Source organism: Nocardia sp. NPDC001965, from assembly GCF_053594175.1.
Map to the genome: position 1 here is coordinate 1 of NZ_JBSFDZ010000008.1, position 53787 is coordinate 53787.

The 53787-nt window shown below is 62.1% G+C and carries 71 protein-coding genes, 2 tRNA genes and 1 pseudogene (1 of these 74 only partly in view); 19 read left to right on the top strand and 55 right to left on the bottom strand.

All coding sequences use genetic code 11. The features are described from left to right. Positions 1-650: 650 nt before the first annotated feature. Both ACWCPQ_RS14220 and ACWCPQ_RS14225 read right to left on the bottom strand, forming a co-directional pair. On the bottom strand, positions 651-1646 hold the full coding sequence (locus ACWCPQ_RS14220) for a zinc-binding alcohol dehydrogenase family protein (RefSeq protein ID WP_449898889.1): 996 nt from the start codon (positions 1644-1646) through the stop codon (positions 651-653). A gap of 11 nt (positions 1647-1657) precedes the next feature. Beyond that, the gene (locus tag ACWCPQ_RS14225; RefSeq protein ID WP_449898454.1) at positions 1658-2107 is read right to left on the bottom strand and encodes a pyridoxamine 5'-phosphate oxidase family protein; all 450 of its coding nucleotides are present in this window, start codon (positions 2105-2107) and stop codon (positions 1658-1660) included. Positions 2108-2572: 465 nt separating this feature from the next. Between ACWCPQ_RS14225 and ACWCPQ_RS14230 the strand changes: the two genes are divergently transcribed. Then, the gene (locus tag ACWCPQ_RS14230; RefSeq protein ID WP_449898456.1) at positions 2573-3592 is read left to right on the top strand and encodes an Acg family FMN-binding oxidoreductase; all 1020 of its coding nucleotides are present in this window, start codon (positions 2573-2575) and stop codon (positions 3590-3592) included. Positions 3593-3627: 35 nt separating this feature from the next. On the opposite strand, the gene ACWCPQ_RS14235 is transcribed toward ACWCPQ_RS14230, so the two are convergent. Further along, positions 3628-4080, bottom strand: a complete 453-nt coding sequence (locus ACWCPQ_RS14235) for a CBS domain-containing protein (RefSeq protein ID WP_449898459.1) — start codon at positions 4078-4080, stop codon at positions 3628-3630. Positions 4081-4278: 198 nt separating this feature from the next. On the opposite strand from ACWCPQ_RS14235, the gene ACWCPQ_RS14240 reads away from it, so the two are divergent. Then, positions 4279-6393 (top strand): oxidoreductase, encoded by a 2115-nt coding sequence (locus tag ACWCPQ_RS14240; protein ID WP_449898462.1) that lies wholly within the window; start codon positions 4279-4281, stop codon positions 6391-6393. A 523-nt stretch (positions 6394-6916) separates the two neighbouring features. Further along, on the top strand, positions 6917-7711 hold the full coding sequence (locus ACWCPQ_RS14245; RefSeq protein ID WP_449898463.1) for a GTP pyrophosphokinase: 795 nt from the start codon (positions 6917-6919) through the stop codon (positions 7709-7711). A 25-nt stretch (positions 7712-7736) separates the two neighbouring features. Here the strand turns inward: ACWCPQ_RS14245 and ACWCPQ_RS14250 are convergent, their stop codons facing one another. Together ACWCPQ_RS14250 and ACWCPQ_RS14255 are read right to left on the bottom strand one after the other, a co-directional pair. Continuing rightward, a complete protein-coding gene (locus ACWCPQ_RS14250; protein ID WP_449898466.1) occupies positions 7737-8921 on the bottom strand; it encodes an alkane 1-monooxygenase in 1185 nt (394 codons plus the stop codon). 409 nt (positions 8922-9330) lie between these two features. Then, complete coding sequence (locus tag ACWCPQ_RS14255; protein ID WP_449898469.1) at positions 9331-10614, bottom strand: lipase family protein; 1284 nt, start codon at positions 10612-10614, stop codon at positions 9331-9333. Positions 10615-10998: 384 nt separating this feature from the next. On the opposite strand from ACWCPQ_RS14255, the gene ACWCPQ_RS14260 reads away from it, so the two are divergent. Next, complete coding sequence (locus ACWCPQ_RS14260) at positions 10999-12984, top strand: adenylate/guanylate cyclase domain-containing protein (RefSeq protein ID WP_449898470.1); 1986 nt, start codon at positions 10999-11001, stop codon at positions 12982-12984. Further along, on the top strand, positions 12981-13640 hold the full coding sequence (locus tag ACWCPQ_RS14265; protein ID WP_449898473.1) for a Crp/Fnr family transcriptional regulator: 660 nt from the start codon (positions 12981-12983) through the stop codon (positions 13638-13640). Before ACWCPQ_RS14260 ends, ACWCPQ_RS14265 begins: the two co-directional genes overlap by 4 nt. Before the next feature lie 4 nt (positions 13641-13644). Here the strand turns inward: ACWCPQ_RS14265 and ACWCPQ_RS14270 are convergent, their stop codons facing one another. Beyond that, entirely contained in the window at positions 13645-14199 is a 555-nt protein-coding gene (locus tag ACWCPQ_RS14270) for a hypothetical protein (RefSeq protein WP_449898475.1), read from the bottom strand. 160 nt (positions 14200-14359) lie between these two features. Beyond that, a complete protein-coding gene (locus tag ACWCPQ_RS14275) occupies positions 14360-15427 on the bottom strand; it encodes a YeiH family protein (protein ID WP_449898477.1) in 1068 nt (355 codons plus the stop codon). Between the two features lie 102 nt (positions 15428-15529). On the opposite strand from ACWCPQ_RS14275, the gene ACWCPQ_RS14280 reads away from it, so the two are divergent. Further along, positions 15530-16450, top strand: a complete 921-nt coding sequence (locus ACWCPQ_RS14280; RefSeq protein WP_449898479.1) for a LysR family transcriptional regulator — start codon at positions 15530-15532, stop codon at positions 16448-16450. A 737-nt stretch (positions 16451-17187) separates the two neighbouring features. On the opposite strand, the pseudogene ACWCPQ_RS14285 reads toward ACWCPQ_RS14280, so the two are convergent. Continuing rightward, positions 17188-18144: pseudogene (locus ACWCPQ_RS14285) on the bottom strand (AMP-binding protein); the annotation flags it as partial. A gap of 318 nt (positions 18145-18462) precedes the next feature. Here ACWCPQ_RS14285 and ACWCPQ_RS14290 point away from each other — a divergent pair. Then, positions 18463-19221 carry a helix-turn-helix domain-containing protein gene (locus ACWCPQ_RS14290; RefSeq protein WP_449898481.1) on the top strand — a complete coding sequence of 253 codons (759 nt, stop codon included), beginning with the start codon at positions 18463-18465 and terminating at the stop codon, positions 19219-19221. Beyond that, positions 19218-19349 carry a hypothetical protein gene (locus ACWCPQ_RS14295; protein WP_449898483.1) on the top strand — a complete coding sequence of 44 codons (132 nt, stop codon included), beginning with the start codon at positions 19218-19220 and terminating at the stop codon, positions 19347-19349. The genes ACWCPQ_RS14290 and ACWCPQ_RS14295 overlap by 4 nt, the downstream gene beginning before the upstream one ends. A gap of 457 nt (positions 19350-19806) precedes the next feature. Here the strand turns inward: ACWCPQ_RS14295 and ACWCPQ_RS14300 are convergent, their stop codons facing one another. The 47 genes from ACWCPQ_RS14300 to ACWCPQ_RS14530 form a co-directional block, all read right to left on the bottom strand. Next, positions 19807-20025 carry a hypothetical protein gene (locus ACWCPQ_RS14300; protein WP_449898484.1) on the bottom strand — a complete coding sequence of 73 codons (219 nt, stop codon included), beginning with the start codon at positions 20023-20025 and terminating at the stop codon, positions 19807-19809. After that, the gene (locus ACWCPQ_RS14305; RefSeq protein WP_449898486.1) at positions 20025-20171 is read right to left on the bottom strand and encodes a hypothetical protein; all 147 of its coding nucleotides are present in this window, start codon (positions 20169-20171) and stop codon (positions 20025-20027) included. Before ACWCPQ_RS14305 ends, ACWCPQ_RS14300 begins: the two co-directional genes overlap by 1 nt. Before the next feature lie 559 nt (positions 20172-20730). Beyond that, a complete protein-coding gene (locus ACWCPQ_RS14310; RefSeq protein WP_449898489.1) occupies positions 20731-21258 on the bottom strand; it encodes a deoxycytidylate deaminase in 528 nt (175 codons plus the stop codon). Beyond that, the gene (locus ACWCPQ_RS14315) at positions 21248-21586 is read right to left on the bottom strand and encodes a hypothetical protein (RefSeq protein ID WP_449898491.1); all 339 of its coding nucleotides are present in this window, start codon (positions 21584-21586) and stop codon (positions 21248-21250) included. The genes ACWCPQ_RS14310 and ACWCPQ_RS14315 overlap by 11 nt, the downstream gene beginning before the upstream one ends. Further along, positions 21586-22020: an HNH endonuclease gene (locus ACWCPQ_RS14320; protein WP_449898494.1), complete on the bottom strand. Its 435-nt coding sequence runs from the start codon at positions 22018-22020 to the stop codon at positions 21586-21588. Before ACWCPQ_RS14320 ends, ACWCPQ_RS14315 begins: the two co-directional genes overlap by 1 nt. Before the next feature lie 69 nt (positions 22021-22089). Continuing rightward, on the bottom strand, positions 22090-22338 hold the full coding sequence (locus ACWCPQ_RS14325) for a hypothetical protein (protein ID WP_449898497.1): 249 nt from the start codon (positions 22336-22338) through the stop codon (positions 22090-22092). Then, positions 22322-22579, bottom strand: coding sequence for a hypothetical protein (locus ACWCPQ_RS14330; protein ID WP_449898498.1), 258 nt, complete (start codon positions 22577-22579; stop codon positions 22322-22324). Before ACWCPQ_RS14330 ends, ACWCPQ_RS14325 begins: the two co-directional genes overlap by 17 nt. After that, positions 22579-23394, bottom strand: a complete 816-nt coding sequence (locus ACWCPQ_RS14335; protein ID WP_449898500.1) for a hypothetical protein — start codon at positions 23392-23394, stop codon at positions 22579-22581. The genes ACWCPQ_RS14330 and ACWCPQ_RS14335 overlap by 1 nt, the downstream gene beginning before the upstream one ends. A gap of 71 nt (positions 23395-23465) precedes the next feature. Then, complete coding sequence (locus tag ACWCPQ_RS14340) at positions 23466-25442, bottom strand: DNA polymerase (protein WP_449898502.1); 1977 nt, start codon at positions 25440-25442, stop codon at positions 23466-23468. A 5-nt stretch (positions 25443-25447) separates the two neighbouring features. Next, a complete protein-coding gene (locus tag ACWCPQ_RS14345; protein ID WP_449898504.1) occupies positions 25448-25651 on the bottom strand; it encodes a hypothetical protein in 204 nt (67 codons plus the stop codon). Positions 25652-25660: 9 nt separating this feature from the next. Beyond that, positions 25661-25915: a helix-turn-helix domain-containing protein gene (locus ACWCPQ_RS14350; RefSeq protein WP_449898505.1), complete on the bottom strand. Its 255-nt coding sequence runs from the start codon at positions 25913-25915 to the stop codon at positions 25661-25663. After that, a complete protein-coding gene (locus ACWCPQ_RS14355) occupies positions 25908-26090 on the bottom strand; it encodes a hypothetical protein (protein ID WP_449898507.1) in 183 nt (60 codons plus the stop codon). Before ACWCPQ_RS14355 ends, ACWCPQ_RS14350 begins: the two co-directional genes overlap by 8 nt. Continuing rightward, entirely contained in the window at positions 26087-26518 is a 432-nt protein-coding gene (locus ACWCPQ_RS14360; protein ID WP_449898509.1) for a DUF7448 domain-containing protein, read from the bottom strand. The genes ACWCPQ_RS14355 and ACWCPQ_RS14360 overlap by 4 nt, the downstream gene beginning before the upstream one ends. Positions 26519-26591: 73 nt before the next feature. Then, the gene (locus tag ACWCPQ_RS14365; RefSeq protein ID WP_449898511.1) at positions 26592-26924 is read right to left on the bottom strand and encodes a DUF7574 domain-containing protein; all 333 of its coding nucleotides are present in this window, start codon (positions 26922-26924) and stop codon (positions 26592-26594) included. Positions 26925-26958: 34 nt separating this feature from the next. Further along, the gene (locus ACWCPQ_RS14370) at positions 26959-27498 is read right to left on the bottom strand and encodes a hypothetical protein (RefSeq protein WP_449898513.1); all 540 of its coding nucleotides are present in this window, start codon (positions 27496-27498) and stop codon (positions 26959-26961) included. 55 nt (positions 27499-27553) lie between these two features. Next, positions 27554-29581 (bottom strand): ribonucleoside-triphosphate reductase, adenosylcobalamin-dependent, encoded by a 2028-nt coding sequence (gene nrdJ, locus ACWCPQ_RS14375; protein ID WP_449898516.1) that lies wholly within the window; start codon positions 29579-29581, stop codon positions 27554-27556. Continuing rightward, the gene (locus tag ACWCPQ_RS14380; protein WP_449898519.1) at positions 29578-29874 is read right to left on the bottom strand and encodes a hypothetical protein; all 297 of its coding nucleotides are present in this window, start codon (positions 29872-29874) and stop codon (positions 29578-29580) included. The genes nrdJ and ACWCPQ_RS14380 overlap by 4 nt, the downstream gene beginning before the upstream one ends. Further along, on the bottom strand, positions 29871-30062 hold the full coding sequence (locus tag ACWCPQ_RS14385; RefSeq protein ID WP_449898522.1) for a hypothetical protein: 192 nt from the start codon (positions 30060-30062) through the stop codon (positions 29871-29873). The genes ACWCPQ_RS14380 and ACWCPQ_RS14385 overlap by 4 nt, the downstream gene beginning before the upstream one ends. Continuing rightward, positions 30062-30223: a hypothetical protein gene (locus tag ACWCPQ_RS14390; RefSeq protein WP_449898525.1), complete on the bottom strand. Its 162-nt coding sequence runs from the start codon at positions 30221-30223 to the stop codon at positions 30062-30064. The genes ACWCPQ_RS14385 and ACWCPQ_RS14390 overlap by 1 nt, the downstream gene beginning before the upstream one ends. Continuing rightward, a complete protein-coding gene (locus tag ACWCPQ_RS14395; protein WP_449898526.1) occupies positions 30220-30816 on the bottom strand; it encodes a hypothetical protein in 597 nt (198 codons plus the stop codon). Before ACWCPQ_RS14395 ends, ACWCPQ_RS14390 begins: the two co-directional genes overlap by 4 nt. A 3-nt stretch (positions 30817-30819) precedes the next feature. Next, positions 30820-31584, bottom strand: coding sequence for a metallophosphoesterase (locus ACWCPQ_RS14400; RefSeq protein ID WP_449898529.1), 765 nt, complete (start codon positions 31582-31584; stop codon positions 30820-30822). 8 nt (positions 31585-31592) lie between these two features. Next, the gene (locus tag ACWCPQ_RS14405; RefSeq protein ID WP_449898531.1) at positions 31593-31952 is read right to left on the bottom strand and encodes a hypothetical protein; all 360 of its coding nucleotides are present in this window, start codon (positions 31950-31952) and stop codon (positions 31593-31595) included. After that, positions 31949-32569, bottom strand: coding sequence for a dATP/dGTP diphosphohydrolase domain-containing protein (locus ACWCPQ_RS14410; RefSeq protein WP_449898534.1), 621 nt, complete (start codon positions 32567-32569; stop codon positions 31949-31951). The genes ACWCPQ_RS14405 and ACWCPQ_RS14410 overlap by 4 nt, the downstream gene beginning before the upstream one ends. A 182-nt stretch (positions 32570-32751) precedes the next feature. Next, complete coding sequence (locus ACWCPQ_RS14415; RefSeq protein WP_449898536.1) at positions 32752-33060, bottom strand: glutaredoxin family protein; 309 nt, start codon at positions 33058-33060, stop codon at positions 32752-32754. After that, a complete protein-coding gene (locus ACWCPQ_RS14420) occupies positions 33057-33620 on the bottom strand; it encodes a toprim domain-containing protein (protein WP_449898892.1) in 564 nt (187 codons plus the stop codon). Before ACWCPQ_RS14420 ends, ACWCPQ_RS14415 begins: the two co-directional genes overlap by 4 nt. Next, on the bottom strand, positions 33541-33936 hold the full coding sequence (locus ACWCPQ_RS14425; protein ID WP_449898539.1) for a CHC2 zinc finger domain-containing protein: 396 nt from the start codon (positions 33934-33936) through the stop codon (positions 33541-33543). Before ACWCPQ_RS14425 ends, ACWCPQ_RS14420 begins: the two co-directional genes overlap by 80 nt. A 318-nt stretch (positions 33937-34254) precedes the next feature. Further along, positions 34255-34851 carry a hypothetical protein gene (locus ACWCPQ_RS14430; protein WP_449898542.1) on the bottom strand — a complete coding sequence of 199 codons (597 nt, stop codon included), beginning with the start codon at positions 34849-34851 and terminating at the stop codon, positions 34255-34257. Then, positions 34833-35093, bottom strand: coding sequence for a hypothetical protein (locus ACWCPQ_RS14435; RefSeq protein ID WP_449898545.1), 261 nt, complete (start codon positions 35091-35093; stop codon positions 34833-34835). Before ACWCPQ_RS14435 ends, ACWCPQ_RS14430 begins: the two co-directional genes overlap by 19 nt. A gap of 9 nt (positions 35094-35102) precedes the next feature. Next, a complete protein-coding gene (locus ACWCPQ_RS14440) occupies positions 35103-35288 on the bottom strand; it encodes a hypothetical protein (RefSeq protein ID WP_449898547.1) in 186 nt (61 codons plus the stop codon). A gap of 85 nt (positions 35289-35373) precedes the next feature. Then, entirely contained in the window at positions 35374-35880 is a 507-nt protein-coding gene (locus tag ACWCPQ_RS14445; protein ID WP_449898894.1) for an endonuclease VII domain-containing protein, read from the bottom strand. Between the two features lie 127 nt (positions 35881-36007). Further along, a complete protein-coding gene (locus ACWCPQ_RS14450) occupies positions 36008-36175 on the bottom strand; it encodes a hypothetical protein (protein WP_449898548.1) in 168 nt (55 codons plus the stop codon). Further along, complete coding sequence (locus tag ACWCPQ_RS14455; protein ID WP_449898550.1) at positions 36172-36324, bottom strand: hypothetical protein; 153 nt, start codon at positions 36322-36324, stop codon at positions 36172-36174. Before ACWCPQ_RS14455 ends, ACWCPQ_RS14450 begins: the two co-directional genes overlap by 4 nt. A 103-nt stretch (positions 36325-36427) precedes the next feature. Continuing rightward, positions 36428-37306: an AAA family ATPase gene (locus ACWCPQ_RS14460; protein WP_449898896.1), complete on the bottom strand. Its 879-nt coding sequence runs from the start codon at positions 37304-37306 to the stop codon at positions 36428-36430. 159 nt (positions 37307-37465) lie between these two features. After that, complete coding sequence (locus ACWCPQ_RS14465; RefSeq protein WP_449898552.1) at positions 37466-37759, bottom strand: hypothetical protein; 294 nt, start codon at positions 37757-37759, stop codon at positions 37466-37468. A 414-nt stretch (positions 37760-38173) separates the two neighbouring features. Further along, entirely contained in the window at positions 38174-38416 is a 243-nt protein-coding gene (locus tag ACWCPQ_RS14470) for a hypothetical protein (protein ID WP_449898553.1), read from the bottom strand. A 437-nt stretch (positions 38417-38853) separates the two neighbouring features. Further along, positions 38854-39642: a RecB family exonuclease gene (locus ACWCPQ_RS14475; RefSeq protein WP_449898556.1), complete on the bottom strand. Its 789-nt coding sequence runs from the start codon at positions 39640-39642 to the stop codon at positions 38854-38856. Then, positions 39639-39872, bottom strand: coding sequence for a hypothetical protein (locus ACWCPQ_RS14480; RefSeq protein ID WP_449898558.1), 234 nt, complete (start codon positions 39870-39872; stop codon positions 39639-39641). Before ACWCPQ_RS14480 ends, ACWCPQ_RS14475 begins: the two co-directional genes overlap by 4 nt. 69 nt (positions 39873-39941) lie before the next feature. Then, a complete protein-coding gene (locus ACWCPQ_RS14485) occupies positions 39942-40436 on the bottom strand; it encodes an XRE family transcriptional regulator (protein ID WP_449898560.1) in 495 nt (164 codons plus the stop codon). A 588-nt stretch (positions 40437-41024) separates the two neighbouring features. Further along, positions 41025-41285, bottom strand: coding sequence for a hypothetical protein (locus ACWCPQ_RS14490; RefSeq protein WP_449898562.1), 261 nt, complete (start codon positions 41283-41285; stop codon positions 41025-41027). A 164-nt stretch (positions 41286-41449) separates the two neighbouring features. Next, entirely contained in the window at positions 41450-41743 is a 294-nt protein-coding gene (locus ACWCPQ_RS14495; protein ID WP_449898565.1) for a hypothetical protein, read from the bottom strand. 289 nt (positions 41744-42032) lie between these two features. Next, complete coding sequence (locus tag ACWCPQ_RS14500; protein WP_449898568.1) at positions 42033-42200, bottom strand: hypothetical protein; 168 nt, start codon at positions 42198-42200, stop codon at positions 42033-42035. A gap of 548 nt (positions 42201-42748) precedes the next feature. Further along, positions 42749-42931, bottom strand: a complete 183-nt coding sequence (locus tag ACWCPQ_RS14505; protein ID WP_449898569.1) for a hypothetical protein — start codon at positions 42929-42931, stop codon at positions 42749-42751. A gap of 78 nt (positions 42932-43009) precedes the next feature. Further along, positions 43010-43234: a hypothetical protein gene (locus ACWCPQ_RS14510; RefSeq protein ID WP_449898570.1), complete on the bottom strand. Its 225-nt coding sequence runs from the start codon at positions 43232-43234 to the stop codon at positions 43010-43012. Positions 43235-43250: 16 nt separating this feature from the next. Continuing rightward, positions 43251-43436, bottom strand: coding sequence for a hypothetical protein (locus tag ACWCPQ_RS14515; protein ID WP_449898573.1), 186 nt, complete (start codon positions 43434-43436; stop codon positions 43251-43253). A 274-nt stretch (positions 43437-43710) separates the two neighbouring features. Beyond that, positions 43711-44001: a hypothetical protein gene (locus tag ACWCPQ_RS14520; RefSeq protein ID WP_449898576.1), complete on the bottom strand. Its 291-nt coding sequence runs from the start codon at positions 43999-44001 to the stop codon at positions 43711-43713. Positions 44002-44364: 363 nt separating this feature from the next. Continuing rightward, entirely contained in the window at positions 44365-44607 is a 243-nt protein-coding gene (locus tag ACWCPQ_RS14525) for a hypothetical protein (RefSeq protein ID WP_449898578.1), read from the bottom strand. A gap of 70 nt (positions 44608-44677) precedes the next feature. Next, positions 44678-45094, bottom strand: a complete 417-nt coding sequence (locus ACWCPQ_RS14530) for a hypothetical protein (protein WP_449898581.1) — start codon at positions 45092-45094, stop codon at positions 44678-44680. A gap of 1760 nt (positions 45095-46854) precedes the next feature. Between ACWCPQ_RS14530 and ACWCPQ_RS14535 the strand changes: the two genes are divergently transcribed. From ACWCPQ_RS14535 to ACWCPQ_RS14585, 11 genes are all read left to right on the top strand, one after another. Further along, positions 46855-47148 (top strand): HNH endonuclease, encoded by a 294-nt coding sequence (locus tag ACWCPQ_RS14535; protein WP_449898583.1) that lies wholly within the window; start codon positions 46855-46857, stop codon positions 47146-47148. Positions 47149-47188: 40 nt separating this feature from the next. Continuing rightward, positions 47189-47611, top strand: a complete 423-nt coding sequence (locus ACWCPQ_RS14540; protein ID WP_449898585.1) for a phage terminase small subunit — start codon at positions 47189-47191, stop codon at positions 47609-47611. 103 nt (positions 47612-47714) lie between these two features. Continuing rightward, positions 47715-48044 (top strand): LtfC-like domain-containing protein, encoded by a 330-nt coding sequence (locus ACWCPQ_RS14545; protein ID WP_449898587.1) that lies wholly within the window; start codon positions 47715-47717, stop codon positions 48042-48044. 8 nt (positions 48045-48052) lie between these two features. After that, positions 48053-48397, top strand: coding sequence for a phage tail fiber protein (locus ACWCPQ_RS14550; RefSeq protein ID WP_449898589.1), 345 nt, complete (start codon positions 48053-48055; stop codon positions 48395-48397). 9 nt (positions 48398-48406) lie between these two features. After that, positions 48407-49360 carry a hypothetical protein gene (locus ACWCPQ_RS14555; protein ID WP_449898591.1) on the top strand — a complete coding sequence of 318 codons (954 nt, stop codon included), beginning with the start codon at positions 48407-48409 and terminating at the stop codon, positions 49358-49360. A gap of 141 nt (positions 49361-49501) precedes the next feature. Beyond that, a tRNA-Tyr gene (locus tag ACWCPQ_RS14560) sits at positions 49502-49582 on the top strand. Between the two features lie 226 nt (positions 49583-49808). Continuing rightward, positions 49809-49879 (top strand) — tRNA-His (locus ACWCPQ_RS14565). Positions 49880-50014: 135 nt separating this feature from the next. Beyond that, positions 50015-50845, top strand: a complete 831-nt coding sequence (locus tag ACWCPQ_RS14570; RefSeq protein WP_449898593.1) for an N-acetylmuramoyl-L-alanine amidase — start codon at positions 50015-50017, stop codon at positions 50843-50845. Continuing rightward, a complete protein-coding gene (locus ACWCPQ_RS14575) occupies positions 50842-51450 on the top strand; it encodes a PE-PPE domain-containing protein (protein ID WP_449898595.1) in 609 nt (202 codons plus the stop codon). Before ACWCPQ_RS14570 ends, ACWCPQ_RS14575 begins: the two co-directional genes overlap by 4 nt. Before the next feature lie 13 nt (positions 51451-51463). Further along, positions 51464-53152 (top strand): hypothetical protein, encoded by a 1689-nt coding sequence (locus tag ACWCPQ_RS14580; RefSeq protein WP_449898597.1) that lies wholly within the window; start codon positions 51464-51466, stop codon positions 53150-53152. Further along, on the top strand, positions 53152-53787 hold the 5' portion of the coding sequence (locus tag ACWCPQ_RS14585; protein WP_449898599.1) for a phage portal protein. Its footprint extends 765 nt past the window's final position; 636 of the gene's 1401 nt are visible here — the first part of the coding sequence; it begins with the start codon at positions 53152-53154; its stop codon lies beyond the right edge, outside the window. The genes ACWCPQ_RS14580 and ACWCPQ_RS14585 overlap by 1 nt, the downstream gene beginning before the upstream one ends.

Below are 53787 nucleotides of genomic sequence, written 5' to 3' on the forward strand. Positions count from 1 at the left end.
CGTGTGACCGGGGGTTTGTCATCACCGGGAAGGTCGGCCCGGTGATGACTGTGACACATCCCGAACCGGAACCGCCGCGACACGGCCGCTGCCGGTGCCGGCGAGCCGGCCGTGATCGACCACTTCCGCCTCGCGCGAACTCCACCGAACCCGCGAAACCCGGGCAGCGGGGCACCGGGTAGCCGAGGAACCGTGCGCGGCCCGGCTGCGGATCACCCGCCCGGATCTCGGGCGGACCGTTGTCGATCCAGGTCAACCTGCATATCGGCGATACTCCCGAGGAAAAGTTCAGGCCGCGGGAAGTCTGTGTTCATGTTGTGACCGGAAAGGCTGCGGGATGTTTGCCCGCGCCATAGACTCGGCTATGCATTTGGTGCCGCGCAACCCCCGCGGCCAGCGGCTGAGCCCCCTCGAACCCCTTGCGAGGGGGCTTAGCTGTATATCCTGCCGGCATCACCCGCACGCGTGCCGCCGTTTCACCGGGCTCGACCGGCCAGGCGTTACTGCACGGGCCGTCCGTACCGTTGATCATCGCGCGCTCTCGCGCCCAACGGATCGGCGCCGCGCCCCGGGCAGTCGGGTGGGGCGCCGGTGCGGACCGGACCGATGGGACGCCGCGGCGCCGCCGACCGGCGGATCGACTTGCGCTGTCAGGGCAATAGCACGGCCGCCCCGGCGAAGCGCCCGTGCGCCAGATCCGACAGCGCCCGGTCGGCGCCGTCCAACGGATAAGGGTGGGTCCTCACCCGCAGCCGATGGTCCGCGGCGAAGGCGAGGAAATCGTGGGCGTCGGTACGCGTATTGGACGTGACGCTGCGCAGCTGCCGCTCGCGGAACAGATGCCGCTGGTAGTCGAGGGCAGGGATATCGCTGAGATGGATTCCGGCGATCGCCAAGGTGCCGCCCGCCCCCAGCGCTTCGAGCGCGGGCGGCACCAATTCTCCTGCCGGAGCGAACAAAATGGCCGAATCCAGCCGCTCGGGGGGCGGATCGGCAGCGAGCTGTACCGAGGCGACACCGAGATGGCGCGCCAGTTCACGGGCCGCGGCGCCGCGGGTCATGACGTGTACGCGGATACCCCGGGCGAGCGCGACCTGAGCCGTCAGGTGGGCGCTGCCGCCGAAGCCGTAGATGCCCAGGACTCCGTGCTCGGGTACCGCGGCCCGGGTGAGGGACCGATAGCCGATTATGCCCGCGCACAACAGTGGCGCCAGCTCGCGGTCGCCGTATCCGGCCGGTAACCGAAGAGCGAAATCGGCCGGTACGGTGACATATTCGGCGTAACCGCCGTCGGCGTCCCATCCGGTGTACTGGGAACAAGGGCACAGATTCTCCGCACCTCTCCGGCAGAACTCGCATACGCCACAGGTGTGACGCAGCCACGGAATGCCGATGCGGTCCCCCACTGCGAGACCGTCCCGATCCACGGCACCGACCACCTCTGCGACGACTTCGTGCCCCGGCACGACGTGTGCACGGTGCACCGGCAGGTCACCTTCGACCACATGCAGATCCGTGCGGCAGACCCCGCATGCCAGTACCCGGGCGAGCAACTCCCCCGGGCCCGGTCGCGGTAGCGGCTCCCGGCGCGCGACGACCGGCTTCCGGTCGATCCCCCGCGGCGTGTCCACCCGCCACGCGCGCATGGTCACCGGGCTCATACCGCGACCTCCTCGATCAACCTGGTCCCGGTGACGAGGGTGGGTTCGATACCGATGACGATGCCGCTGTCCGGATCTCCCCAGGGGACCAGTCGCCGCGCGTACTCCGCGGCGAGTTCACCGGCCGGGATCGGCCGGGCCGGCCCGGTGACCAGTACCGACCAGCCGATCCGGTGCACCGGATCGATCTCGTCGGCGTGATAGGCGACGATCGCCGGCCGGCCGAATGCCGTCGGGGCGAGCCCGGCGAACGGCCGGGTCCGCACGATCACCTTTCCGTTGTCACCGATCAGATGATTCACCGGCTGCACCGCCGGTAACGCGTCGGCGGTGAACACGAGGCGTCCGAACGGCGCGGTGGCGAGCAGGCGTAATGCTTCGGCGCGTTCCAGCGGCACGATCCGACGCCCCCCACCGTGAGCCGGGAACAGTCCGGGACCGATCACCTCGTTTCCCCGCTTCCTCTGTCGTCCGTTCCCACCAGATCACCACCGCGGAAAAGAAAGAGACAGGGCCGAATGCCCTCGGGCGCGGCTGACCAAATGCCTTCCCGGCTCGCCGCGTGACCGGTACGCCGGCGCGGCTCGCGCGGTCCGGACGGGCGGCGCGAACCGGTCGCGCACCACGCCCGCGGGCCGGCACAGGACAACCGGCCGGTCGAGTGCCGTTCGCCGCCGAATACGGTGCCCATGCCGCGGTATCGGCGGTATATCGCTCCGAGCCACGCAATAGGCAGCTCGTCGCCGCCGTATCGCCGGCGAAGCCCGTCGTGTCTCGGTGATCCGCGGGACGCCCGGCCGCGACAGGGCCCAGTGTCGTCGGTCCACAGGGCCGACCGACCACGATTCCGGTGTCCGGGGAAGCGCCGACCGGCCCTGCCCGGCGGAGCGGATACGCTCCAGACTGGTGATATGACCGACAAGGGAGTCCCCGGCGCCACCTCCGCACCCGACCGCGCCACCCTCCTCGTGGCCCTGAGCGTCGCGGCCCGGGCGCCGTCGGTGCACAATACGCAGCCCTGGCGGTGGGTCTATCGGGACGGGCGACTGTTCCTCTATCGCGACGACGAGCGGCTGCTCACCGCGGCCGACCCCGGCGGCCGCCAGCTGATGATCAGCTGTGGCGCAATGCTGCACCATGCCCGGGCCGCCTTCGCCACGCTGGGCCGGCAGACCGAGGTGCAGCGACTGCCCGATCCCGGCCACCCGCGTCTGCTGGCCGTCCTCACCTTCCACCCATGGCAGGAGGCCTCGGCGGCGGTGCGCGCCCGGTCCGAGGCCATCGAACGCCGGCGCACCGACCGGCTCCCGCTGCGGGATCCGGGTGACCTGTCCGGCCTGGCCGAGGCATCCCGGCTGCGCGCCCGCGGATACGACGTCGACCTGGATATCCTCGACGCCGACGCGGCTGCCCGGCTGAGCCGGGCTTCGGAGCATTCGGCGGCGCTCCGGCACTACGACATGCCCTATCACAGCGAACTCCAGTGGTGGACCGGTCACGAAAGCCTCCCCGAAGGGGTACCCGCCACGGCGCTCGTCTCGGAGGTCGAGGCCGCGCGCGTTCCGGTCGGGCGCAAGTTCCCGACCCCCGTTCACGCGGCACACGGCGGCGAGCAGGAGGACGGGGCGCGGCTGTGGGTGCTCAGCACCGCCGAGGACTCCGACCGGGCCTGGCTGCGGACCGGTGAAGCGCTCTCGGAGATCCTGCTCGAATGCACCGCGGCCGGCCTGGCCACCTGCACCCTGACCCATATCACCGAACTACCCACGACCCGCCGTATCGCGTCGAGTCTGATCAGCGGGAACGGCACGGCCCAGGTGGTGCTGCGGGTGGGGCACGCACCCGCCGATCGCGCGGCCGAGCCACCCACTCCGCGCCGACCGGTCACCGACTTCCTGACGACCCATCCCGACACCTTCACCGCCGGCTGACCCGCCGCCGATGCCGTAGGCGCGCGGGTCGCCGCTCAGCTCGCGCCGGACTCGGCCGGTATCGGCAGCTTCTGCTCACATACCGTTCCCACGAACTCGCCCGTCGTCTCGGCGGGCAGATTCCGCGCGATATCGGCTTCGGTGACCATGCCGACCAGGCGGCCCTGATCCGTCACGAGCAGCCGCCGCAACTGATACCGCTCCATCACCGACAGCGCGTCGGCTACATCGTCGTCGGCGGCGGCCGTGCGCAATTCGTCACCCTGGGCGAATTCTCCGGCGGTGGCCGTCGCGGGGTGATGACCCAGCGCCACACAGTTCACCACGATGTCGCGATCGGTGACGATTCCGACCGGGTGGCCCTCGCCGTCACAGATCGGCAATGCCCCCACATCGCGCTGCCGCATCTGCTGGGCAGCTGTCTGCATGGTGTCCCGCACGCTGATACTCACCGCGCCGGGGTTCATGATCTGGCGCACTGTGGTCATGGTTCCTCCTTCTCGTCCGTGGTCGTGCCCGCCCGTTCGATCATCACGCCCGCAGCACACCGCGGTGAGGGCACAAAGTCACCACAACGGGCCCCGGACGGGTCGCCCGCCACCGAGCGGAGACACCGACGGGCCCACGGTCTCGGTGATCGGGAGCAGTCCGCCACGAAGGCCGCCGGGTCGATCTAGCTTCTTCTCGTGACCGGCACGCAGAACTTCCCGCATCTCCTCGCCCCTGGGACCATCGGCCCGATGTCCCTGGCCAACCGGGTGGTGATGCCCGCGATGGATATGAACCTCTGCGAAAACGGTGAGATCGAGCAGGGCGATATCGACCATTTCGCCGCCCGTGCGGCCGGCGGGACCGGGCTGATCATCACCGGCGCCTGCGCGGTGGCGTACCCGATCGGCTGCGCGAGTACCAAGGAACCCGGTCTCTCCGAGGATCGGTTCGTGCCCGGGCTGAAGGCCCTCGCCGACGCCGTCCACGCCGCGGGCAGCAAGCTGTGTGTGCAGATGACCCATCACGGCAAGATCGCCCGGATCGATACCCTCCAGGGCCGCCCGTTGCTGGTTCCGTCCACCCCCGGCGGCTCGGCCGATCTGTCGGCGCTCGTGGACAACACTCCCGACGAGCTCCGGAAGCTGGGAGCCGTCACCGGTGGGGCGCACGCCACATATCACGAGGCCACCGCGGCCGATATCGACTGGCTGGTGCGCTGTTTCGCCGAAGCCGCCGGCCGGGTACGGGACGCGGGCGCGGACGCGGTCGAGATCCATGTCGCGCACGGCTACGTGCTCGGCGGCTTCCTGAGCCGGGCGGACAACAAGCGCACCGACGAGTACGGCGGATCCCTCGCGAACCGGGCGCGGCCCGCGGTGGAGGTGATCCGCGCGGTCGCGGCGGAGGTCGGCGGTTCCCTCGCGATCCTGGTGCGTGTCGCCGGGCGCGAGTACGGCGAGGAAGGTGCGCTGACCCTCGAGGAATCCGTGCAGGCCGCGGCGCTGTTCGAGGCGGCCGGCGCCGACGCGATCCATATCACCGGGTGGGGTCGTAACCCGTTCGCCAACTTCACCGACGGTCCCCTGCCCGACGAGGTCGGCGCCTATACAGCGCTGGCCGCCGAGGTGAAGCGGGCCGTATCCATCCCGGTGATCGCTGTCGGTCGCGTGCTGCCGGAGGTCGGTGAGAAGGCGATCGCCACGGGCGCGGCCGATTTCGCCGCGATGGGACGGCAGCTGCTCGCCGACCCGGAGCTGGTGAACAAGCTGCGGGCGGGCCGGCCCGCAGAGGTCCGGCCCTGCATCAATTGCTATGTCTGCGTCCAAGAGAACTTCTGGGACGACACTCCCCTCTGCGCGGTGAACCCCGCGCTGGGCGATGAGACGCTGCTTCCGCTGGTACCCGCCGCGGCAGCAAAACATGTCGTCGTCGTCGGTGCGGGCCCCGGCGGACTCGAAACCGCCCGCGTGGCCGCCGAACGCGGACACCGGGTCACGGTCGTGGACAGGTCCGATCGGCTCGGCGGCACCCTCTGGTTCTCCAGCCTCACCACACCGGACAACCAGCGTCTACTCGACTGGCTGGCAGCGCAGGTCGAACGCTCGACCGTCGAGATCCGTCTGAACTTCGAGGCCACCGTCGCGTCGATCGAGGCATTGAACCCCGACGTGGTGGTCGTCGCCACCGGTGCGGTTCGCGGGCGTCCGGCGGTTCCCGGGAGCGATCTACCGCACGTACATACCGGTGATACATTGCGCGCCTTGATGACCGGGTCCGGTGACGTGCCGCGGGTATCACCGCTGCTGCGTGCCGTCGCCGAGCTGGGCAAGCTCACCGGTATCACCAGGAGCCCGGCCGCCGTCCGCGCAGTCACCCGCCGATATCTGCCGGTGGGTAAGAACGTCGTCGTCATCGGCGGCTCTCTTGTCGGACTGGAGCTTTCGATCTTTCTCGCCGAACGGGGTCGCACGGTGACACTGCTCGAGGAGAGCGGGCAACTCGGCGTACCGATGGCGATGCCACGGCGATGGACCGCCGTGCGGCATGCGGGCGCGGCAGGTGTGACGATGTACCGTCGTGCCGTGGTGCAACGGATCACCGCGACCCATGTCGAGTTCCGTGCCGGTGACGAGGTGTCGACCGCACCGGCGGATATGGTTGTCGTGGCCTCCGATGTCTCGCCGGCGGCGCAGCTGGCCGACGCGCTGGCGGGTGCGGTTCCCGAGGTCCATGTGGTGGGCGATGCCGCGAAGGTCGATTACATCCAGGGCGCGATCCATTCGGCGTGGCGGGTCGCGACCGGGTTGTGAAATCCGACCCGTTCCCCCTTGCGAATCGGCACCGGAACGCCGGCTCGAATCCGCGACCGAAAGGCATGTGGAAGGCGTAGGACGCCGCCGGCACCGACAAGGCATGGTTCACCGTTGCCGGCGCATACCCGGCACCCAGCGTCGGCTTGCCGGTGCGCAAGTCGGTCTCGTCGAGTGGGAGCCGCCCGATCGGCCCGCGCGCCTCGGAGTCCTGGGCGATCTCGGCGTTACATGCCCCACAAACCACACCACCGCGCGACAGTTCCCGACGCACTGGCCGACGCACAGCGATTCGTGGCCGCGGGACTCGCGGGCGAGCCGGTATCCGATACCTGCCCGGCCCGATAACAGAGCGCACGCACATTCCGGCCCCGCCGCGTTCGAACGATCCGGCCGCGACGACAGCACCGGATCGGACAGCCGGGTAGCCGGCTGTCCGATCCTGGGCCGATCACACGATGGCACCGTGGTGTGCCTCACTGGACGTGGCGGCAAAATCGCAGGCAACGGCACAATGGAACCGATGAGACCCTGGCAACCGGCACCGAGCACCGATACCGACTCCCCCGGCGATACGAGCCCGGTGACCGTCGACGACGTCCGCGCGCTCCGTGAACAGTTCCTCGACTTCATGCTCGGTTACAAATTCGCGATAGACGAGATCACCACGAAGATCAATATCCTGCGCGAGGATTTCAACAGCACCCACGAATACAACCCCATCGAACACGTCGGATCGCGACTGAAATCTCCGGAAAGCGTTATGGAGAAGATCCAGCGCAAGAACTATCCGATGACGCCGGCCTCCATCCGGGACAATATTCTCGATATCGCCGGAGTCCGCATCGTGTGCAGTTTCATCTCCGATATCACCGCGATAAGGGATATGCTCGCCGGCCAGGAGGACATCACCGTCCTGGAAGAGCGCGACTACATCACCCACCGCAAGCCGAACGGGTACCAGAGCCTGCACCTCATCGTCTCGATTCCGGTCTTTCGCTCCCACCGCACCGAACATATGCCGGTCGAGATCCAGATCCGGACCATCGCCATGGACTTCTGGGCCAGCCTGGAGCACAAGATCTACTACAAATATCGCGGTGCGGTGCCCCCGAATCTCCGCAGCGACCTGGCCCGGGCCGCCGAGGTGGCCACTCAGCTCGACGAGAAGATGGAAGCCCTGCACCGCCAGATCGACCGCACCGACCGCAGCCCGGCCGGACCGGCCGACACGATGGATCTCAGCCGCCTGTACAGCGCCCTCGTCACCGAGAAAGCAACCGGCGGCGAGTCGACACCACCCGCATTCCGCCGCTGACCCGAGCCGCGGGCACGCGAGACTCTCATCGGCGAGACCTGCCGGCCGAACTCACCGACCGGCGCTGATCCAGTAGTGCGAAATTGCCGCATCGCCTCGACGGTTTCCGATTGACGAGCGTGAGATCGCCGCGGTAGTGGGCGAGGACCCGGTGGTCCATCACCGCACGCCACAGCGGCGGGACGGCGGCGAGCAGGATCATGGTGGCATATCCGAACGGCAGCTGGGGAGCCTCTTCGGAGCTGCGCAGCGTCTGGTAGCGGCGGCCGGGGTTGGCGTGGTGGTCGCTGTGCCGTTGAAGGTGGAGCAGGAAGACATTGGTGACCAGGCGGTCGCTGTTCCAGCTGTGGCGAGGTGCGCACCGCTCGTATCGGCCGTCGGCGCGGCGCGCCCGGAGCAACCCGTAATGCTCGAGGTAATTCACCGTCTCGAGCAATCCGATACCGATCACGGCCTGGAGCGCCAGAAACGGAATGATGACGGGCCCGAAGACGAATATCAGCCCACCGAACAACGCGGTCGTCATCGACCATGCCTGCAACAGCTGGTTGTCCCGGCCGAACCACTGCTTTCCACGACGGGACAGACGTTCCCGTTCCAGGGTGAGTGCCGAGCGGAATCCGCCGCTCACGCTGCGCGGTATGAACGCCCACAGTGACTCACCGAACCGCGCGCTCGCCGGGTCTTCGGGTGTGGCGACACGGACATGATGACCCCGGTTGTGCTCGATGAAGAAATGACCGTAACCGGATTGCGCCAGCGCGATCTTGGCCAGCCAGCGTTCGAGATGTTCGGCCCGGTGGCCGAGTTCGTGTGCCGCATTGATCCCGATACCGGAAACAATTCCCAGCGTTACGGTCAGCCCCAGCTTGTCGAACAGGCCCAGTTCGGAACTGGACCACATATATCCCGCGATGATCAATCCGACGAATTGGAACGGTAGGAATAGAAACGTGCACAATCGGTAGTACCGATCGTTGGACAGTGCCTCGTAGTCTTCGTCGCGCGGACTGCTTCCGTCGCAGCCCACCGCGACGTCGAGTATCGGAATCACCGCCAATACGAGGATCGGACCGATCCACCAGAACACCACCAGCCCCGTGGAGTGCACGAGCTGAGCCGGTAGCAGCGCACAACCGGGCGCTACGGTACTCAGAATCCAGAGATAGCGTTTGCTGTCGCGGGCGTTCCCGCGTCTGAGGATTTTCATCTCCGCCTCGCTCATCCAACCGACCCCCTCGAACGGGTGCGCCTGCCGAAAACGGGTGACGCCACGTGAGTAGCGGTTCCTGCCCCGCGTCCCCGATGCAGAGGTGACCGGCCGGTCCTCATCGGTGCGGCGGCGACTACACGATCGACAGCGCGGACTCCCGGGTGTGGCCGATGTCGGTATGTCCGGCGGCTCCGGCCGGGAAGCGAATTGCTTCCGAGCAGTTCGGGGCCGCATATCCGAATAGACCCGGCCGGGCCGGTCCGGGGCCCGATCGGACCCGTGGACCGGCCGCGGCCGGGCACGATACAGCGTCGTGCGCAGACGATCTGCCCGCACTGCGGGGAGAGTGCCGGTCTGCGCTCCGACCTGACTATCGAAGAACCTCTATCAGCCCTGCCCCGCAGGGCTAGGGCAGCGCCGCACAGTTCACCGGAGCCGGCACATCGGCAACTCGGTCGATCACCCACTGCTGCGACGTCGTCAGCGACGGGAAGAAAGCCACATCGTGGGTGCCCACGAATCCGGACAGGGGGGGCACTGTCGCGTCCGCTTCCAGCTGGACGGGCGCGCCACCGCCGCACCAATTCGCGGCCACACCCCGCACCGCCGAGAACGGAGCCACACCGTCATCGTGGCGGGCCGAGTAGAGCCGTACCGGCACCGCGGGCGTGAGCCCACCGAGCCGCTGCTCGTCGAACACCTTCTTCAGCTCCGGGGAGCTGTCGATGACCGCCGTCAGCGGCTGCCCGCTGGTGGTCCAGCGAGCAGTGTCCTGTGGCTGGACGAAAGCGCCGGAGAGACCGCCACCGCATTTACCGATCGAGTCGCGCATGATCGACTTCCCGGTGTCGTTGAGCGCGGCGTCGAGCACCGGCCGGGTATCGGGATAGTCCGCTGCGATGCCGTTGAGTATCCACGCGATGGCCGGTGCGATACCGGGGCGGCCGTCGCTGCGCGCAATGTAGTCCTGCGGGCCCACCAGGGGACCGCCCACGTAGGCACCACGGATGTTCAGATCGGGTGCATACTGCGGCTGCAGTTCGGCCGCGGCGGCCGCGGCCATCCCGCCCTGCGAGTAGCCGTAGAGAACGACCGGCGAAGCGGGACCGAAACCGCTGCCGGGCAACCGCAATGCGGCGCGCGCGGAATCCAACACTGCATAGCCTTGAGTTTTGCGGTTGAGGAAATTGTGAATGCCCGGTGTGCCGTAGTCGTGGTAGTCGGTCATCACCACCGCCATCCCGCGGGCCAGCAGTTGATAGATCGCGATGGCGTCGTATTCGAAGACCATATCGGCCGGCGGCTGGTATCGGATCACCTGCGCCAACATCGCCGAGGGCGCGCACTCGGCGCTCTGCCCCTGGGTGCCACCCGCATACGCCACCAGCGGGCGTTCTCCCGGGCCGGTCCATGGCAGGGTCGGCTCCAGAAAGGTTCCCACCACCGTGGTCGGCGCATCATGGGTATCACTGCTGGCGTAGGTGAGCCGAGTCGATCGCGCCGACACCGTCCCGGGTAGTCCCGGCGCCGACAATGCCACTCGCGACGCTTCGGCACGGAGAATGTCGCCGCCGGCTCCTCGGGCCTGCGGCGGCTGCGGCCAAGCGGTCGGTGCGACGGTCGCTCCGGCGCCGATGATCACGAGAGTTCCTGTCAAAACCGCGACCCAGGAGCGTTTTTTCCTCTTCATATCGATCCTTCACCGTGTGGTCCATACAGGGGCAGCTATCGAACCGAAGGACCCGATTTCCCGTGAGCGAGCACAACACCACTGGTCAGCGGAGCATGAGCGGGAGACGGTGACACTTCGATTCAACAGATCTAGATCGAATACTTGCGAGTATCTCTGGTCGAGCACTGAACCGAACGCATATCCACTTCGTGTCGCCGAAGCCTATGCCATCGGGCGGCCACAAGTCAGGAGGTCGCGACTTCGCTTCGGCGAGAGTCGCGGGCCGGGGCACCCGGACGGGCACAACCGGCTGTCCGGCCCCGCGCGGGCCGCTGCACCCGGCGCTCGGCGGGACGGCTGTTCCTGTTTCTCCCGGACGGGTCGCGCGGTAGCGTTCGGGGGGTGTCGACGGTCAAGGTTCTGCTCTGGCTGGGGCACGTGGCGCTACCGGCGTTCGGTTTGTGGCTACTGGTATCCCGCCCCCATCTGGACATGGACTACGAGCACCACGGGACACATTTCTGGCTGGTACTCACCACCGCCGCCATTGCGACGGCGCTGGGCGTGATGTTGTTCCGGGCCGCCCGGATGCGCCGGGACGCCCGGTTGATCCTGGTATCACTGGTCTTCCAGTTCAGCGCGGGTTTCCTCGGATTGCACGCTTTGGCGACGCCCGGGGTGATCCTGCCGGCGCCGAACGCCGGATTCGTCTATTCGGTGGCTGTCGGGCTGGGGCTCGGCGGTGTCGCCGCCCTCGCGTCGTCGGTGGAGTTCGGGCCCGCCGCGGCAGCCCGGGTGCACCGGCTCGCCCCGATGTTGTCCGCACTCCCCACCCTGCTGCTGGTGACCTGGGCGATCGTGTCCATGGCCCAGTTGCCGCCGCTGGATCACGCGCCCGACCCGGCCGAGGCGCGAGGGCCGCTGGTCGGTGTCGCCTTCGCCGGATCGGTCTGCTATCTCACCGCGGCCCTCCGCTACGGGCACCGGTACGCGCGTCGGCGGGGTGTGGTGCTGCTCAGCGTGCTCACCGCCTTCGTGCTGCTGGCCGAAGCGCTCTTCGCCGTGGGGTTCAGTCGCAGCTGGCATACCTCGTGGTGGGAGTGGCATGTGCTGATGCTGGCCGCCTTCGCGCTCATCGCCGGTAGCGCGCACCTGCAGTTCCGGCGCGAGGGTTCGACTCTCGGACTGTTCGACAGCGTGACCCTGCGCCAGACCGTGGCCGGACTGGAGCGCGACTACACCCATGCCCTGAACGAGATGGTCGACGCGCTCCGTGCGCGCGCCGACGGCGGCGTCGCCTCGACCGAACCGCTGGGTGCGGTGGGAGCCCGGTTGTCCAAGCGGTTCGGCCTCACCGAACGTCAGATCGCGGTGCTGCAGCAGGGCGCCCATGCGCTGGGTAGCGAACGTGAGCACGTCCGCCGACTGGGCCTGCTGGCGGCGATCGGTGAGCGGTCGGACGTGATCCGCGACGAACAGGACCTCCTCACCGATGCGCTGCACCTCGTCTCGGCGGCGTTCGACCGGGATCGGGTCCGGCTGGGACTGGTTCGCGGCCGCGAACTGATCTACTCCGACGGTGGACCCGCCGATCCGCGGTCGGCGGCGTTCCCGCTGATCGTCAAGGGAAGCCGGGCAGGGGTCCTCGAAGCCCGACGTGAATGGGGCCCGTTCAGCGATACCGAGTCCGCGATGCTGCGATCGTTCGCCGACCGGACGTCGGTCATGCTGGAGAATGCCCGCCTGTATCAGCAGATCGACGGACTGTTCCGATCCTATATGTCGCCCACTGTGGCGACGGCGCTGATCGCCGACCCCGCACAGGCCGGGCTGGGCGGCCGGATCGCCGAGGTCAGTGTGCTCATGGCCGACCTGTCCGGATTCACGCCGTTCGCCGAGTCCTCGGCCCCGGAGACGGTGGTACATATGTTGAACACGTACTACGGCGCGATCGTGCCGGCGATCCTGGATCACGGCGGGACGGTGGTCCAGTTCGTCGGCGACGCGGTGATGGCTGTGTTCAATGCGCCGGTCCACCAACCGGACCATGCATTGCGGGCGGCCGCGGCGGGGCTCGCGCTCCAGCGGGTGGTCACCGAAACGGCGCTTCCGCATCCCGATTGGCCGCGTTTCCGGGTAGGGGTCAACACCGGTCCGGCGCTGGTCGGCAATATCGGCGCGCCGCAGATGCGCAACTACACCGCGATCGGCGATACGACGAATCTCGCCGCCCGGCTGGAGAGCCTGGCCGAGCCCGGCACCGTGCTCATCGGTTCGCTGACCTACGCGCACCTCGGCTCGCGCGCGCAGGTCCGCAGCCGTGGCACAGTGACTGTCAAGGGCCGGACCGAGCCGGTGACCTGCTATGTGCTGGATGGATTACGGTGACCACCGATTTCGAGATACTCCGTGAATTGCCCGAAGCCGAGCGGCGGGAAATCCTCGCCTCCTGCACACCGCGCCGGTACAAACGCCGGGAGATCCTCTGCCACGAAGGCGATCCAGGTGATTGCCTGCATCTGATCAAGTCCGGGCGGCTCATCGTCCGGGTGGCCACCCCCTTCGGGGACACCGCGACACTGACCATGCTCGGGCCCGGCTACTCGTTCGGTGAATTGGCGGTACTCGACAGCAGCGCGCGCCGTACCGCGACCGTCGAAGCGGTCGAGAATACGGAGACGTTGACGTTCGGTCGCGCACAGTTGACGGCGCTGCGCGCGAGTTATCCGGAGATCGACCGGGTCATGATCGCCACCTTGACCGCCCAGGTGCGGCGGCTCTCCGGTCAGGTTCTGGAGGCGCTGTACCTGCCGGTCGAAACCCGCGTCGTCCGACGCCTGGTCGACCTCGCCGCCATCTACGGGGGTTCGGGGTCGATCGCGGAGATCCGGCTCAATCAGGAAGACCTGGCTTCCATGGCGGGAACGACCAGGGCCACCGCGAACAGGGTGCTGCGTGATCTGCAACAACGCAATATCCTGGCGCTGACCCGTGGCCGTATCACCGTGATCGATCGGGCGGCGCTGGTCCGCCACGCCCACTGAGAGCCTATTTCGCGAGCGCCTTGCTCCCGTTGGGCGCGACGGCGAACCAGGTGCCGCCGACACCCTGGCCCCGCAGGTCTCCCGGCCGCTGATCCTTCGAGAAGTGGTACACCGGCCAACCACCGACGGTGATCTGGCACGAACCGTCCGCACGCTCGACGAATCCGACCCGCCCCGGATCGATGCCCACGATATAGAGCCCCTGCCCGCGGTTCACCAGCAGCGGCGGCCAGACGGCGGCGCAGTCGCCGGCGCAGTTCGACTGCGAAGGTGTGGCCGAGTCCTTGTCGAACCGGTAGAGCGAGCGACCGTCCCCGTCGGTCACCCGCAGCCCGAGTGCCGGGTCGGTGACCGCGGTCAGTTCGACGGCGTTCGCACCGTGCGGCGCCTGCCCGTAGTAGATGTTCAGCCAGCCCTGTGTTCGCACGGGTGTCTGCGCGGTCGCCGGTGCGGGCGGTGCCGGATCCGCCGTCGCGGCCGGGAGCCCGGACAGGCTCACAACCGCGGCAGCGGCGATCGCGACGGCGGTCGTGTTGATCACGGTGGCAATTCTCGACATGGGATCCTCCGAATAGCGTTCGTTCTCCAGTGACCGCAATTCTTCGGCGCGGGGCGCGGAGGGTCTGTTCGCTCCCCGACATCCACTGTGTGTCCGCGCCGACACAGCGACCGCGGTACAGAGGTGGCGTCACACTGCCGCCGGCCGGTCTCGGCCGGGTTCAGGCCACCAGCAGCGCACCTACCAGCGCGATGGACGCCACCCACACGGTGGACAGGGTTGCCAGCACTATCGGGCGCGGCCCCATCGAGCGGAGCAGAGATACCCGGACCCCGGCCCCCAACGCGAACATCGCCGCCGTGAGCAGTGCGGTCTGCACCGGCTGGGCCGTGTCGATCAGGACCTGGGGCAACAGCCCGGACGAGCGCAGTGCGACGCAGCCGAGGAAGCCGACGACGAACAGCGGCACCAGCGGCGGTTGCACCCCATCGCCATCGGGCCCCGGTCCCTGCCGGCGCCGGCGCGCCCCCAGGTAGGCCAGCACGGGCGCCAACATCAGTACGCGGGCCAGTTTGACCAGAGTGGCGACCGTGAGCGCACCGCCACCGATGAGGCCGCCGGCCGCGACGGCCTGTGCCACCTCGTGGATCGAGCCGCCGGCCCACATTCCCGCCTGCCGGCCGGACAGACCCGTCGCGTCCGCCAGGAGCGGAACGGCGAAGATCATCGACGTCCCGAAGACGACCACCAGTGCGACCGCGGTGAGCAGTTCCTCCTCCTCCGCGTCGACCACTCCGCCGGTGGCGGCGACTGCCGCGGCGCCGCAGATCGAGAATCCGCAGGCGATGAGTATCCGCTGCGTCCACGGCAGCCCCAGCAGCTTGCCGGCATACATGGTGCCGGTGATACCGAGGACGACGATCGCCACGACGACGACGATCACTCCCCATCCGAGGCCGATGACATCACTGAACATCAGCCGCAGTCCGAGCAGCGCGACGCCCACCCGGAGCAGCCGCTTGGACGAGAAGTCCAGACCTGGCCGGATCCATCCGGGCACGGTGACGGTACCGGCCAGCAGGGCGCCGAGGGCGATGGCGATGAGGAGCGGACTCACCGCCGGGACGAGATATCCGATACCTGTCGCCGTGGCGGCGCCGATACCGCACAACGCGAGACCTGCCGCGAGGCCCGCGCCTCGGGTGCGGACCGGGTGATCCGCCCGGCTTCCGGTCTCCGGAGTCACCGGCCCGTGCGGGTCGGGGCGTGGGCGAAGGTCACTGGGCATACCGGGAACTCTGCGGCACCCGCCCCGGCCGCGGTAGCCGTCGATCCGCTACGACGACATATCACTCTGATATGTGTAATGCTCAGGCCATATGATCTGAGCATGTTCAGTCGATGGCCCGACCTCGGTGTACTGGAATTACTCGTCGGCGTCGACGATCACGGAAGCCTCGGCGCGGCAAGCCGATTCGCAGGCATGGCGCAACCGAACGCGAGTCGCGCGATCAAGAAACTCGAAGCACAGGTCGGAACGCCGTTGTTGCAGCGACGGCCCACCGGATCGACACTGACGCCCGAGGGCACGGTGATCGCCCACTGGTCCAGGAAGGTTCTCGACGACGCCCGGCACCTGCTCGATATCGCCGCGGGGATGCGCGAGAAGCGGGCCGCGGAGCTCACCGTGAGTGCGAGCATGACCGTGGCCGAGCATCTGATGCCGGCATGGCTGGGGCAGTTCCGGCGGACGGCCCCGGATGTCACGATCCACCTGCAGGTGCGCAATTCCACACAGGTGTTCGACGACGTCACCGCCGGAAATTGCGATGTCGGATTCGTCGAGTCCCCCACCGTCCCCCGCGCCCTGCACAGCGTCGCGGTCGCACGCGACCGACTGGTGGTCGTGGTCGACCCGCGCCATCCGTGGACGCGCCGCAGACGCCCGTTGTCGATCGCCGAACTGGCACGAACTCCGCTCCTGGTCCGCGAACCCGGATCCGGTACCCGGACCACGCTGGACCTGGCTCTGCAGGAGTACCACAGAGCGGCACCGCTGCTCGAGCTGGGCAGTGGGGCCGCTATCAGAACGAGTGTGCTCGGCGGAGTCGGACCGGCCGTCATGAGCACTCTCGCCATCTCGGCCCAGGTGGATTCGGGTGAGTTGAAGGTCGTCGAGGTGGCCGAACTCCACCTCGACCGCACCCTGCGCGCCGTGTGGCGTCCGCCTCGGCAGCTGGAAGGACCCGCCGGTGACCTCATCCGGCTCGTGCGACGAGTTCCCGCGTCCGGCTCCAGTCCGGGTCCGTAAACGCACGCCCGGCGCAGGCTTCTCCCGATTGCCGGGAACCACATACCTACGAACCCGGGCGGGCCGAAAAGGTAGCCCAGCCGGTCTCGCGTACCTTTCGCCGAGCGCAGGTCTCGCCACAGCGCGCCGAATTCGTGGTACTGCAGTGTCAATACGTTCGTACTGTCGATGTTCTTCGACAATCCGTAAGTGGGCCGGAATTTTTCGGCCGCAAAAGTACCGAACATCCGGCCCCACGATGAGGGTCTGCCCGCCCAATTCGCGACCGGACAGCACATCCAGTTCGACGAGGGAGTCGCTGATCGTGCGCCGGAGGTGCGAGATCTTCACCTACGACTGTCCGGCCGCGGGTGACGGCACCGCCGAACACGACCGGCAGACCGGCGCCTTGCTGCAACTGCCGGATGCGCAGGCCCAGGACAGCATCGATCGTCTGCTCCCGAGAATCGGTCGTCTCTGTGTTCTTCCTTCCCGGCAATCCGCGACCTGCGGGCCGCGCGACCGGCTACCGGCACCGGCGGGGCCGACTCGTTCGAGCCAGCCTAGAGTCGGTGTGATCCAGCTCCCACCCCCGAACGGGGGTGAAAATACCGGCCCGCGGACCTCCGGCCGGAACGTGCCCGGGGCGGCTGTGCACTGCGGGTACCAGGACCGGACAGCACCGCGCGGCTACGAGCGCCGGACGCACAGCCCCACCTCCGCGACCGGACCGCGCCGGCCGACACCGACGGCACAAGCTAGTCGGAAGTCGCGGGCGGATGCTCCGCTGCCAGCAGCGCGAGAGCTTGCTCGCGCATTTCCACCTTGCGGATCTTCCCGGTGACGGTCATCGGGAAATCGTCGACGATATGGACATAGCGGGGGATCTTGTAATGGGCGAGTTCACCTGCGCAGAACTCCCGGATCGAGGCGGCGGTGAGCGGGACGGCGCCCTCTCGCATCCGGAGCCACACCATGAGTTCTTCACCGTAACGGTCGTCGGGGACTCCGATGACCTGTGCGTCGAGAATATCGGGATGGGTGTAGAGATACTCCTCGATCTCGCGCGGATAGATGTTCTCCCCGCCCCTGATCACCATGTCCTTGATGCGGCCGGTGATGGTCACATAGCCCTCGTCGTCCATGACCGCCAGATCCCCGGTGTGCATCCAGCGCGCCCGGTCGATCACCTCCGCCGTCTTGTCCGGCTGTTCCCAATAACCCAGCATGACCGAATAGCCGCGCGTACACAGCTCCCCCGCTACGCCCCGCGGCACTGTCGAACCCGTCTCCGGATCGACGACCTTGATCTCCAGGTGCGGCCCCACCTGTCCCACCGTGGCCACTCTCCGCTCGATCGAATCGTCGGCGCGGGTCTGGGTGGATACCGGGGACGTTTCGGTCATCCCGTAACAGATCGACACCCCGGCCATCCCCATCCGCTCGATGACCTGCTTCATCACCTCGACCGGACACGATGATCCCGCCATGATCCCGGTCCGCAGCGACGAGAGGTCGTATCGGTCGAAGTCCGGATGGGCGAGTTCGGCGATGAACATCGTCGGCACCCCGTACAGGGAGGTACACCGTTCCTGCGCCACCGCCGCCAGGGTGGCCTCCACCTCGAAACCCGGTGCCGGAATCACCATGCAGGCACCGTGGCTGGTGGCGGCCAGGTTGCCCATGACCATGCCGAAGCAGTGGTAGAACGCAACACTCCGTACATACAGAACACCCCCGCAGCCTGCGTACTGCGGGGGTGCTGAGACTGTATCCGAGGTATCCGACCTAGACAGGGCCGGGGCCGTAAGGTCCGGTCATACGTACACCCCCTTTCCTGTATCTCTCTATGACTCCATCGATCTCGACCTGGGTTCGGGTCGAGTACCCCTGGATCGGATCTCTTATCGCCGCTGCGATCCGTTCCAAGTCCTCTTCGCCACCGCGGGCTGCGTAGTGCATGATCGCCTCCGCTTCTCGCACCTGACCGAGATCAGGGCGTAGCCAATCGATTACCCACATCAGTCCCCCTGATGGTCGATAGTGTCCGGACAAAATTGTCCGTCCTGAGGACAGTAGAACACGATTGGACACGGATTGGACATAGTCTGGACAAAATTGTCCGGACAGAGGAGTCTAGGAGCAAGACATTCCAGTCCAGTAGGCAAGGAGGTGGCATGGGATCGATATCCGAGAACATGCGTACCCGCCGGGAGGCGATCGGGTTACCGAAGTCGACGCTAGCCCGCATCCTCGGGGTAGACCCGAAACAGATCGACCGCTGGGAGAAGGTGAACACCCCGCCGGCGGACATGATCCCGAACATCGCTACCGCCCTCGGCTTCTCGATATCCGAGCTGTACGGGGTCACCCGTGTGGGGCTGGATCTCTCCGGAGAGTGGCACGCGGTGTGGCAGACCACCCGCGACGGCATCGAGACACTGAACCGGCACGTACTGAACGCCCGGCACGCCGGTGAGTTCGTATACCTGGACGCTGACGGCGATTACGACTGGCGAGCTGACTTCCGAATCCAGGGTTCGGTTCTCAAGGGGATGTACCAAGCCGTGGACGAAGGCCGGAACGAGTCCGGGGTCATGTTCATGACCCTGAACCACCACGGTTCCTCCACCGCTATCGGTCGCTGGACCGGAACCTGGGCAGACGGCATCTGCGGCGACGGGTTTGGAGTGATCGCCCGGGACTCGGAGCGGGCCGACCAGATGATGAAGATCCTTCTCGAATCAGGTACTAGCACGATCAAGGAATGGCCCAAGGAGGACCGGGGATGACCAAGAAAGAGAACGACGCTCAGAAGAATGGCCAGAGCGTCTCGGAGCAGCACCGGCGGTTCTTTTCGCTCCCCACCGCGGAGACACCGCAGGAGGAGGACCGGCGGACCAAGCGAGTGGACGAGTGAACTTCCTTGCCCGAGTGACCGAGTACGACCAGGATCGATACAAGATTCACGTACCGGCGTTCGGGGTGGCCGTCATAGTAGACCGCACTGCGGATCTAAACAGGGAGGCCCGGCGGATCATCGCACGTTGCGGCTCGGCGCCCGGTGTGTTCAATGTGGACCTCCAGGGACCAGGGCCCTTAAAAACCCCGTAAACGACAAAAAGCCCCCTACCGGCCCGAAGGCTAGTAGGGGGCTCTTCTGTCTTCTCGATTGGGTAATCGGCCACGGGTCCGTTGCATTGAGCGCCGGTTAGTGGCCTTCGCAGGCTACCAGATAACAATAGTGTCGTTCTGGACCGAGTACGTAGGGGGCTGAAGATCGACGTACTCGGATAGTGAGTCGAACACCTGAACTTTGAGGTGCCCGCCGTGCTTCAGCTCTAGCCGCTCAAGCTCGTTGATCAGCTCACCCAGCGTCACACGACCTCCAGCCGGTTCAGCTCCAAACTGAAGAACAGCACGTTAGGTTCTACCAGGGGGACAGGCTGCTGATCCCGGACCAAGGCAAACAACCGCTGATACACGTCACCCCGGCTCTCACTCGGTCCGCTTGTTGTGGTGCCGTGGTTGGTCTTCACACCCCGGCCACCACCGACCGGCCATTCAACCGTCATAATCCAGTGGTACTGAGTCATCAGAGGACCACATCCTCTCCGTCGAATTCCACGTCGGTAATGATCTCGTAGCCTGGGTAGCCGCAGGGAATGCGTTTATACGCGTCCAAGTCCCCGTGCTCTTTCCAGATAGCGGTCAGTTCAGAAATAACGTCGCTGATTTTCATTCACCCTCCAGAGACTCGCGCTTGTACCAGGTTTCGAAGTCCTCCCATTGGCTGTACCACTGAGCATCAACCTGTGACTGTGAACCCGCCTCGAATGCTCTTTCGAGCAAGTCTTTAAGACGCTTTCTCTTAATCCTCACGAATAGCCCTTTCTACGAAATCAGCCAGATCGTCCAATGCGTTATTGACCATCTGACTAATCGCCCAAATCTCCACGGCTGCGAAATTCTCCGAGTACGGATGTCCGAAGATACGACCAGGGTCTATTCCGTCTCGGAGATGGAGGAGGGTAACCTCATCCGCGAACTTCCGCACGGTTTCAGTGTTGTTCATTAGCCCTCCTAGTTAACCGGCCACATGGTGACGCAGATCTGAGCCCCTTCGGGAATTTCCTCCTCTTCATCGGGGTAGCATTCCCCGGACCAGGTTGTCTCAGCCTCATACACCATGGGCTCTGCGTCTAACAGCGGTGAGTAACTATTACCCTCGATGTCCTTCGCGACAATCACGATTGTCTCGTCAGACAATCCAGCGATTCTCTTTTTAAGCTCTCCGATGTTCACAAATCCTCCGGTGTAATGACGTTGATGATTCCTGCGGCCTGAATCAGCTTCGTACAGGCGTAGCACGGCTTGCGGGTTATGTATAAGACAGCATCGAGCAAATCCGTACGGTCGCAGTAGAGGAGTGCGTTAGCCTCAGCGTGGACGGCAACACAGTTGTCGTAACTGCTTCCTGGCTCACACCCTGACGTTCTGCGAGGACACGAGCTGCATCCCGGACGTCCCGCCGGAGCTGAGTTATATCCGGTGGCCCGGATGCGTCTGTCTTTGACGACAACTGCCCCGACTTTGTCCCGCTCACAATCACTCCTAACCGAAACCGCTTTGGCGATTCCAAGGAAGTACTCGTTCCAGTCCGGCCGGCCTACACGAGTAAACGGCCCGACGATTTCTACGAAATCGTCTGCCTCCTCGGTACCATCGGCGTAACCGATGAACCTGAGGTCATCACGATTGATGTACCGGTTCCTGTAGAAGTCCTCGTACCAGACACCCTCAGGGACTTCTTCCCAACTACCCCACATCCAACATCCCCTCCAGAACCCCGACCTCAAGTTCGAGTTCGAATATCCGAGCGTGCAGCTCGTCTTTCTCGGTGTCGAGACGATCCGCTTCGTCGAGTGCATCGTTCAGCCGGCGGACCAGATCCGGAAGGATCGTGTGCATCCCAGCGATGAACTCGGCGTCTTTCTCCTCCTGGATCAGATCCGCCAGAACCACCGAGCCCGAGGGGTCTCGGGCCATGACTGTGAACGAGTCTCCGATCTTCTCTACCGACCACCCACCGTGCTCCGCGGCGGTGGTCTTCGTCCAGGCCAGATATAGCCCGTCTAGAAATTCTCTATCGTCCACTAGGCGACGTCCTTCCAATGCCAGCCGTTCATGATCTCGCTAACAGTCGCCTCTGAAACCGCAAATTGTTCTGCCAGCTTCGATTGGATGCCCCAGGACTGACCCTTACAGCTTCGTATGTACGCAACCTGCTCATTGGTTAGTTTGGCAGTACCTATCCGTTCACAGGTCGTGTGAGTCCCATGGCGGCGCTTATCTGCCATATTCTCGGCCTCAGTAGCCCATCGCAGGTTACTGGCATGGTTATTCATGCTGTCATTATCCCAATGAGCTACATCCGGCTTATCGAATGGGTTTGGAATAAACGCCTCCGCAACCAAACGGTGTACGTAATATGCCTTACCCCGGATACCCACAGTTTTGTACCTGGTCGAGGTGGATGGACTTAAAGGACCAACACGAGGGCCGTATATATTCCCCTCTGAGTCGACCATGTATCGGGTGTCAAAATCGACCAAGGAAAAACTTGTCAACTGTAAGTCTCCCCATCGAAGAACTCGCGATCATCCATTCGGAACCTCCTCCGGAGGTGTCCAGCCGTCTTCTATCAGCTGAGTTATCAGTCTGAGGCCGGCGTTCAGGTACGAACCGCGAGCATCCACCGTGGCGGCGAGTCGGTGGGCGTATTCCTCCACGTTCCGGGCGTACTTAGCCTCTTCCCTGAACGAGTTCTCCAACCGGAGCTCTCCGATCTGTTCCATAGCCTCAGCGAGGAACACGTACTCGTCGTAAGATTTATCGGGCACCCGCATGCGGGAACACCTCCGCTTCGAATCGGACCTGACCCTCGTTCGGGTTGTGCAGATACTCGCCGTCAACCGTGGGGTTCTCGACCAGCTCCACAGTCAGTGACCCGTCGATCAGAATCCCGTGCTCGGTGAACTGGTAGAGCGCATGCCGTTTCAGCGCCCTGAACGTGTCGGACCATTCGTCCGGGCTCATCGCCCGGACCTCAGGCATATCCACCACGAACTCAACCGCGTACTTGGACATCAGCCCACCCGCTTGAACGGTGCGATGATCTCCATCTCTGCATCGTTGTAAACCGACTCGAAGTAGTCGTATCCGTGGGTGACATTCCAACGAACGCCGTTGCGGTTCTCGTAGGACTCAGCCGGCTCGGTCTCGTCGTTCACTCCGGAGTACTTCACACCGTCCGGAACGTCCTGCCAGCGGTTCCAGGTCTCCGACTCAACAACCTCAGTGAAGGGTCCGTACTCCTCAGAGTCCGAATCGTTGGGGGTTATCTTTGAACCCTCGTCTTCATCCGAGATTCGCAGGTAGAGGGTGCCAGCGGAGTCTGTCTCCCAGAAGTCGCCCTCACGGTCTGTGGTGAGCGTGTTCGGCGGAATATCCCGGAGGTGGCCCCACGACCGCGGAGCGATCAGCTTCTCAGCGACCTCAACCAGTTCCTCGATCTTCTCCAGTGCCTCCGGCAGATCCGGAACAGTCTCCAATCCGCCGACCCGGAGGCTGCCGTCGTTCAGGATCACTCCGTAGTCCGGCGTCGGGAACTCGATATGGGGGAAGCGCCAAGGCCGCAGCCACTGCGACGGCATGTAGTACTCAGCCGGAGTAACCGGGTCACCGTCATTGATCTCCGGAATACCCAGAATGAACTTCTGCGGGTGGTAGCCCCACCCGCGGCGCTGAAGCTCCTCGACTACCGCCCGGATACCCTCGGCGTACGCTGCCTGCTCTGCGGGGTCCAAATCCGCCCATGCCACGACGTCTGTTCGGTCGATCCCTGAGTCGTCGTAAGCATCAGACATGATTTGAGCCAGCTCGAAGAGGTCTTTCGTGTTCATTCGCTACCTTTCAATGAATTAGAAAGGCAGGGCCCCTACCTGGAACCCTGCCCTAGAAACGTCACTTGACGTTATTCGTGACTTGCTTCCATCCAGTTCTCTCCCGGAGGGCCGGCGGACACCGGGAACTCGATCAGCTGCCCACCGCGGGCAGGCTTGAACTCGGTCTCCATCAGCTCCACCAGGTAATCCCGGCACGCTTCCCAGTTACGGCGCGGAACCGAGAACAGGATCGCGTCGTGGATCTGGGCTTTGACTCTCCGAAGCACATGCACCGGCATCCGGAGCAGAGCGTCACACACAATCTCGCGGGTACCGTTCTGGCCCTTGAGCGCCGGTGCCTGAGTGAACACTCGGTCTTTCTCGACCCAGAGCTTCCGACCCCATTCGTTGGTGACGTAGCCGCGACCGGCTTCGCGCCGAACCTGGTTCTGCCACTTGATCAGGGTCGAGTACGTGGCGTCCATACCAGCGCAGAACGATTTGGCGGTCTCCAGCGGAAGCCCCGAAGCCCGAGACAACCCGCCGGGGCGACCACCGTACGACCAGCCGTGACCGAGCGGCTTAGCGTCTTGCCGGTACTTCTTCGGGTCGGTGTCGACTACTTCTTGTCCCCAGGCCGCTACAGCGTTGATCATGTGACCATCCGCGCCCGGTTCGAACCGCTCCGCGTACCGGAGGTCGCCGCTCAAGGCGGCCACGATCCGAGCATCAGCATTCGAGTAGTCGATCTCGATCAGTACCTCGTCCTCGGTGTCCGGGACGAAGTACGACTTCTCCACTGCACCTTCACCGCGGGATGTCCAGATCGTCAAGCCCGGCTCGGTGGTGGACCACCGGCCCGAGCGCTGGAGCATCGTGATATCCGGATGTACCTTGCCGTCAGGGTGCACCGAGTCCAGAGCCAGCTGAGCTAGAGACCTCTGACCTTTCAGCTCTGCCAGCGCCCGGCCCAGATCCTCGGCCGGCGTACCCTCGGTCAGCAAGATCAGAGCCTCACCACCCAGAGACAACCCGAACGCCGGAGGCAACGGGTTAGCCCTCAGCTCCGCGGCTTTGGCCGTATCCCGGATGATCCAGCGCTCCCGCGCCTGGATCGATCTCGGCGGGATACTGCCGGTTTCCAGTTCTTCCCGGTATTTCTCCACGTCAGAATCCAGCTGATCCGCTTTTCGGCGGGAATCTGCCGCTTTCGCGTTCCGGGTATCCCACGCGGGAGTCTTCGGCCAGTCTTTCCGAGAGACCGGAGTGATCCCGTGGTCCGCCAGGGCGGACATAATCGCTGTCTTGCCCTGGTCAGTACTCCACGGGGCGTCACCCTCAGTGGGGAGCCCGTACGCTTCCTGAAGCTCTGAGAGGATCGCCTCCCGGCGAACCCGAAGATCCTCCACACGCTTCTCCGCGGCTGGCACATCCACCCTGAACCCGTTGGACGAGATCACCGCGGCACGAGCCGCTATCTCCTGTTCCCGCAGTGCATAGTCATCCAGGGGCCCTTTCCGCAGCAGCGCTTTCGCCACTGCCCGAGACGCTTCGACGTCTCCGATCAGGTACTCCCGGTACCGTTCGTCGTCTACCGGGATCTCACCGAACCCGCCGAACTCCCGAGCCAGCTCTTTCAGATCGTGGGTCTTGCCCTTCACCCTGAGCTGGTGTGCTTGCTCATCCAGACCGAACCAGCGCTTCATCTGGTCCGGCTTCTCTGCCAGAGTGTTGACCCCGAACCGGTTGATGAACATCCCAGGTGCCGGATGCACCAGCACCGCATGAGTCCATGTGTCGTACACCCGCTTCTGCATCGCCAGTTCCAGCGGAGTGTCTGACCCGGTACCGAAGACTGCCCGGAGGTCGAACGAATGGATGTTGTGCCCGATGATCCATCGGGCCTTGAGAATCTGCTCGCGTAGTTCCTCAAGGTCCGTGGTCAGGGTGACCGCTCCATCACCCCAGGCGTACCCGATCAGCCTGACGAATTCCTCCGGAGGCATCGAGTACAACAGGTCGGCCGAGTGGGTCTCGACGTCGAATACGAGTGTTCCTCCGGGCATCAGGCTTACTCCTTGAAAAGATCCGCCATGAGGTGTTCGACGTACCTCATGCTGTATTCCTCCGCCCGGTCGATCAGATTCCGAATCACCCACGGAAGCTCCCCGTCAGCCGCCAATTCAAGAATCGCGGCGGCAAACCCGGCCGCTGCCGCTTCTGCTTCCAGACCCTTTGGGAAGTTTCGAATCACTCTGTCCAGGTACTCGTCCATGCAGACTCCTTACTTGTGGTAAACGCGCTGGATGATCCGGCCGATAGTCGCTGGATGAACGTCGTAGATCCCCGCCAGCTCCCGATACGAAGACCGGGCAGTCCGGTACAGGCGCCGGATCTCGGCAACCTCTTTCGGGGAGAGTTTCTTCTGATTACTCGGCTTGGACTTGAGCTGCTGGTTCTCCTGGCGGAGCCGCTCGTTTTCCTCGACGAGTTCGGAGATCTGCGTCAGAGACGCGAGTAATTCGCCGGTATCAATCATTTTTGTCCTCCATCGGAAACTGGGCGAAATAAGCCACGAACGGCCAGTAGAAAGTGACGGAGCATCCGTCAGATTCGAAGACGAACAAGGCGTCTTCGGACTTGTCGAGAACTACATCGACTCCCGAGAACGAGTGCGGCTCACCGTCTTGCAAGACGATGGTTACTTCTTTCATTCAGCCCCCTCAACCAAGATGTCAAAGCCGTAGGCGTAATAGAATGGGTTACCGCAGGACCAGCCAACCGACAGCTCCAAAACATCCCCGAAGTCCGCGTATATATGCCATTTGGTGTAGCCCTCAGTGGTCCCTACACCGGTGATCACGTGATCGACCTTCTCCGGATGAAACAAGAACGACTTAAGCTCCGTGTATGCGCAGCAGTCATCGGTATCCACAATGCGAACCCGGTCACCGTTGTCCAGGGTCAGTACCAGGTCGGTATCGCTGTGGTATCCGTAACCCCGCTTCGGAGCAGGGAGCTTTTCCGCAGAGACGATTTTGTGCCCGATGACGTGATCGCCAAGGGTTTCAACGTTCTCCGGCATGACGCCGCAATCCTCGTACTCCTCGTCAAGAACTTCAGCAGGGTATGGGTTGGTCATAATTTCCTTTCCAGAGATGACAAAGGGGCCGGACGAATCCGGCCCCTCGGCGTTATATGTCAGGTTTCAGGAGTCAAGACACCCGGCGAGCGTCCTGAACCTTGGAGAGAAGCGCGGCTACGTCATCCGCCGCGTTGTCGTTCCCGTAGCTCCCGACCTCGTTCGTGCGTTCGGTCAGGTGATCAAGAAGCTCTTTCGGGTGTTTAACCAGAGTCAGATCATCCCGTCCGTGGGCCTCGAACGGCGACGGGCACGAGCAACCGGCGTCGTCTGCGTAGTACAGATCCCCCGTGGCTACGTCCTGCCAGACAACCGTGAGATCGAACTCGTAACAGCCCGAGGAGAAGTCAACATCTCCGACGATCCGCAGGCCGTACTTCTCAGGGGTGTAATACGGGTCGTTCACGCTTACTCCTTAGTTATATGTCAAGTTTAAGACGTCACTTCAGGTACTGGGCGTCGCACTGCTCGTTACGAGGAGCGGTGCACGAGAACAGCTTGTACGCGTTGCCCTTCTGGGAGACCCCGGACTTGAACTCCATCTCACCGTGAGCGCAGAACCGCTTCTCACCGTTCGGAGCCTGGGTGGCACCCGCAGGAGCGCCACCACCGGAGCGCTGCTGCCCACCGCCCGAGCGCTGGTCCTGAGCCGGAGCGGCCGGACTCAGGCCGGCGAAGTGCTTACCCGCGTTGGCGACCTTGGTCATGAGCTGAGCCAGCAGCGTAGCGTTATCACCCTCGAACTGGTCGTACGCGTCCTGGACATCTGCGGCATGGATCACGATCCACGGAGCACCGTGACCGGAGCCACCCTTCAGGGTGACGGTCACCTTACCCTCACCGGATTCTTCTACGGCCGCGGTCTTCTTCACCGCGGTACGCCGGGGCTTCGGAGCTTCCTTGGTGGGCTCAGGTGTCGGATCAGCAGGAGCCTCGGTCTGGGCTTCGTCGGCCGCGGTTTCGAAGGGGTTTTCAGTCATTTAGTTTCCTCCAAGAGGTTGATACGTGTGGTAGCTGGATTCGGGTGAGCTACCGTCACCTGATCGGACACGAGCCGTTCGAGCAGTCTTCATCGACTCCATCGGATACGGCTTTGGCGAAAGCCGCGTCGTATTCTTCTTTCGAGAGCCGTTCGTATGGTGCCTGGAGAAACGACTTCTCCGGGAACAGCGTCGATCCTTTGAGCCGGCCGCCGAACTCTTTCAGAGCCTCGGCTACTTCCTCTGGGGTGTATTCATCCGGATGGATATTCACGGTGTAGGACACCGCGTTATCCGCCCAGCGCTCCTGATACATCGCCTGGAACCCGAGCTGAGTCCGAAGACTCAGATCTCCGGCGCCCTGGACGATCCGCTCCGCGGACTCTGGACCGTAGATATCCGACACTTGCTGGAGCAGAGTGTCTTTGGTGGCGATGGACACGACCGAAGTATTCGCCTCAGTGAGAGAATCCTCTACGTGGTACCCATCCGCCCGGAACTGCTCCAGGGTTTTGACCTGGTCCGGATCGACTGTAGAGAACCTAATCCGGCGGATGAAGTACGGAGCGAAGATCGGGTGAATCCCCTCACTCACCCCGGGCATCTTGGCGATAGTCCCGGTTGGTGCAACCGTAGTCATCTTCACCGGCACCGGGATACGGAGCTGGTGACAATAGCCAGCAGCCGCATACTGAACTTCGCTTTTCCAGATGTCCAGGTCGATAGGAAGGTCCCCATCGATAGCCTCCGAGTACCGAATCCCCTGAAGCGCGAGGTAACTCGCTACTCCGAGATGCCCTACGCCGATCCGGCGGTTTCGGTCGAGCACTTCCCGTGACTTCGGATCAGAGACCCCGGCGAACGTAGCCCGGATCAGGAACCTGGTCATCAGCCGGTGCGCCTGAGTGATCCCGTCCCAGTCGGTCTCGCCTTCCGAGTTCACGAACGCAGCCAGGTTGACGTGCCCCAGGTTGCACGGTTCCCATTGTTCGAGGGTTATCTCGGAACAAGGGTTGGTACAATCAACCCTGTTCGGTTCTCCGACATTCGACAACGACGAGTCCCAGAATCCCGGCTCGCCGTTCCGAACCATGCCCACTGAGATTGCTTTCAGAACCGCGGTGGCGTGGCCTCCGCGCTGTTCAACCTCGCTCCAGAACTCTTCATCCACTTCCACGGAGATGTTCGTGGTCCAGTGCGATCCGCTCGACTGCTTGATGTTGATGAAGTCGAAGATCTGATCGTCATCCCAGTGCATCATCGCCATACGCGCAGAGCGCCGGACACCACCGGCTACCACGCACTGGGCAATAGCGTGGTCGATCTCCATGGCATCGAGTCCGTTGAGCTTCGAACCCTTGTTCAGACGAGCGGCATCAAGGACATCATTGACATAGTGCAGCATCCGAGCCAGGGGCAGAGGTCCGGAAGCCGTACCGCCGAACGTCTTCAATCTCGATCCGGCCGGACGAACCCGACTCACGTCGTATACCCGATGGAAGTTCTTAACCTCCGGTCGGTAGTACGTCTGGATCAGATCCACTAGTGCTGCGGCCCAGCCTTCTCGGGAATCCTCAATGGCAAAAGCGCCATCCCACTCCGATGTGTATTTGTGGGAAAGCACTCCGGCATCTTCCATCGCTTGATAGTCCTGGTGACCTGGATCACAAACGATTTCAACCTTGAGAAAATGCTGAATCTGTGGGAAGCCCTGGAGGAATCGGTTGGAGTAATTGGCGCCTACTCCCCCGCCTTCCATCAGCCGCATAAACGTGAACTCGAAGTGGTCCCAGATATCACCATCCCAACCGGAGACCCAGCAGTTCATCAGGTGCTGGGCGCCTTTGACACCACAGGCCCAGAGATGACGGCCGGCGGGGAGGATTTCGAACAACGTCATCCGGTGGATGAGCGCTTCACGCTCGCCCGGGAGCTGGTACCGAGAATCGACGAGAGCCAAGTTTCCGTCTACGACTCGTTCGACTGTTTCCGGCCAGGTTTCGCGAGAGCCATCCGGCTTCACTCGGCTATACGTGCGTTCGAAGACCAGCTTGCCTGTGGGGCCAAAGTTGACCTCTGTCACTCGACCTCCCACACGGTTTCCTCGACCATCCGAGTGACCTTGCGGACCGGCGTGACATTGGGGTCTCCGTATTCGCCCGGTCCGGTGGAGTCCTGATACTCGGTCAGACCCTGCTCGTACTCCCATCGATAGTGCTGGCCGGACGGGCCGCGGGTGATCACCTCGACATGCCGGTACCAGCGGCCTTCGTCGCCGTCGACCTCCGCGACTGTCACGAACCCGGCATTGGCGCCCCAGGTGACCTCCCGCCAGTCCTCTTTGAGGAGCTGTTTCAACTGCTCGATTTCAGTCATTTATCCCCCGTCAAGTGATTGATCAGTCCGGCGAGGCCGTAGAAGAAGATCGCGAGAACCAGATCACCCCACAGCGGGGCGGTGATCCACCACCAAGACCAGTCAATTTCCCCGAACAGCTTCAGCGCCAGAAACGTGAAGAACAGAGTCCATTTCACGTATCCACCACGATTGATCTTCTCGAACATCAGTTACCCCCGTAGATCCCGCAATAGGCCTCTTTGTCCTCGTCGGACCAGTGCTCCAGCCGCGGTTTCGGCTGTCCCGGAAACAGCTCCGGGAACACGAGCGACCGGTAATACTCGCTCGCGCCCATGCCGTTGAAAGTCGAATCCATGATGTTGTTCACTTAGCGTCCTGTCGATTAAGGCTCATCTGAGCCGCTTGATTCGAAACCGCTTGCCGAGACCCCGGCCCACCGCCGAGGGTCTTTCCAGGGGTCTCCGAGAATCGGGAGAGCTTCTCCCGGGCGATCTGGTTCATCAGAGTCGTCAACGACTCCTCCGCACGCCGGAGCATCTTCCGCTCAGCGTCCGAGCCCATTGGCTCGCCGTATCCGTACTTCTTGGCGATCTTGTCCGCCTGAGCCAGGTTCTTCCCCCGGAGCAGATCCATCGCCTCTGTCAGGTCATCCAGCGACTCGTGCCGGCGGTCGACGCCGGTGAGAACCGCCCGAGCGTCATCGATCGAGTACTCGAACTCTGCGGCGAACCGGAGGTTCTTCTCACGAGCCTCAGAAGCGAGGATGTGCCCGTGCCGGACCAGGAGCTTGTGCCGCTCCCGGGAATCGGACTCGGACAACTTGTCCTTGACCGAGGCCCGAGCCAGAACCCAGGTCCACAGCTCGGATTCCAGGTCGTCTTGGGAGATGACATCCGGCCACTGAAGAACCACCGATCCCGCGGCTCGTGTGATCGACTCGCCGATAGCGTTATATGTCAAGTTTCAGACCTCCCAAACCCGGCCGTCAACCGAGAAACGCCCCCTCGTGATCGGGACGATCTCCGGTTTGACGTGCTGCCCATCGATCGAGAGCATCCCGAAACCTTGCTGCCAGTTCGCCGTACCGCCTTTGAGGTACGTCGCCAGCTTCATATTCATCAGGTTTCCCACCTCCATCCCAGTGACGATGACCTCGTTCTTCTTATCGCCGGCTACGCCGTAGGTCTGAGACCCGATACCGAGCCGGTGGGTATGCCCCATGACCACGGACTTCAGCATCTTCTTCGCCGCGTTGAGCGCGGTGTTCCCCGCGATCCGCGAGAGGCCGATACCGCCGCGGTGGCCGTGGGTCGTGATCCAGCCTGGCGCCACGTCGTAGAACTCCGGGAGCAGCTCGATACCGAACCCGTCGAAGTCGAGAAGCTTCTCGAAATGGAGCGAGTCCGAGAACTCAGCCAGAGCCGGGGCGTACTTGGTCAGGTACTCCCGCGGCCGGAGGTCGTGGTTACCTTCGTGGACTCCGATCGGACCGTCGTACACCTCGCGGAGCGGACCCAGGAACCGGCGCTTCGCTTGTTCGCCATCGGATTTGACCTCTCGGGAGAACTCGTCCGCGGTGCCCTTGTTCCACCGGGACGGAGTCGGGTAGTCCATCAGGTCACCGATATGGATAACCTCGTCCGGCTTGTAGTCCCCGATGAACTTGACTACAGCCTTCAGCGCTTTCCGGTCGTCGTAAGGGATCTGGGTATCCGAGACGACGACCACGCGCCTACTCAAGCGGCCACCAACGGTTCTTCTTCGTCCGCGATCTCTACCGCGCGTCCCCAAGGAATCTCTTTGTCCTGTTTACCCTGGACCGCGACGGCCCACCACCGAACCTTTTCCGAGATCTCCATATCGAGCAGATCCAAGGCGAGCCCGGCGAACCCTCCGGAACCGACCAGCTTCTCAGCGGGTACGCCAAGGTTGATCATCGCCTGTCCCAGGATGCAGGAACCAACCTTGTTCCCGTCCGAGTCCTGCTCTACGTAGACACAGAAGATCGAACCCTCCGGCTTCTGATACACAAAATTCGGGTTCTCGGCAGCCAGCCGGCGAACCTCAGCCACGAGTGTTTGATCAGTGATTGTCATTCGCTCTCCTCGATTACTTCGGTGAATGGTGCGTAGTCGTTGATCCAGTCGCCGCCGTTCATGGCGTCTTCCCACCAAGAACCCATCCAGAGCTGTACAACCCCGTTGCGTTGCCTGAACCGGCTATTAGGTGCCTGCTCCCCCTCTGCGACAACCCGGTCAGGTACGTTCTGAATCCGATCCCAGACCCGCGGTTCACGGGCCTTCTTGGACTCCGAGCCGAGGATCAGGTCATACTTCCGACGCTTCTCCGCTTCGTCCGCGGTGCGTCGATCATCGAACTCAGGGTGCTCCTCCATGAACGTCAGCAGCGCCAGAGCATGAAACACAACCGCCGCCAGATGCGGCGAACGCTCGCCGTCTTCGCCCAGAGGAATCTGAGGATCTTCGTCGAAGTCCTCTCCGTCCCAGAACGCCCATGCGTGGCGCAGCATCGCGTCGAACGACAACGACCAGTCGTACCCGCGGCGCCAGTTGTGATCCGAGTACTTCTGGGCGCCTTTGCCGTACAGCTCCGCGACCCGACGCAGAGCGCCGGCCGGGATCAGGCCGTACCGGGCGAGCTTCTGACCCTTCTCACCACCGGTGGACGAAACCACCCGCGTTTCTTCTGTCACTCGGGGTCCTCGTTCTGCCAGGATAGTTCTATTGAGATTGTCGGAATGCCTGTACCAACAGACGCAGTCGTCATCAACAGGCCGTTGGCACTTGAAATGGTTCCCGTCCATACACGGGAAACAGGTGCTCACACACTCTCCCCTACACTCATATTCCCTCGATTCGCGTTATATGTCAAGTTTTAGTGTAGCCAGTATCCATCATCGGTTTCCGCGGCGAACTCGTCGAGAGACTTGTCCAGCTCCACATCGTTGATGAGCTGGAGCAGGAGACCTTCACGGAACTCGTGGATCACCAGGTCATAGTCCGGTGCGTAGACCACCGGAACCGAACGGAACCCAAGCTGGTCTTTCACGAACTCGGCTGCCTCATGATTCTCTGAGACGTCGATGATCTCGTAATCGACTCGCTCAACCAGCCACGAGTCTTCGAACAGCCGCTTCACCTGACCGCATGGGCCACACGACGGCTGGGTGTAGATACAGATCAAAGTCCCACCTTCTCTCGGAGGGCTTCACGGCCCTCCTGCTGCACAAACGAATTGACATCGAGCCCGGACGGCATCGGAATCAGCTTGGCGTTACTCAGCGAGCCGACTACCTCAGTAGCGAACCCGAGCCCGGGTTCGTCTCCGTCCGCGAACACGAACACTTCCCGGTACCCGAGAAACGCTTCTCGGTACGCCGGCTTCCAGTTCTTGGTTCCGGGGATTCCTACGGTCGGGATACCGCAGAGTTCCGCGGTGACCGCGTCGAGTTCACCCTCGGTGATGCCGACGAACGCTGACGGAACCAGCAGCGACGGAGTGTTGTACATCCTCGGCGTATCGCCGTTCTCGAACAGGTACTTACCGTGGCCTCGGTGTTCGTGATCCTGGATGCACCTGAACCGGATCGACACCGCAGACCGTGGTGTACCCCCGGTCGGTGGTGGTCTCAGATACGGAATCGCGAGCCATCCACGGAAGAGTTCATGACCAGGGAGTGGATCTTCCACGAACCCCAGGCCGAACCTGACCACCTCCGCTGGTGGTAGACCCCGACTGTCCAAATACTCGGCGGCTGGGCTTCCTGGCAGGCTCCGGGCGTACCGCCCCGCCGCTTCCCACAGCTCCTGTCTCCGCGATTCGCTGAGCCTCTGCAAACGTCATTCCTCCTTCCTTCATCAGAATCGCGATGGCGTCGGCTTTGTAGCCGCAGCCGTGGCACTTGAACCCGTTCAGCGTGTACGACACCGACGCAGACGAGTTCCGTTCACCATGGAACGGGCACAGACACGCGATCCAGTCGCGGTGGTTGTCCCTGGGCGGCTTCCAATCCGGATGGAACCGGTGGATAACCGAGACGATCAGGGGTTCTTGATCCATTCCAGCCCCCGAGGGTTGACCGGTCCGTACGCGAGGTCGTAGAGGTCGTCTTCAGTCACTGCTGAACCACCTGGAAAGGCCCCTCGGAGTCCCAGCCATCCCGGGTGTAACTCACCTGGTGCCAAACCCCGGTATACGACTCCGGGCTAACCCATCCCCACGAGTCACCTCGGTACGACCACACATCTCCGCTCCGGTCCCGATACACCTGAGTCGTATCCGCGTCCAGCAAAGAACTAACAACCGATCCGGAGACCGTGCCCCGCAGCTCCTCGCGAACGATCTTGCGGATACGCTCGTCAAGCTCGTCGTAGTCGATCATTCCGCCACCAGCTCGAACGGACCCCAGTAGTCGGCCTCGTCGCTTTCTCGGCCGTATCCGGTGATCTCATCAGAGTCCGTCCAGTACCAACCTGTGGACCCGTCGCTGTGCCCGTACCGCCAGGTATCGCCAACCCGGTCGGTGTACTTCCGGGTACGGTCCGCGTCTGCGAGGGAGTCAATCCGAGCGGCCGGCTCCGCGGTGATGCGCCCGAGCGAGGTCAGGGCAATGATGCCCGGGAACTCCTGGTTTTTGTCGAAGATGACCATAGCGTCACCGCCCTCACGAATATGGTCGATTCTGCCGGTGTCCCCACGCGCGAACCACCAGTTGAGGGTGTCCATATCAGCCGGAGAGTCCGCGTACCGCAGGTTCCCGATGACCTTCACCCGATCACCTACCGCCAGGGTCTCAGCCTCCACGATCGGAGACACTGTGATATCCGCCGGCTGGATCGCCAGCAACTGAAGCGCAGTCGTCAACGCTTCGTGAACCGCTTCCTGGATCTTGTCTTTGAAGCCTCCGAGGTCGATATCGACCTTGACCGTGATACTGGTTGTGTTCTCAGCCATTCTCAGACCATTTCCTTCCACGTAACCTTCATGAATTTGTCTCCGCATTCGCATTTGCGGATTTCGAACGAGTCGATCCGGTAAAAGCCCGCACGGTTAAAACCCTGATGAAGGGTTGCGTAGAGGAGTCCGAGTGTCTCCTCTTTTTGTGCATCCATGATCAACCGGAACCCCATTGTGCCCTCTTTAAGAGGGCTTCCGAGTTCACCGATCGAACAGAACCAGCTACTCTCCCGAGTATCTCGGAGGTATGCGTTAGTCACGGCTTCTCCTTAGTAGACGTACGAAACCGCGACAATCGCGGATGTCTTGATGATCAGGGGATAACCCTCGTCCGAGAAACGGACGGATGATCCGCGGTCCAGGTCTTCCACTTTCACGCATTCGAACCGGGTTCCGCCGATTGTCCAGACATCGACGTACCGGCCCGGTTCGAGACCGAACTCTTCGGGGGTCATTTGGTTCCCTTCTTCCATGCCTTGCCGTTCGGGCGCTCGGTGTTCCGGATGTTCTTCCGCGGCTTCGGGTGTTTCTTTTTCTGGGTCATTCGCCCTCCGAGTGATTAGGTACGACCCGCTCACCGATAACCAGGAAAGCGGGTGGGAATTTCAGATAATCGATAGCGCGTTGAAGCGCTTCTACGTCGTCCCTGAGATGCCCTAGGACGTCTCGATTGCACGACCCACAACAAAGTCCACGAACCCTGCCCGTCGCATGACAGTGGTCCACCGAGAGGCGTTTACGGACGCCTGTGGCTCTGCGACAGATAGCGCATTTACCACCTTGGGCTTCGTAGATCGCCGCGTACTCTGCGGCGGTGATTCCGTAGGTTTCGCCGATGTGTTTCTCGTGTGAGTAGTTACGCCGCTTGTTCCGACGCGCCCGATGATGCGTAGCGCACCGAGGCCCGGGAACCGGGCGCCCGGCTTTGGTTGTCGCTATCGGCCTCCGGGTCTTGATGCCTTCGGCTACACAGTCGATGCACGGCTTCGCCGGCCGGGTCACCGCGGTGGGTGGGGGTATGGCATACCTGGACGGGACTTGACCCATTCCCACTGAAGCGCCCGGTAAGACCCCTCTGCATCCTCGACCCGCTCCAGAACCGCGTCCCGATCCTGGTACGCCGTAGCGAGTTCGGCGCTAACCGTCGCGTATCGAGTCACGAATTCTTCTTCGGTCATCGCAGCTCCAGGAGCTTGTTGACCTGCCGGACCTTCGCGAGGTCCGGTGGACCGTCAACCCTGATGACGATGTTCCCGGTACGAACCCTCAGCGGATACGGCGGGTACAACCGGTCAGCCAGAGCCCCGAAGACTCCGGCCAGCCAGCGACGAAACTCGGTCACAGCGGCTCCCCCGTAATCCGGGAAGCCCGCTCGATCATCGCTTCGAAAGCGAACCCGTCAACCGATTCTCCTTCCGCATCCGCAGCGGCTTTAATCACTTCAATCTCGGTCCGGTCGAAACCGAGGTAATGCAGTAGATCTACACTCATTCTTCCTCCTGGTTGCACCAGCATTCGCCGTCGAACATGACGTATTCGCGACAGTCGTCGCAGTACTCTCCTGGCTCCATATCTCCTCGTTATATGTCAAGTTTCACGCGTAAGCGAAATCCCGGATCTGCATGGTTTCACCGATCCATTCGAGTTCCGCGGTGTCCATCCCGGACGGGTCCGGCTTGCCGAACCGGTTCTTTACCGCGGCGACGTGCAGCGTGTCGGGACCGAACTCGGCCCGGTCCCGGTACATCGAGAGCACCAGCTCTGGGACGCGAGTGATCTGGTTCTTCACCCCGGACAACGGGATCGGTTTGTTCCCGTCGTTGTAGGTACCGGTCACATGATGCAGAGCCACCACCGACGCTGAAGTCCCTCGGGACATGTCGTGGCAGTAGTCCATCAACGCATCCTGAGCCGCGGCCGACTTGTCGTCGTCTCCACCGGCACCAACGATGTTGGTGACGTTGTCGATAACGATCAGCTCCGGGTACACCCCGTACACGGCGTCGTATGCCTCGATCAGACGCTCGATATCTCCGAGCCCGGGTGAAGAGATGTAATTGAACCGGATCGGGATCTGTGTGTACACGTCGGTGTACGCTCCCAGGTCCCCGGAACGAACGATCTCCGCAGACTCATGCAGCGGGATGCCTTTGGCTATCGAGAGCATCCGATGCGCTTGTGTGTACGAATCCGAGTCAGCCGAGAAGTACAGCGTCGGAACCTTCGACCGCATCGCGTAGGTCAGGATCACCGCGGATTTACCGGTACCCGGGCCGGCGCAGACTAGGCAGAGCTGCCCACGCAGGAACCGGATCTGTTTCTGTTCCAGCGCTTGCCAGACCGTGGGTAACGGCTCGCCGGCCTGGCCGCGGATATGGATACTCTGAAGCGGCGTATACGTGTCACACCTCCTTCTCGGCCCAGACCAGGTTGTAGTCTGTGTCGTACACCGAGTGCGGCTCCCAGTCTCCATCGAGTTCAACCCCCGGTCGACCGCGCGAACCAGTGCACTGGTGGCACAGCCCGTACGGAACCTCTTCGTACGCGAACTCGATAGCCTCATCGGGCGTTTCGGCTTCGACTTGAACGGTTGTGCCTGCGGTTTGCGTAAAGTTGACAGAATATTCAGGCACTACACCTGCTCCTTCCGAATCATCGCGGCCCAGATCGGCCGCTTCTGCTGGATAGCGAGTTGCTCCTCGCGATAGCACAGGTCGAGTACCTGCTCCAGATCCGACCGGGACATACCAAGGTCTTTGATCACGACCTGGCCGGGCCAGCCGGCGCGGATCATCCGGATAACCCCATGGACCTCGTAAGCGCAGATGTCCGAGCGGAGGATCGGGTCGTCCGGGTCCGGCCCGGTGCCCGAGTGATCCGGAGCATCAAGGATCGGGTCCATCCCGTCTTCCATGAACCCGTTCATCAATCCCCCTTGTACTCGAACAATGGCGCGTACACCGCCACCTCGGCCGCCGTCGCCCAACCGCCGTTATCGCGTTTCCAGCTGTTCCCGCCTTCGATGTGCGTGTACCGCTTCCGCCATATGTCTCCGTCACGATCGGATACGACCGTGCCGACACGCGCGTGACGAAGCGCCATAGTCCATTCCTCTTGTGTGGTCGGCTTAATCGTCACTGTCAGAGGTAGATAACTCATTCCTTCTCCCGGTCGATGAACTCCATGACTCGACTCCCGAACCCATGGCTAGAGCACGCTGAGATAACTCGGCCACCGGCCACGAGATCTTCTCCGTATGAGTGTTCGCAGTCCAGCGAGACCCGGCATCCACAGTCGAGCGTCGCCTCCCAGTAATTCCGGATAGCTCTGGGATTCATACTCATCTCCTATACCAGCTGGTCATAACCCGCTTCCGACCCATGGAGTCGGTGTAGTGATGCTCAATACCCATGTCGGATGTGCGTTGGAAGTGCGAGTACGCGCCGGTTACATGCGCGCTCCAGAAACCGGGGTTATCGTCAGTGACTATCGTCAGCGACCCGTCGTCTTCGACGATGGCTATAGCTTCCAGAGCCTCACCACCGAAGGTTCGTAGCTTCACCGCATAAACAGTCGGAGTCATGCCTCCTCCATTCATCGTTATATGTCAAGTATTGGTCATGATGCTTGACGCTGGTCGTACTTGATGTGACACGGCTTGCACCGCGGGTCGTAATCATCTGGGTTGGATGAGAACGCGATCTCACCCTCACGCCAGGGCGTGTTGGCGTTCAGGTACTCATACTGCTCATTGTCCGCCCCACCCCGGTATGACCACTCACGGGCGGGTTGGTCGCAGTCCACGCAGGGGAACTGTGATGCCTTCCCGCGGCGACGCTCCACACGTGCGTGCGCCGATCGATAGTGATTGGCCGGAAGCTCATGCCGAGCTTCGACCGTACCCACGGACCCGGTAGCGCGAAGCCGCTCACGGTGCATTGAACATATGGTCCCGTAGTTCGTACGCTGACAACCCTCGACCCGACATATGTTCTTTCGTCTCACGTTATATGTCATGTTTCACCCAGCTCGAAAGGCACAATGATATGAAACGTCACAGAACCGGCAGCGACTAGGCTCCGGGTCCGGTTCGAAGTCTGCATCGTCGAGAGCCTGTGCGAGCGTGTGAAACTCCTCGGCGACCCGTTCGGTGGGCCACTCCGTGAGGTCGTACTGAAGCGTTGGCTTGCCGGTCCGACCCATCCAGTAATCACCGCGGGAAACCTCTACCCCCCACTGCTTCCGCAGTGCGGCGCCGTAGGTGGCTAGCTGGAACTCGTCGCCCGGCTTGTTGCCGGACTTGATGTCTCGGGGGATGGCTTCGTTCTCGGCCGTACCTTTCAGAACCTGGTCGATGAACCCTCGGATACGGACTCCGTCCAGATCGATATCGAACCCGATCTCGATCCCTGGGGTTCCATCCTCAGCGATCCAGATCACGTCTTCAGGGTGCTTCTCGCGCCAGCTGAAATACCTCCCGACCTGTTCGAGACCGAGCCCGTACCGGCGCTCGATGTCCGCTTCGCCGGCGTAGGGTCCAGACCGCGACCAGTAGTTGAAGTTCGGCGTGGCCTCGGTGTACTTGCCGACCTCGTCCGAGTACGACTCGCGGAACACGTCTTCCGCGGCTTCGAGTGGTAGGTCATGAAGCTCGGTTTCTTCCACTGCCTTATGCACAGCCGAGCCCTGCGCCAACCAGGCCGCAGGGCGTTGCCATACCTTATCGATGCGAGACAGTTTGTACGAGTACGGGCATCGTTTGTATTGGTTGTACTGCGACACACTCAGGTGTCGCCGTGTATCGATCATGCTGCCTCCACAGCTTCAGGCCCCTCCTCCGCATCCAAAAAATAGGTGGAGAGTTCGCCGGCACCGCCCATCATCCGTTTGTCCGGAATAATCGCGCGTATCAACGGAACTGCTCCACCCACCAGGTCAACCACCGATCGGTACAAGTCGTCATCGTCCTCGACATGGATCGAGCGATAAACGAGAACATGCAAACCTTTCAGGAGTGACGCCGTTGTCACGTAAAGCATGCACGGGCTGCAATATTGGTAGCAACTCTCTTGTACGGCCGCGGCTATACCAGTCACCTTGACTGCCTTTCAGGGCTCCTTCTTGGGGAACCTCCATATGATCTTTCCCTCATCGGTAAGATTCGTGAATTCGTTTACGCGGATCAGCAGTCTGCCATCCGAAGGCAACCGCTCCCGGTACGCCCATCCACCCTTGTTGCAAACGCCAGGGTCAGCGGGGATACTCGGGTCGAACTCTACAACTTTGTCCCGAAGGCTTGAATAAAACCAGCGAAGCCTTTGGAGCTTGTACTCTTCCATACCTTCACCGTTTGTGGCGAAATACTCTCCGTGGTCGCGTAATCGCTGGTACGGAGAGCAATACGTCATCGGTACTGGTACCTCGAACGGGAAATGTTCCCGGAGGACTTTGTCGCGCTCGGAATAGTCACCCCCGTATTTGAATTTCAGTTCTGAAATGTACTGGCGTGAAACCCCTTTCATCTCAGCAATCTCAGACTGGTTGTACCCCTGTCGACTAAGGGCTACGACCTCTGAGTATGTAACCTTCGGTTTTCTGCCCATGGCTTGGTCTCTCCCGACCTGTATTCGATTTTTGGGACGCGACGAACCTAAGCGCCCGTACGTTGTGTGTCAAGTGCCCTCCCGTGGGTGAAGCTATAGTGTGACTTCGTACCTTGTGGTCTGGTGCACATATAATCTCAGGTAACCAACCGGTTGTTAGCAAAAAGAAGGATAACATTCCGGTAAAAGATCGTTTACGATTGGCTACCCACTCTGACCTGCGACTTTGCACTTCAGCGATAGTTAGGCAACCCTTCGAACCGAGGTGACACACCGGATGCTGCAACCTAACTGGCGGGTAACCCGTTGTGCCGCATCATCAAACGACTCAGCCCTCAGCGTCTTGGTGTAGGTGTCACCCACCTTGACCACGACCTCGTATGCGTCCGAGGTTCTGCGGTTGAACCGGTTAAACCTCCATCGCACGATGCACCTCGTCTATTACACGAAGCCTCCACGCGCGTTGCACCAGCCGGGGTGATCCTGAACACGCTGCGAGCAGGACCAACGTCATCTTGAACACGAGCGCGAACGCCGCGCCGGCCAGCACGATCAACGCGTGCACGAACAACACGACGTTCCATACCTTCACTGGACTGCCTCGGTCGACCAGCCGGACAACACGACCCGGATACCTTGAGCGTTCGTCATCTTGAAATCACCGAACACCTTGGTTTTCAGACCGATGCCTCGGGCGTGATCCCGATGCGCCGAGGGGAACCCCGGCTTGAGCGCCGTACTGATGTACGTCACACCGTTCGAGTACTGCTGTACCAAGGCGCCGAACACAGTCCCGTTCCGGGACTTGATGAACTCGGTCGTCTCCTCCAGCAATGAAACCTCCGTCATGATGCCTCCTTGGTACGCGAATCGCCGGAGGCGTTCGCTCTGAGCAGCCTTCCGGCTGCGTGCATAGAAAAAGCCCGGGTGGTGTCGGCGAATCGCCAGAGGCGTTCGCCCGAGCGGACTAGCGTCCGCGTACCCGGGCCTTCGTGTGTGGTTGTGTCGTGCGGTTACCCCGCGTCGCGGGTGGGGCTGAAACGGTTCTTTCCGCCGATCGGGGTCACACCCCAGACGGGTCCACCGTGTTCCCCGTAGTTCGCCTCGGTGAGCACCGGTTGCAGGTAGATCCTGGTCCCGGCTGGTACATCAGCGAACGCCTCCGAGATCCTCGACAGTGACCAGCAGTGTTCGGTGGTCCCCTCGAAGGGCACTGGTGTACCGACAACTTTGCGGTCCTGCACGGTGTACGTATACGCCCGGTACAGCGTCCCACTGACGTCCTGTTCGGATCTGTGTTCGATCATGTCTTCCCCTTGGTATCGACGAAACCTTGTCGTGCCCTGGTGACCTACGACGGTCGTACGCCCGAAGCGCCAGGGCTGTTACTCAGTACGCTGCGTCCCCGATCGGCCCCCATCCGTTGATGGAACCCGCGTCCCACAGGCTGTGGTAGAGGTCGCGAAGATCACGCACGATATACGGATTATCCCCGTACCTCTCGAAGTGGTCTGCCGCGATGTTCACTTGAACAGCGACCTTGCGGAGGTTTCGTGCCTCCGCTGCCGTTTTCGGCGTTGGTATCGGCATCACACCTCAGTCCATGGTCATGGCTGCGAGCCATTCCTCGGCCGGCATACCGTCGATGGTCAGTTCTCCATCATGCTCGATGATGTCTTCGGTCCGGAGGCTGATACCAGACAAGTCCGCCGCACGCAGGATCTCATAGGGTGTCATTGCTTCTTCCCCGTCCATCGCCGCCACAACCGGGCGTCCATCCGCTCAACCCCGTACCCTCGGCTAGCCCACTGGAACGCGGCAGCGTCTTGGGTCCAAATCTCCCAGTCCTCTTGGCGTTCGAGACGACCCTCCCAGTACTCAGCGCCCTCTATACGCTCGTCCAGGTGGTCACCGAGACTGAACCCGTTCGGGAACTGACTCATGCCTTCACCGCCGGGTGGTGTCGAGAATCGGGGACCTGTACCCATCCGGGCACGTGGCGTAGTGACTTCCTACGGGCGCTTGGCACGTGCGGCACGGCTTCGGCTCCTGCTGCTCACACGCGATGATGTACCCGGACAGGATGAACCCGTGGTCGTTGCTGAGTTCCCGACCCCGGTCCCACAACCAGTGGTGCGCGTTCTGGAGCTTGTGCGGACCCTCGATGTCGATTGAGCCGACCGATCCGAACAAGATCACTCGAAGCTTGTGATCCTCCCACCACACACGACCGATCGTGTCGTAGGTCCGTGGTTCGACGATGCCGAACCCGGGCAGTTCCGGGTCCGACCGGATGAGCATGTGCTCGCCGCTCATGCCTTTACCCCTGTGAACTTGGTGATCATCCGTGCGAATTCGCTGATGGGGAACACGCCTGTTACGGTTTTCGATCCGTCCGAAAGCGTTACGTAGACCTCCCCCGGCGCCTCGCTGTAGGTATCGACCGAAACCTCTGCCGAGTCGTACCCGTTTGTGTATACGTTGGTTGTACTCATCTCTTGCCTTTCTCGGAATCGGTTGCTCCGGCCGGCGTCCGGACTCACGTCCGGGCACCAGCCCCAACAGCGGATTACTCAGAGGTTCTTCACTAGATGCCGTTTCACCCGAGTACGCATAAACGCACGGTTACGCCACGAAGGTGCCGCCCAAACAATCCTTGATTCCTTCGGCCAAAACCGTTCCAGCGGATGACCTACGATAGCTTCAGCCCGCGACCATTCTTCCTCGCTCGGACGCTCCAAACCTTCGCCCGGGAATACCGCCCGCACCATGCCGAAAATAGCTTCTACCTGGTTCATGTCTTACCTCCGTCATTCACACCAGGGGAATCAGTCGATCAACGCCGAATTCGGTCTCTGCCGACGTATCCGGGTAATGCCTCAGCCATACGATTGCGGCAACCCCGTGGTCGTACATCCGAGTACCGACCAGTGCCACCATGGGTTCGAACGGGTTCTCTGCCATGTGTTCCCGCACCCAGGCCAGATCTTCTTGGCTCATCACACGTAAACCTTCCGGATACCTCCGCGTGGACCTACTTCGAACGCACTCATCGGGTAATCGTGGAAATTCATATCTCCCGTGCAGTCATCGCACCCCGGGTACAGCATCATCCCTTGCGCTGCGACCCAGTACCCGTCTTCGTAATGGCCTTCCGTACCCGTGCCGAAGTCTTCGCCGGCAACGTCACGGAAGTACGCCAACGCTTCAGATACCGAGCCGAAACGCTCGTGTCCGTTGTTGAACGGGCCGTATGTGATATGCGCACAGACTTTCATGCCTCTACCGCCTCGAAAACGTTAGCGTCGCAGTAAGCGTGGGTGTCGCACACGAAGCAATCGAAAACTCCAACGTGCCGGGTATCTACACAGACGACGATGCCCATGGCTTCGATCGCGGCGTCACGCGAGGCGTGTTCCTCGGGCTCCAAGTCGTAGAAATCTCGCCCGGACGCATCTGCGTTGATGACGTCACACGCGCATTCGTGACACAGGTAATACACCGGCGTAGCGATCTTCCGCCGGAGACCTTCCAGCTGATCCATGGTCAGCTCGTGCTTACTCATGATCCCTCCATGGTTATATGTCAAGTTTCAGAGACAACAAAAGGCACCAACCAACGCGGTCGGTAGACCGCTCGGAGCGAACAGCTTTGCTGATTCGCGTTAGCCGATGCCTAATGCAACGACTGAAACCTACCTGCTGGACTGCTTTACCAAGAAGATCTCTGGCATCGGGCCGTCCGCTTCGTCCCAGCGATCACGCCAGAGCGCGATAGCTTCATCCTCGTTACGGGCTATTACTTGGTCCACCACTCCATCAATTGTGGTTACGTCGTAACTGTTCGTTACAGTCATGTGTTGTCTCCTGTTGTCGAGTGTCCAACCCTCGGACAGAGTCTAGGACTCTGTCCCGGGCAAGCTACTCGCTCAGTCCTGGACGTACCCGAACAGCGGGGCGAGACGATCGAACGCTTCCCCCTCCGGCAGGTGCATATACAGCGGTGCCTCGGGTCCGGCTTGACCGTTACCCATCCACACACGCCAGCACGGATCGTCTTCGTAGCACGTCGTCTTCGGTGCCTCGAAACGCCATTCTTGGGTCGCGTAGGCGGTAGCCGGGGTGATCGCGGCCAGGGCGATCAACAGACTGATACCTATACGTCGCATCATGACTCCTTTTCTTGTCTGAATAGATCGCCCGGAGCAAGGCTCACGCCTTGCACCAGACCAACGATTCAGCTCAGCGACCGAGCTCGCGGAAAGCTACTTGCAGCGACTCCAGGTCATTTCCATACAGGGACTTGACCATTCCTTGCGCCAACCCTTGTGCACCCGTCAGCCGCCAATACTCGGCGTAAACCCGGCTCAAAGCGTTCCGAAGCTGGGTGATGGCTTGATCTTCGTCACGGCACCCGATTACCTCGGGTGCTTGTACCAGGTCCGAAGCCTTAGCCAGTGTGATCATTACAGGGAATCGAAACTCTGTAGACGACCCGTATTCACTGGTGAATACTACGGACCCACTCCCGCTGGTGCGGTTGTAACCCTGCTCGTCCAAACCCTGAATCAGGCGATTAGCTTCAGCCACGCTGACGAACTCTGAACCCTCGTATTCGCCGTTACAGCCCGTGAAACGGATCTCAACCATATCGCTCATTGCATCATCTCCTCGTTATATGTCAAGTTTCCACCCAAAGAACAGGCAGACCACTGGCATACGCCGGCGATCATCCTGTTCCAGGGTGGCGACTCGCATGAGTCACCATCAAAGTCACGCGGAGCAAGTTACGTTGCCTACGCTAGAGACTCCTCGTGCGACCCCTAGCCCGTTCCGTCGCCCAGGGTTACGCAGACAAGTCATGCGCTCACCCGGTAGGTATCCTGGCTTGCTCCTGTATTTCCAGGCTGGCCCCCGTCTCCGGGAATGTGTATCAGGGTCATAGAGGCTACTTGCTTCGCGACTCGCCTGAATCTTGCTGCCTGGTTATCTAGTTGTCGGTCCGGGCGCTAAGCCCGGTCCGTATTGCTGAGGTCAACTCTAGCTTGCGGGACGTTATATGTCAAGTTTCCGTAGGATCGTAGTGTTGCTGCTAGCTCTCGCACCCTATGCGCTTAAGGGTTCCCGATCCGGAACTCGTCCCGCTCTGAAGTTGTCTGCCAGCCGTGAGGCTGGCGGGCCCTTGAACTTGCGCTCTCGGGGTCCACTGACCCTAACCCGTCGGTGCGTTAGATGTCAAGTACTGCGGTGAAGCCGATCTAGCTGGCTTCCGTGTCCGGTGTGTTGCTTGCCTGACACCGAGAACACTACGGGGCGTAGCGTTGTATGTCAAGTACGGATTCGGATTCGGGGTCTGAGCTGCACGGTTGTTGCGGTGGCCTGGTGTCCACGCACGGGGCACACACAGGGCTAGGGGTGCCTGGGGTGTGGGTGAGTAGAGGTACGCGCACAGAGGGCACTGGGGGTAGGCCGGCACTGGGTACGTGCGTAGGCAGAGGGGTATGTGAGCCAGGTGCACACGAGCAGGGCACACGGGCTAGGTAGGGGCCGCCTCTGGGTTGCCGGCCTGGAGGCCGGATCGATCCACAACGGATGGTTGACGCATGAGTAGGTTACCGACGAGTAGGCTACCGGAGGGTAGCCTAGCGGGTACCCCCAGGGGGGTATCCCCCTCCCCCGCCTACGAAGATCGGGGGGTTATGCGGTTGAGGGGTCCTGTACGGGTTCTGAGGTCCACTCGATCCCCTACTTGACATATAACCCATCAAAACACCCTCTAGAATCCACGGAGAGCGACTTTCTAGGCTGCTGGGTACTGAGAGACTACGGGAGCGGGAGAATGCCGCACAGCCCCGACTTGATCGACGGTCACCTGATACCGGTGAACCCTGCGGCGGGCGTTCAGGAAGAACCACACCAGGAGCCACACACCACACGTGAGCAACGACAACACCGCGTGGAGCACGTGGTTGATCGGCTCCACCCGAACGATTACCGCAGAGGTCTGATCCTGAGCCACGACACGACCGCCCTGAGCGGTCTCGGTAGCCAAAGCAAGCATCAGAACATGCTGCCGATGCTCCATCGACACGGCTTCCAACGCGTACCCCTCCAGAGTCAGCCGGCGACCCTCGCCGGACCCCGAATCGTCTCACATCCTGGGATATTTGGGGAATATTGAGTGAGCTACGTCACATCTAGGGCCTCAGCGGACAGATTCGAGGTTTGAGGACTCGTATATATAAGTGAGGGAGGAACGAAGTGACGACCGAACGCTAGATACTAATTACTTACTAAGAGCCTCTTCAAGAGGCTCTATTAGATACTAGTTAAAGAGCCCCCTAAGGGGCTCTATTAGATATAAGAGATTAGTTCGTAAGACTCCCTTCGGTCGTCTTACTCACCCCGCTGGAGGTCCAATGGGTTGGACCTCATCCAACCGAAGGTCTCGACTCCCCGCCGACTGGGCGTCTCGACGGAGCCAGGTGCTCCGGAGGGACGACTACGTTTGCCAACTCCGCTGGAATCGGTGCTTGGGCACCGCTACGGAGGCGGATCACATCCGCCGAGGGGATAACCACTCCATCGAGAATCTTCAGGCAGCGTGCCAACGCTGCCATGCACGTAAATCCTCCGCCGAGGGCAACGCCCGGCAAGCGGAAATCCGCTCTCGGAGGAAACGACCCACTGAACGACACCCCGGGAGTTTGTAACGGGCCAGGAGCCCGTCATCACACCCCAGGAGGGAACCAGGTGGGCACCAGAGGGCCAGTCCCGAAACGATCCGACGAACGCATCCGCCGGAACAAAGACGAAGTCCCGATCGAGAAAATCGAAGCGATCGGACCGGTAGAAGTACCGGATCTCGGGTTCAAGAACCCGCATCCACTGGTCAAAGACCTTTACGACTCCTTATCCCAGTCGGCTCAGTCCCAGTTCTACGAGCCCAGCGATTGGCAATACGCCCGGACGGCTTTGTTCTTCCTGGACAAGCTTCTGCGTTCGGCCCGCCCCAACGGGCAGATGCTCGCCACGGTGAATTCGATGTTCACCGATCTGCTCCTGAGCGAGGGCGCTCGGCGTCGCGTGCGGCTGGAAGTCGAGCGAAACCAGGCAGCCGGAGACGTCATCGACGTCGCCGAGATGTTCGCCCGGAGGCTCGCCCAGCAGGGATGAGGGAACGCCTGTGGGTATCGACCCGCGGGCTAGGTCGGCCGGGGTCGAGCTTCCGCTACCAGCTCCCCCGGCCGGCTGTCACTACTCCCCGAAGGAATAACCCATGGCGGGCGATGAGCCGATCCGCGAATCACTGACCCTGACGCTTGGGGCGGACTTCGTACACCGTTACCGACCCGCGGTCGGCGAGACGATCCCAGACGGCACCACGGCGTATATCGCGCTGTACCCCAAGGGCCAGAAGAACACCCTGACCTCGATAGCCGAATGGAGTGCGGTCCTAGTCGATTCCGACGCGATCGAGTTCCGGGTCGAATCCGAGGACGCCGACGAGATCCCCGACAAAGCCCACTACCGGCTCTACGTCGTTTATCCGGACACCCCGACTCTTGACCAGTGCTGGTACGTCGGCGAAGTCCGCCGAATCCAGTAAGGACACCGATGGCATACCAAATCACTGCCACCCGGAACGATCAGGCGACCTACTTCGGCACCAAAGCCGTTTCAATCGCACTGTGCACCGGAAGCCCGGGAACCTCGGGCACCATCGCCAACGAAGTCACCGGTGGTTCCTACGCCCGAAAGACCCCGTCGTGGGGTTCGGCCTCCGCCGGCACCATCACAGCCGCAGAGCTGGAGTTCGACGTCCCCTCCGGAACCACGGTTACTCACGTCGCGTACCTGAACAACGACGGCACCGTTCGTGACTGGGTCGATTCCGCGGACATCTCGTTCACTGTCACCGCCGGCAAGCTCCGCGTCACCCCGAAGCACACCGTCACGTAAGGAGCCCGGGTGAGCACGTCTATCGCACGGCTCCCGAGGGTTCCAGAATCCGTAGCTCCGCTTCCCAAGATCCCTGAGACCAGGGCCCTACTGCCTCGGGTAAACGAGACCCAGCTCCCGAAGGGGCTGATTCCGTTCTTCCCGCCGCGGCTAGAGGTCGAATCCAGCTCGGTTGGTACATCCTCGGTCGATGTCGCTGGGACGATGCTGCTGACGACCGAATCCACAGCTACAGGGTCTTCGGCTCTGGACCTTCTCCCGATCGCGTTGCTTACTACCGAATCGACGTCCTCCGGGGCGTCGTCAGCGGACGTATTCGACGACAAGGGGATTGAGGTTGTCTCCAGTTCTGAGGGCTCCTCACTGGTTGAGGTCTCGGGTCTCCTGATCCCGGAATCGGCGTCCTCTGGGACGTCGGGGGTTCTGTTCGGGTTCGACACAGTGTCCAGCGGTTCGGGCGACTCTACGGCGTTGGTCTCCTTGATCGGGATTTTGATACCCGAGTCAACCGCGTCCGGAACGTCGTCGGTGGATCTCAGGACGTTCACACCGTCCGGGATGAACAAATCCGGGAGCTTCAGTCTCGCCAACGGTACGACCGAACAGGTTGTCACAGGCTGGGCAGCGGATACCGCCGGCTACCCCGGATCGTCGTTGTCCGGTAACGGGCTCGTGGTCCAAACGTCTACGACTACCGGCACCGTAGCTATCTCTGTCGTGGCAGCCAATACGAATACGTTCAGCACAGTGAACCTGACTCTGCGCGTGCAGAAGAACGGTTCGGCCTGGCAAGCGTTTGACGTGCTGGTTCTGCCCGCGAACAGTTCCGCTACCTACGACCGCAGCCTGAGCGGGTTGACGCTGGCCGCGGGGGATGTTCTGACGCTGACGGCACAGATCGGTGCCAGCGCCACCGCGTTCCGCCGGATCGATTCCGGGTGGTTGAGGATCACACAACCCTAGGGGAAACCATGGAATGCCTTCTCGGCATCGTTTGCACCGTCGTTTCGTACGACGATTACGCGCTTCTGAAGCTGTTGCTGAGCGCGGTTCTCTGATTATCGCCCTGACAGGCATCCGGACGGTTGCTGAGCCAGGGCACCTGGGAATGAGCGCTTGGAGCGCGAGCGGGCTGTAACCCCGTGGCCGGAATAGGCATTGGTGGTTCGATTCCATCCATTCTCACTCAGGAAGGTTCCGCCCATGGGGGCAAGCGGCCTTGAAAGCCGTGAGGGAGGGTCGAGAGGCCCGGGGGCTCGATTCCTCAGCTTTCCGCGAGACCCTCGCGTTCGGGGTTGCACATCGGGGTCGGGTATCTGACCGCCCGTCCTGATATGCCGATGGTCAGTCGGAAGTCTTGTCAGACAGAACGCCCCGGTTGCTGGGTCGGGTCAACACACCCCGGCGCATACCCCCTGTAGCTCAATGGCAGAGCAACGGTCTGTGACTCCGTCTATCCGGGTTCGACTCCCGGCAGGGTGACTAGGTGCAAAGGATGGGTGTGGTCCCCGTTATGGGTAGCACGTGCACCGCTCGCTAAGGGGCCAGTTGGCATGCGCCCGGCTTAAACGACATTGAGATGCGCCCTCTAAACCATTTTCACTGATTGGAGTCCGGATGAAGGACCCGACTACTCGTGTCCAGCTAAGCCCGAACCGGCACTCCGGCGGTCGAAACGTGTCTTGGGTCGCGGTCCACACCCAAGAAGGAAACGGCAGTGCTGCGTCGCTGACGAATTACCTCTGTAACCCGAGTTCGCAGGTGTCGTACAACGCGGTGGTGGATGACGAGGAGATCGTTCTCGTCGTCCCGTGGGGTGAAAACCCGTGGTCAGCATCGGACGCTAACTCCCGAGCCGACCACATCTGTCTGGCTGGGACCTTCGTACGGTGGTCTCGGGGCAAATGGCTGGAGACCGACGACTCGGACGGCGTGAACGAAGACCTGATGCTCACTCAGGCGGCAGAGGTCGCCGCCTGGCGGTGTATCACCCGCGGTATCCCGATCGAGTACGTCGGTGGTGGTGATATCCCACCGGATCGTCCCGGCATCTGCGGTCACCGTGATTTCGGGCAGTGGGGTGGTGGACACACCGACCCAGGTCCCAACTTCCCGTGGGACGAATTTATCCGCCGTGCGAAGAATTTCGCGGCTGGTCTAGCAGGAGACGACGAACTCATGGGTAGCTACATCAACCACAAGGGCGAGAAGACCGACGCAATGGTTGGACTCTCGTTTATCGACAAGCACGTTGGTCTGATCCTGGATCAGCTTGGCGGCGCAGGTACACGAGACGGCGCCAACTTCCCCGGTTGGAAAGACCAGCTCGGCGGAGACACCCTCGTTGAGGCTGTCGGTAAACTGCTTCCGCTGACCAAGAAGGTTCCTGAGCTTGAGACCAAGATCGACAAGATCCTGGCCCTGCTGGAGAAGACCCCCAAGTCGTGAAGCGGGGGCTGGTAGCAGCACTGGTAACGGTTCTCGCTGCTTCCGGCCTCACGCTCGTCGCTGAGGGGGAAGCGCACGCGGAGTACTGCGAGCCGGTAGCGAGCTTCGCACTCGGAGGCAACGGCGATCCATGGGCGGTCTCGTTCGCTCCGGATCGCCGGAAGGTCTGGTACCCGGCTGAGATATGGCCGGTTGGGGCTCACTCGTACAACGTCTCGGTCGCGATCGGTCGGGACAACATGATCAGCGCGGTTCAGCGCTACGCCGGCTCGTGCCCAGGCCAGATCGTAGTCATGGGCTATTCCGAAGGCGCCCGCGCCGCGGGTGACGCCATCGAATACCTCCAGAACGGCTCTCTAGCCGATCGGATCTCGGGAGTGCTGTATTCGGACCCGAAGCATCCAGGGGGCATTGAGGATGCACTCCAGGGCACTTACGTGCCGGTTATGGACGTCTCGTTCACCGGTCCTCGTACCGGATTCACGGTCCCAGTGACCTCGTACTGCAACGCGAATGACGCGGTCTGCAATTTCCCGCTGTGGCAGGACCCGATACGGGCTGCCCGCAACTTTGTCGGCTACCTGACAGGAGCCCATCGGTATTGAGAGGAGGTGGGGAGTGCTCGACGAAGAGGGTCTACTCCCCACCGATTCACACATCGTTGGGCCGACCTGGCGCAAGAACCTGGATGGATCTTGGTACCTGCCGAAGAAAACGCTTGGTTGGGGCGTACTCAACTGGTTGGCGACCTACGTCAAGACGCCCGGCGGTGAAAACGCCGGTGAGCCTTTTATGCCCACGCTGGAGCAGGCTCGGTTTCTGCTCTGGTGGTACGCCGTAGACGAGCACTCGGGCCGGTTCGTATACCGGAACGGGATTCTCCGGCGGATGAAGGGTTGGGGCAAAGACCCGCTCGCCGCGGCTATGTCGCTGGTCGAGTTGTGCGGGCCAGTGGCTTTCTCGCATTGGGATACGAACGGTAACCCGGTCGGAAAGCCGCGGCACGCGGCATGGATTCAGATCGTAGCCGTCTCGCAGGAACAGACAAAAAACACGTTCTCGCTGTTCCCCGTGATGGTTTCGACCCAGCTCAAGGAAGAATACGGGCTGGAGATACACAAGACCCTCATCTATTCGGCGGCTGGTGGACGCATTGAAGCCGTCACCTCGTCCCCGCATTCGATGGAGGGCAACCGCCCGACGCTGGTGATCCGCAACGAGACCCAGTGGTGGCTGGAAGCGGTCCAAGGCCACGAGATGGCCGGTGTCATCGAAGGAAACGTCACCAAGATCCAAGGGTCGCGGACCCTGAGCATCTGCAACGCACACATCCCTGGTGAGGATTCCGTTGCCGAACGCGACTACGACGCGTGGCAAGCGGTCGAGTCCGGCCAGTCGGTTGACGTCGGGATGCTCTACGACGCCCTAGAGGCGCCGGCTGACACTCCTGTCTCGGAGATCCCCTCGAAGAAAGAAGATCCCGAGGGTTACGAGGTAGGGATAGCCAAGCTGCGCGAGGGCCTGGAGATCGCCCGTGGCGATTCAACGTGGCTGCCGCTGGACGCGATCCTGGAATCGGTCCTGGACACCCGTAACCCGGTCACCGAATCCCGGCGGAAGTTCCTGAACCAGATCAACGCCTCCGAGGACTCTTGGATCGCCCCGTACGAGTGGGACGCGATCGGTCCGAAAGAAGACGCTCCGGTCCGGCCTCTGGCGCCAAAAGAGAAGATCTCGCTCGGCTTCGACGGTTCGAAGTCGAATGACCATACCGGTCTGGTCGCGTGCCGTATCGAAGATGGTGCGTTGTTCGTTCTCGGACACTGGAACCCGGCGGATTGGCCGGGCGAAGAAGTCCCCCGCACAGACGTAGACGCCAAGGTGCATTCAGCATTCGCGACCTACGACGTCGTCGCGTTCCGCGCCGATATCAAGGAATTCGAAGCGTACGTGGACCAGTGGGGCCGCGCTTACAAAAAGCGGATCAAGGTCAACGCCTCCCCCGCTAACCCGATCGCATTCGATATGCGCGGGAACCAGAAGCGGTTCGCGATGGACTGCGAGAAGTTCCTCGACGCGGTGCTTGAGCACGATATCTGCCACGACGGCAACAAACTGCTGCGTCAGCACGTACTGAACGCGCGCCGGCACCCGACTAACTATGACGCCATAGCGATCCGCAAAGCCAGCAAGGATTCCAGCCGGAAAATCGACCTGGGCGTGTGCGGCGTTCTCGCGGTTGGCGCTCGACAGGACTACTTGATGAGCAAGAAGAACCGAAGCGGTCGAGTGACGGTGGTGCTGTAATGGCAGAAGCCGCAAAAGTCGATCCGAACAAGCTCCGCGACGAGATGATCCAGAAGTTCGAACAGCGAACCCAGGATCTGAAAGACAACACCGCGTATTACGAGTCGGAACGACGGCCGGACGCGATAGGTGTCGCTGTACCGCGGAAGATGGAAGAGTTTCTCGCCAACGTCGGTTACCCCCGGGTCTATATCAACTCGATCGTAGATCGGTTGGAGCTGGAAGGGTTCCGGCTCGGCGGGGCCGATAAAGCCGATGACACCCTCTGGGATTGGTGGCAAGCCAACGACCTGGACGTAGAGTCCCCGCTGGGCCATACAGACGCGTTCATACACGGTCGGTCGTATGTCACGGTGGCCGCACCTGATCCGAAGGTGGATCTGGATGTGGACCCCACGGTACCGATCATCCGCGTAGAACCCCCGACGAGCCTCTACGCGGACATCGATCAGCGTACGCGCAAAGTCACTCAGGCGATCCGGGTTACGTACGGAGACGACGGATCTGAAGTCGTCGCGGCGACGTTGTACCTCCCGGACAACACGATGAGCTGGATACGGGAAAAGGGTGAGTTCACCCTCGCCGGTAATATCCGGCACGGGATGATGATGGTCCCAGTGATCCCGCTGGCGAAC

Bases quoted from the DNA above. Each gene is read 5' to 3' on its own strand.
- ACWCPQ_RS14220 (WP_449898889.1), bottom strand. From the start codon at position 1,646: ATGCGCGCGTGGCGGGTGGACACGCCGCGGGGGATCGACCGGAAGCCG.
- ACWCPQ_RS14230 (WP_449898456.1), top strand. From the start codon at position 2,573: ATGACCGACAAGGGAGTCCCCGGCGCCACCTCCGCACCCGACCGCGCC.
- ACWCPQ_RS14235 (WP_449898459.1), bottom strand. From the start codon at position 4,080: ATGACCACAGTGCGCCAGATCATGAACCCCGGCGCGGTGAGTATCAGC.
- ACWCPQ_RS14245 (WP_449898463.1), top strand. From the start codon at position 6,917: ATGAGACCCTGGCAACCGGCACCGAGCACCGATACCGACTCCCCCGGC.
- ACWCPQ_RS14250 (WP_449898466.1), bottom strand. From the start codon at position 8,921: ATGAAAATCCTCAGACGCGGGAACGCCCGCGACAGCAAACGCTATCTC.
- ACWCPQ_RS14255 (WP_449898469.1), bottom strand. From the start codon at position 10,614: ATGAAGAGGAAAAAACGCTCCTGGGTCGCGGTTTTGACAGGAACTCTC.
- ACWCPQ_RS14270 (WP_449898475.1), bottom strand. From the start codon at position 14,199: ATGTCGAGAATTGCCACCGTGATCAACACGACCGCCGTCGCGATCGCC.
- ACWCPQ_RS14275 (WP_449898477.1), bottom strand. From the start codon at position 15,427: ATGCCCAGTGACCTTCGCCCACGCCCCGACCCGCACGGGCCGGTGACT.
- ACWCPQ_RS14280 (WP_449898479.1), top strand. From the start codon at position 15,530: ATGTTCAGTCGATGGCCCGACCTCGGTGTACTGGAATTACTCGTCGGC.
- ACWCPQ_RS14290 (WP_449898481.1), top strand. From the start codon at position 18,463: ATGGTCGATAGTGTCCGGACAAAATTGTCCGTCCTGAGGACAGTAGAA.
- ACWCPQ_RS14295 (WP_449898483.1), top strand. From the start codon at position 19,218: ATGACCAAGAAAGAGAACGACGCTCAGAAGAATGGCCAGAGCGTCTCG.
- ACWCPQ_RS14300 (WP_449898484.1), bottom strand. From the start codon at position 20,025: ATGACTCAGTACCACTGGATTATGACGGTTGAATGGCCGGTCGGTGGT.
- ACWCPQ_RS14305 (WP_449898486.1), bottom strand. From the start codon at position 20,171: ATGAAAATCAGCGACGTTATTTCTGAACTGACCGCTATCTGGAAAGAG.
- ACWCPQ_RS14310 (WP_449898489.1), bottom strand. From the start codon at position 21,258: ATGTGGGGTAGTTGGGAAGAAGTCCCTGAGGGTGTCTGGTACGAGGAC.
- ACWCPQ_RS14320 (WP_449898494.1), bottom strand. From the start codon at position 22,020: ATGGTCGACTCAGAGGGGAATATATACGGCCCTCGTGTTGGTCCTTTA.
- ACWCPQ_RS14325 (WP_449898497.1), bottom strand. From the start codon at position 22,338: ATGCGGGTGCCCGATAAATCTTACGACGAGTACGTGTTCCTCGCTGAG.
- ACWCPQ_RS14330 (WP_449898498.1), bottom strand. From the start codon at position 22,579: ATGTCCAAGTACGCGGTTGAGTTCGTGGTGGATATGCCTGAGGTCCGG.
- ACWCPQ_RS14335 (WP_449898500.1), bottom strand. From the start codon at position 23,394: ATGAACACGAAAGACCTCTTCGAGCTGGCTCAAATCATGTCTGATGCT.
- ACWCPQ_RS14340 (WP_449898502.1), bottom strand. From the start codon at position 25,442: ATGCCCGGAGGAACACTCGTATTCGACGTCGAGACCCACTCGGCCGAC.
- ACWCPQ_RS14345 (WP_449898504.1), bottom strand. From the start codon at position 25,651: ATGGACGAGTACCTGGACAGAGTGATTCGAAACTTCCCAAAGGGTCTG.
- ACWCPQ_RS14350 (WP_449898505.1), bottom strand. From the start codon at position 25,915: ATGATTGATACCGGCGAATTACTCGCGTCTCTGACGCAGATCTCCGAA.
- ACWCPQ_RS14355 (WP_449898507.1), bottom strand. From the start codon at position 26,090: ATGAAAGAAGTAACCATCGTCTTGCAAGACGGTGAGCCGCACTCGTTC.
- ACWCPQ_RS14360 (WP_449898509.1), bottom strand. From the start codon at position 26,518: ATGACCAACCCATACCCTGCTGAAGTTCTTGACGAGGAGTACGAGGAT.
- ACWCPQ_RS14370 (WP_449898513.1), bottom strand. From the start codon at position 27,498: ATGACTGAAAACCCCTTCGAAACCGCGGCCGACGAAGCCCAGACCGAG.
- ACWCPQ_RS14380 (WP_449898519.1), bottom strand. From the start codon at position 29,874: ATGACTGAAATCGAGCAGTTGAAACAGCTCCTCAAAGAGGACTGGCGG.
- ACWCPQ_RS14385 (WP_449898522.1), bottom strand. From the start codon at position 30,062: ATGTTCGAGAAGATCAATCGTGGTGGATACGTGAAATGGACTCTGTTC.
- ACWCPQ_RS14405 (WP_449898531.1), bottom strand. From the start codon at position 31,952: ATGACAATCACTGATCAAACACTCGTGGCTGAGGTTCGCCGGCTGGCT.
- ACWCPQ_RS14425 (WP_449898539.1), bottom strand. From the start codon at position 33,936: ATGGATCAAGAACCCCTGATCGTCTCGGTTATCCACCGGTTCCATCCG.
- ACWCPQ_RS14440 (WP_449898547.1), bottom strand. From the start codon at position 35,288: ATGACCCCCGAAGAGTTCGGTCTCGAACCGGGCCGGTACGTCGATGTC.
- ACWCPQ_RS14445 (WP_449898894.1), bottom strand. From the start codon at position 35,880: ATGGGTCAAGTCCCGTCCAGGTATGCCATACCCCCACCCACCGCGGTG.
- ACWCPQ_RS14455 (WP_449898550.1), bottom strand. From the start codon at position 36,324: ATGAGTGTAGATCTACTGCATTACCTCGGTTTCGACCGGACCGAGATT.
- ACWCPQ_RS14460 (WP_449898896.1), bottom strand. From the start codon at position 37,306: ATGGAGACTGGGAGCCGCACTCGGTGTACGACACAGACTACAACCTGG.
- ACWCPQ_RS14465 (WP_449898552.1), bottom strand. From the start codon at position 37,759: ATGAACGGGTTCATGGAAGACGGGATGGACCCGATCCTTGATGCTCCG.
- ACWCPQ_RS14470 (WP_449898553.1), bottom strand. From the start codon at position 38,416: ATGACTCCGACTGTTTATGCGGTGAAGCTACGAACCTTCGGTGGTGAG.
- ACWCPQ_RS14475 (WP_449898556.1), bottom strand. From the start codon at position 39,642: ATGATCGATACACGGCGACACCTGAGTGTGTCGCAGTACAACCAATAC.
- ACWCPQ_RS14480 (WP_449898558.1), bottom strand. From the start codon at position 39,872: ATGCTTTACGTGACAACGGCGTCACTCCTGAAAGGTTTGCATGTTCTC.
- ACWCPQ_RS14485 (WP_449898560.1), bottom strand. From the start codon at position 40,436: ATGGGCAGAAAACCGAAGGTTACATACTCAGAGGTCGTAGCCCTTAGT.
- ACWCPQ_RS14490 (WP_449898562.1), bottom strand. From the start codon at position 41,285: ATGACGGAGGTTTCATTGCTGGAGGAGACGACCGAGTTCATCAAGTCC.
- ACWCPQ_RS14495 (WP_449898565.1), bottom strand. From the start codon at position 41,743: ATGATCGAACACAGATCCGAACAGGACGTCAGTGGGACGCTGTACCGG.
- ACWCPQ_RS14505 (WP_449898569.1), bottom strand. From the start codon at position 42,931: ATGAGTACAACCAACGTATACACAAACGGGTACGACTCGGCAGAGGTT.
- ACWCPQ_RS14510 (WP_449898570.1), bottom strand. From the start codon at position 43,234: ATGAACCAGGTAGAAGCTATTTTCGGCATGGTGCGGGCGGTATTCCCG.
- ACWCPQ_RS14515 (WP_449898573.1), bottom strand. From the start codon at position 43,436: ATGAGCCAAGAAGATCTGGCCTGGGTGCGGGAACACATGGCAGAGAAC.
- ACWCPQ_RS14520 (WP_449898576.1), bottom strand. From the start codon at position 44,001: ATGAGTAAGCACGAGCTGACCATGGATCAGCTGGAAGGTCTCCGGCGG.
- ACWCPQ_RS14525 (WP_449898578.1), bottom strand. From the start codon at position 44,607: ATGATGCGACGTATAGGTATCAGTCTGTTGATCGCCCTGGCCGCGATC.
- ACWCPQ_RS14530 (WP_449898581.1), bottom strand. From the start codon at position 45,094: ATGAGCGATATGGTTGAGATCCGTTTCACGGGCTGTAACGGCGAATAC.
- ACWCPQ_RS14535 (WP_449898583.1), top strand. From the start codon at position 46,855: ATGGGTTGGACCTCATCCAACCGAAGGTCTCGACTCCCCGCCGACTGG.
- ACWCPQ_RS14545 (WP_449898587.1), top strand. From the start codon at position 47,715: ATGGCGGGCGATGAGCCGATCCGCGAATCACTGACCCTGACGCTTGGG.
- ACWCPQ_RS14550 (WP_449898589.1), top strand. From the start codon at position 48,053: ATGGCATACCAAATCACTGCCACCCGGAACGATCAGGCGACCTACTTC.
- ACWCPQ_RS14570 (WP_449898593.1), top strand. From the start codon at position 50,015: ATGAAGGACCCGACTACTCGTGTCCAGCTAAGCCCGAACCGGCACTCC.